The organism is Micromonospora sp. NPDC047812, from assembly GCF_040704175.1.
In the GTDB taxonomy this organism is placed as follows: Bacteria; Actinomycetota; Actinomycetes; order Mycobacteriales; family Micromonosporaceae; genus Micromonospora.
The window spans coordinates 899094-956764 of record NZ_JBEYRY010000001.1; the positions used below are offsets into that span (position 1 = coordinate 899094).

47 protein-coding genes, 1 tRNA gene and 1 pseudogene (2 of these 49 cut by a window edge) are annotated in these 57671 nt (G+C 73.8%); 19 read left to right on the forward strand and 30 right to left on the reverse strand.

Going from position 1 to position 57671, the window contains the following annotated elements; genetic code table 11:
• The 3 genes in view from AB0883_RS04095 to prmC are tightly spaced (each overlapping or abutting the next) and all read right to left on the reverse strand, a layout consistent with a single transcriptional unit that may run on beyond the window.
• Positions 1-535, reverse strand: the 5' portion of a protein-coding gene (locus AB0883_RS04095) for a phosphotyrosine protein phosphatase (protein WP_366639284.1). The gene continues 77 nt to the left of window position 1, outside the view; the window shows 535 of its 612 coding nt (coding positions 1-535); it begins with the start codon at positions 533-535; its stop codon lies off the left edge, out of view.
• Positions 536-1180, reverse strand: a complete 645-nt coding sequence (locus AB0883_RS04100) for an L-threonylcarbamoyladenylate synthase (RefSeq protein WP_121400111.1) — start codon at positions 1178-1180, stop codon at positions 536-538.
• A complete protein-coding gene (gene prmC / locus AB0883_RS04105; protein WP_366639286.1) occupies positions 1180-2127 on the reverse strand; it encodes a peptide chain release factor N(5)-glutamine methyltransferase in 948 nt (315 codons plus the stop codon). Before prmC ends, AB0883_RS04100 begins: the two co-directional genes overlap by 1 nt.
• 72 nt (positions 2128-2199) lie before the next feature.
• Here prmC and AB0883_RS04110 point away from each other — a divergent pair, with 72 nt between their 5' ends.
• On the forward strand, positions 2200-3750 hold the full coding sequence (locus tag AB0883_RS04110) for a GGDEF domain-containing protein (protein ID WP_366639288.1): 1551 nt from the start codon (positions 2200-2202) through the stop codon (positions 3748-3750).
• 18 nt (positions 3751-3768) lie between these two features.
• On the opposite strand, the gene prfA is transcribed toward AB0883_RS04110, so the two are convergent.
• Together prfA and rpmE are read right to left on the reverse strand one after the other, a co-directional pair.
• A complete protein-coding gene (gene prfA / locus AB0883_RS04115) occupies positions 3769-4857 on the reverse strand; it encodes a peptide chain release factor 1 (RefSeq protein WP_366639290.1) in 1089 nt (362 codons plus the stop codon).
• Positions 4858-4964: 107 nt separating this feature from the next.
• Entirely contained in the window at positions 4965-5189 is a 225-nt protein-coding gene (gene rpmE / locus AB0883_RS04120; protein WP_088998650.1) for a 50S ribosomal protein L31, read from the reverse strand.
• A gap of 104 nt (positions 5190-5293) precedes the next feature.
• Here rpmE and AB0883_RS04125 point away from each other — a divergent pair, with 104 nt between their 5' ends.
• Entirely contained in the window at positions 5294-6385 is a 1092-nt protein-coding gene (locus AB0883_RS04125; RefSeq protein ID WP_366640272.1) for an AAA family ATPase, read from the forward strand.
• A gap of 97 nt (positions 6386-6482) precedes the next feature.
• Here AB0883_RS04125 and AB0883_RS04130 read toward each other — a convergent pair whose 3' ends face one another.
• The 3 genes from AB0883_RS04130 to thrB form a co-directional block, all read right to left on the reverse strand.
• Entirely contained in the window at positions 6483-9980 is a 3498-nt protein-coding gene (locus AB0883_RS04130) for a phosphodiester glycosidase family protein (protein WP_366639292.1), read from the reverse strand.
• 718 nt (positions 9981-10698) lie between these two features.
• Complete coding sequence (gene rho / locus AB0883_RS04135) at positions 10699-12852, reverse strand: transcription termination factor Rho (protein ID WP_366639293.1); 2154 nt, start codon at positions 12850-12852, stop codon at positions 10699-10701.
• 297 nt (positions 12853-13149) lie between these two features.
• Entirely contained in the window at positions 13150-14094 is a 945-nt protein-coding gene (gene thrB, locus AB0883_RS04140) for a homoserine kinase (protein ID WP_366639295.1), read from the reverse strand.
• Between the two features lie 139 nt (positions 14095-14233).
• On the opposite strand from thrB, the gene AB0883_RS04145 reads away from it, so the two are divergent.
• On the forward strand, positions 14234-14764 hold the full coding sequence (locus AB0883_RS04145; RefSeq protein ID WP_366639296.1) for a hypothetical protein: 531 nt from the start codon (positions 14234-14236) through the stop codon (positions 14762-14764).
• Between the two features lie 27 nt (positions 14765-14791).
• Here AB0883_RS04145 and AB0883_RS04150 read toward each other — a convergent pair whose 3' ends face one another.
• The 6 genes from AB0883_RS04150 to argS all read right to left on the reverse strand — a co-directional run bounded on the left by AB0883_RS04150 (position 14792) and on the right by argS (position 25391).
• The gene (locus tag AB0883_RS04150; protein WP_366639297.1) at positions 14792-16036 is read right to left on the reverse strand and encodes an MFS transporter; all 1245 of its coding nucleotides are present in this window, start codon (positions 16034-16036) and stop codon (positions 14792-14794) included.
• A 113-nt stretch (positions 16037-16149) separates the two neighbouring features.
• Positions 16150-19467: an efflux RND transporter permease subunit gene (locus AB0883_RS04155; protein ID WP_366639299.1), complete on the reverse strand. Its 3318-nt coding sequence runs from the start codon at positions 19465-19467 to the stop codon at positions 16150-16152.
• A gap of 164 nt (positions 19468-19631) precedes the next feature.
• Complete coding sequence (gene thrC / locus AB0883_RS04160; RefSeq protein WP_366639301.1) at positions 19632-20681, reverse strand: threonine synthase; 1050 nt, start codon at positions 20679-20681, stop codon at positions 19632-19634.
• 274 nt (positions 20682-20955) lie between these two features.
• Positions 20956-22269 carry a homoserine dehydrogenase gene (locus tag AB0883_RS04165; protein WP_366640274.1) on the reverse strand — a complete coding sequence of 438 codons (1314 nt, stop codon included), beginning with the start codon at positions 22267-22269 and terminating at the stop codon, positions 20956-20958.
• Between the two features lie 8 nt (positions 22270-22277).
• A complete protein-coding gene (lysA, locus tag AB0883_RS04170; RefSeq protein WP_366639303.1) occupies positions 22278-23663 on the reverse strand; it encodes a diaminopimelate decarboxylase in 1386 nt (461 codons plus the stop codon).
• Between the two features lie 63 nt (positions 23664-23726).
• Complete coding sequence (gene argS / locus AB0883_RS04175) at positions 23727-25391, reverse strand: arginine--tRNA ligase (RefSeq protein ID WP_366639304.1); 1665 nt, start codon at positions 25389-25391, stop codon at positions 23727-23729.
• Between the two features lie 100 nt (positions 25392-25491).
• Here argS and AB0883_RS04180 point away from each other — a divergent pair, with 100 nt between their 5' ends.
• The 4 genes from AB0883_RS04180 to AB0883_RS04195 all read left to right on the forward strand — a co-directional run bounded on the left by AB0883_RS04180 (position 25492) and on the right by AB0883_RS04195 (position 28440).
• Positions 25492-26334 carry a DUF3105 domain-containing protein gene (locus AB0883_RS04180; protein WP_366639306.1) on the forward strand — a complete coding sequence of 281 codons (843 nt, stop codon included), beginning with the start codon at positions 25492-25494 and terminating at the stop codon, positions 26332-26334.
• Between the two features lie 8 nt (positions 26335-26342).
• On the forward strand, positions 26343-27005 hold the full coding sequence (locus AB0883_RS04185; protein WP_366639307.1) for a DUF305 domain-containing protein: 663 nt from the start codon (positions 26343-26345) through the stop codon (positions 27003-27005).
• 366 nt (positions 27006-27371) lie between these two features.
• Positions 27372-28064, forward strand: coding sequence for a winged helix-turn-helix domain-containing protein (locus AB0883_RS04190; RefSeq protein ID WP_366640276.1), 693 nt, complete (start codon positions 27372-27374; stop codon positions 28062-28064).
• A gap of 301 nt (positions 28065-28365) precedes the next feature.
• Positions 28366-28440, forward strand: a tRNA-Arg gene (locus tag AB0883_RS04195).
• 372 nt (positions 28441-28812) lie between these two features.
• Here AB0883_RS04195 and AB0883_RS04200 read toward each other — a convergent pair.
• From AB0883_RS04200 to AB0883_RS04215, 4 genes and pseudogenes are all read right to left on the reverse strand, one after another.
• Positions 28813-29331: a hypothetical protein gene (locus tag AB0883_RS04200; protein ID WP_366639309.1), complete on the reverse strand. Its 519-nt coding sequence runs from the start codon at positions 29329-29331 to the stop codon at positions 28813-28815.
• Between the two features lie 231 nt (positions 29332-29562).
• A complete protein-coding gene (locus AB0883_RS04205; protein ID WP_366639311.1) occupies positions 29563-30066 on the reverse strand; it encodes a DUF1772 domain-containing protein in 504 nt (167 codons plus the stop codon).
• 345 nt (positions 30067-30411) lie between these two features.
• On the reverse strand, positions 30412-31371 hold the full coding sequence (ligD, locus tag AB0883_RS04210) for a non-homologous end-joining DNA ligase (protein ID WP_366639312.1): 960 nt from the start codon (positions 31369-31371) through the stop codon (positions 30412-30414).
• Positions 31372-31405: 34 nt separating this feature from the next.
• Positions 31406-31570 (reverse strand): annotated as a pseudogene (locus tag AB0883_RS04215) (isocitrate lyase/phosphoenolpyruvate mutase family protein); the annotation flags it as partial.
• A 334-nt stretch (positions 31571-31904) separates the two neighbouring features.
• On the opposite strand from AB0883_RS04215, the gene AB0883_RS04220 reads away from it, so the two are divergent.
• From AB0883_RS04220 to AB0883_RS04230, 3 genes are read left to right on the forward strand one after another with little or no spacing between them, the layout of a single operon-like run.
• Positions 31905-32297, forward strand: a complete 393-nt coding sequence (locus tag AB0883_RS04220) for a helix-turn-helix domain-containing protein (protein ID WP_366640277.1) — start codon at positions 31905-31907, stop codon at positions 32295-32297.
• A 58-nt stretch (positions 32298-32355) separates the two neighbouring features.
• Entirely contained in the window at positions 32356-32901 is a 546-nt protein-coding gene (locus tag AB0883_RS04225) for a helix-turn-helix domain-containing protein (protein ID WP_366639314.1), read from the forward strand.
• Between the two features lie 38 nt (positions 32902-32939).
• Positions 32940-35144: an MMPL family transporter gene (locus tag AB0883_RS04230; RefSeq protein ID WP_366639316.1), complete on the forward strand. Its 2205-nt coding sequence runs from the start codon at positions 32940-32942 to the stop codon at positions 35142-35144.
• A gap of 110 nt (positions 35145-35254) precedes the next feature.
• Here AB0883_RS04230 and AB0883_RS04235 read toward each other — a convergent pair whose 3' ends face one another.
• Positions 35255-36511: an erythromycin esterase family protein gene (locus tag AB0883_RS04235; RefSeq protein WP_366639318.1), complete on the reverse strand. Its 1257-nt coding sequence runs from the start codon at positions 36509-36511 to the stop codon at positions 35255-35257.
• Positions 36512-36601: 90 nt separating this feature from the next.
• Here AB0883_RS04235 and AB0883_RS04240 point away from each other — a divergent pair, with 90 nt between their 5' ends.
• Positions 36602-36793, forward strand: coding sequence for a DUF2795 domain-containing protein (locus AB0883_RS04240; RefSeq protein ID WP_151456204.1), 192 nt, complete (start codon positions 36602-36604; stop codon positions 36791-36793).
• A 3-nt stretch (positions 36794-36796) separates the two neighbouring features.
• Here AB0883_RS04240 and erm read toward each other — a convergent pair whose 3' ends face one another.
• The 4 genes from erm to AB0883_RS04260 form a co-directional block, all read right to left on the reverse strand.
• Entirely contained in the window at positions 36797-37594 is a 798-nt protein-coding gene (gene erm / locus AB0883_RS04245) for an ErmE/ErmH/ErmO/ErmR family 23S rRNA (adenine(2058)-N(6))-methyltransferase (RefSeq protein ID WP_366639320.1), read from the reverse strand.
• A 446-nt stretch (positions 37595-38040) separates the two neighbouring features.
• On the reverse strand, positions 38041-38946 hold the full coding sequence (locus tag AB0883_RS04250) for a Gfo/Idh/MocA family oxidoreductase (RefSeq protein ID WP_366640279.1): 906 nt from the start codon (positions 38944-38946) through the stop codon (positions 38041-38043).
• Between the two features lie 247 nt (positions 38947-39193).
• Positions 39194-40420 (reverse strand): glycosyltransferase, encoded by a 1227-nt coding sequence (locus tag AB0883_RS04255; RefSeq protein WP_366639321.1) that lies wholly within the window; start codon positions 40418-40420, stop codon positions 39194-39196.
• A 91-nt stretch (positions 40421-40511) separates the two neighbouring features.
• Complete coding sequence (locus AB0883_RS04260) at positions 40512-41921, reverse strand: glycosyltransferase (RefSeq protein WP_366639323.1); 1410 nt, start codon at positions 41919-41921, stop codon at positions 40512-40514.
• Positions 41922-42224: 303 nt separating this feature from the next.
• On the opposite strand from AB0883_RS04260, the gene AB0883_RS04265 reads away from it, so the two are divergent.
• Together AB0883_RS04265 and AB0883_RS04270 are read left to right on the forward strand one after the other, a co-directional pair.
• On the forward strand, positions 42225-42620 hold the full coding sequence (locus tag AB0883_RS04265) for a hypothetical protein (RefSeq protein WP_366639324.1): 396 nt from the start codon (positions 42225-42227) through the stop codon (positions 42618-42620).
• Positions 42613-43023 carry a hypothetical protein gene (locus AB0883_RS04270; RefSeq protein WP_366639326.1) on the forward strand — a complete coding sequence of 137 codons (411 nt, stop codon included), beginning with the start codon at positions 42613-42615 and terminating at the stop codon, positions 43021-43023. Before AB0883_RS04265 ends, AB0883_RS04270 begins: the two co-directional genes overlap by 8 nt.
• A gap of 120 nt (positions 43024-43143) precedes the next feature.
• Here the strand turns inward: AB0883_RS04270 and fabG are convergent, their stop codons facing one another.
• Positions 43144-43902, reverse strand: a complete 759-nt coding sequence (fabG, locus tag AB0883_RS04275) for a 3-oxoacyl-ACP reductase FabG (protein ID WP_121399631.1) — start codon at positions 43900-43902, stop codon at positions 43144-43146.
• A 112-nt stretch (positions 43903-44014) separates the two neighbouring features.
• On the opposite strand from fabG, the gene AB0883_RS04280 reads away from it, so the two are divergent.
• Positions 44015-45601, forward strand: coding sequence for a mucoidy inhibitor MuiA family protein (locus AB0883_RS04280; RefSeq protein ID WP_366639328.1), 1587 nt, complete (start codon positions 44015-44017; stop codon positions 45599-45601).
• A gap of 4 nt (positions 45602-45605) precedes the next feature.
• Here AB0883_RS04280 and AB0883_RS04285 read toward each other — a convergent pair whose 3' ends face one another.
• On the reverse strand, positions 45606-47258 hold the full coding sequence (locus AB0883_RS04285) for an alpha-amylase family protein (RefSeq protein ID WP_366639330.1): 1653 nt from the start codon (positions 47256-47258) through the stop codon (positions 45606-45608).
• A 119-nt stretch (positions 47259-47377) separates the two neighbouring features.
• Positions 47378-48715, reverse strand: coding sequence for a M23 family metallopeptidase (locus AB0883_RS04290; protein ID WP_366639331.1), 1338 nt, complete (start codon positions 48713-48715; stop codon positions 47378-47380).
• A 492-nt stretch (positions 48716-49207) separates the two neighbouring features.
• On the opposite strand from AB0883_RS04290, the gene AB0883_RS04295 reads away from it, so the two are divergent.
• The 3 genes from AB0883_RS04295 to AB0883_RS04305 all read left to right on the forward strand — a co-directional run bounded on the left by AB0883_RS04295 (position 49208) and on the right by AB0883_RS04305 (position 51204).
• Complete coding sequence (locus AB0883_RS04295; protein WP_366639332.1) at positions 49208-49744, forward strand: hypothetical protein; 537 nt, start codon at positions 49208-49210, stop codon at positions 49742-49744.
• Positions 49745-49859: 115 nt separating this feature from the next.
• Positions 49860-50462, forward strand: a complete 603-nt coding sequence (locus tag AB0883_RS04300) for a DUF1349 domain-containing protein (protein ID WP_366639333.1) — start codon at positions 49860-49862, stop codon at positions 50460-50462.
• Positions 50463-50547: 85 nt separating this feature from the next.
• Positions 50548-51204, forward strand: a complete 657-nt coding sequence (locus tag AB0883_RS04305) for a DedA family protein (protein WP_366639335.1) — start codon at positions 50548-50550, stop codon at positions 51202-51204.
• Between the two features lie 114 nt (positions 51205-51318).
• Here the strand turns inward: AB0883_RS04305 and AB0883_RS04310 are convergent, their stop codons facing one another.
• The 4 genes from AB0883_RS04310 to AB0883_RS04325 form a co-directional block, all read right to left on the reverse strand.
• The gene (locus AB0883_RS04310) at positions 51319-52722 is read right to left on the reverse strand and encodes a cellulose binding domain-containing protein (RefSeq protein WP_366639337.1); all 1404 of its coding nucleotides are present in this window, start codon (positions 52720-52722) and stop codon (positions 51319-51321) included.
• A gap of 152 nt (positions 52723-52874) precedes the next feature.
• Positions 52875-54299: a carbohydrate-binding protein gene (locus AB0883_RS04315; protein ID WP_366639338.1), complete on the reverse strand. Its 1425-nt coding sequence runs from the start codon at positions 54297-54299 to the stop codon at positions 52875-52877.
• A gap of 71 nt (positions 54300-54370) precedes the next feature.
• The gene (gene yidC, locus AB0883_RS04320; protein ID WP_366639340.1) at positions 54371-55120 is read right to left on the reverse strand and encodes a membrane protein insertase YidC; all 750 of its coding nucleotides are present in this window, start codon (positions 55118-55120) and stop codon (positions 54371-54373) included.
• Positions 55121-55212: 92 nt separating this feature from the next.
• Positions 55213-55506, reverse strand: a complete 294-nt coding sequence (locus AB0883_RS04325; RefSeq protein ID WP_366639342.1) for a DUF6412 domain-containing protein — start codon at positions 55504-55506, stop codon at positions 55213-55215.
• A 234-nt stretch (positions 55507-55740) separates the two neighbouring features.
• Here AB0883_RS04325 and AB0883_RS04330 point away from each other — a divergent pair, with 234 nt between their 5' ends.
• Positions 55741-56889, forward strand: a complete 1149-nt coding sequence (locus AB0883_RS04330; protein ID WP_366639344.1) for a glutamate--cysteine ligase — start codon at positions 55741-55743, stop codon at positions 56887-56889.
• Between the two features lie 13 nt (positions 56890-56902).
• A protein-coding gene (locus AB0883_RS04335) for an FAD-dependent oxidoreductase (RefSeq protein WP_366639346.1) crosses the window boundary here: on the forward strand, positions 56903-57671 show its 5' portion. It continues 611 nt past the right edge of the window; 769 of the gene's 1380 nt are visible here — the first part of the coding sequence; the start codon lies at positions 56903-56905; its stop codon lies beyond the right edge, outside the window.

Below are 57671 nucleotides of genomic sequence, written 5' to 3' on the forward strand. Positions count from 1 at the left end.
CGCGCCCCCACGGATCGTCGAGATCGTCGGTGGGCAGCGAGGTGGTGCCCAGGCGGGCGGCGTGGGCGGCCTCCACCAGGGCCACGCCGCGCGCGTACACCGCGTCGGGGGTCGCCTCGGCCGCCGGCAGCGCGGCGGCGTCCACCCCGGCGAGCAGCCGGCCGAACTCGCCCAGCACGAACGTGCGCGACGCGGCGTCGGGCCGCAGCGCCACCACGTACTCCTGCTGGTCGGCGGTGGCGGTGAGGACGAGGTCGGCGGCGTCGATGTGGTCCGACCGCAGCTTGCGCGCGGCGAAGCCGGCGACGCTGCCGCCCCGGGAAGTCACCTGGCGCGACGCCGGCGGGTTCATCTCCTCGCCGGCGTGCCAACCGCCGGTGCCTGCGCTGTGGCTGTGCAGCAGCTCGTCGGCGCGGTCCGGGTCGACCTCGCGGCGGGCCAGCCGTTCCCGGACGGCGAGCGCCAGCAGCCGCTCGGCCATCGGGGACCGGCAGATGTTGCCCATGCAGACGTGCAGCACGGTGAACGGAGGCACTCAGACCCCCTGGCCGGCGAGGATGTCGGGCACCACGTCGCGGAGCTTCTCCAGCCCGACGGCGCCCTGGCGGAGGACCTGCGGCACCTCGCCGGTGAGGTCCACGATCGTGCTCGGCACCGGATCCGGGCAGGGCCCGGCCTCCAGGTAGGCCCGCACCGAGTAGGAGAGCTGGTCGCGGGCCTCCTCGGCGGTGAGGGCGGCCGGCTGGCCGGTCTTGTTGGCCGAGGCGACCGCCATCGGGCCGGTCTCGCGCAGCACCTCCAGCGCCACCGGGTGCAGCGGCATCCGCACCGCCACCGTCCCGGAGGAGTCGCCGAGGTCCCACCGCAGGCTGGGCGAGTGCGCCACGATGATGGTCAGCGCCCCGGGCCAGAACGCCTCGACGAGATCGCGGGCCGCCTGGGGCAGCGAGTAGACCAGGCCGTCGAGGGTGTGCCGGGAGCCGATCAGCACGGGCGGCGGCACCTGACGGCCGCCCTTGGCGTCCAGCAGGGCCTTGACCGCGTACGGGGTGAACGCGTCCGCGCCGATCCCGTAGACGGTGTCGGTCGGCAGGACGACCAGCTCGCCGTTCTTGACCGCCTCGATGGCAGCGGCGATGCCGCGGTCCCGGTCGGCGGGCGACCGGCAGTCGTAGAGCATCACGAGGAGTCAGTCTGCCACGTCGCGTCGGCGGCGGCGTGCTGGCCGTCCGCCCGCCGGGACGCGGTCGCGAAGCGGGGCCGTCCGGTCAGGTCCGGGTGGTCGGCGACCGCCTCGAACCGGCCGTCCGCGGCGAGCAGGTCGGGCACCGCCGTGCCGTGCGTGTCGTCGTGCTCCACGCCGAGCACCCCGCCCGGGCGCAGCAGTGCCGCCGTCCGGGCGATCACCGGGCGGATCACCGCCAGGCCGTCCGCGCCGCCGAAGACCGCGTTCGCCGGATCGTGCCGCCCCACCTCCGGGGGTACGGCCACGCCCGACGGCACGTACGGCGGGTTGCAGAGCAGCACGTCGACCCGGCCCACCAGGTCGGCGAGCAGGTCGGCGGCGGTGACGTCCGCCGCCACCACCTCGATCGGCCGGTCCCCTGCGGCGGCCCGGGCCGCCGCGTTGCGCCGCAGCCAGGGCAGCGCCGCCGCCGACCGTTCCACCGCCACCACCCGGGCCGCCGGCAGCTCCTGGGCCACCGAGAGGGCGATCGCCCCCGAGCCGCTGCACAGGTCCACCACCAGCGCGGCGCCCAGGCGCCGGCCCTGCGCGATCCCCCAGCCGGCGAGCAGCTCGGTCTCCGGCCGGGGCACGAAGACGCCCGGCCCGACGGCCAGCTCCAGGTGCCGGAAGCCGGCGCTGCCCGTGAGATGCTGCAACGGTTCCCGCCCGGCCCGCCGCGCGACCAGCTCGTCGAACCGGTCGAGCTGGTCGGCCGTGAAGTCGTCGGCCAGCGCCAGCCGCCCGCGGGGCACCGCCAGCACGTACGCGGCCAGCTGCTCCGCCTCGGCGCGGGCCGAGGCGACACCGGCGTCGGCGAGGGTCCGGGACGCCCGGGCCAACGCCACGGAAGGGCGCTGCCGTCTCGTCCCTTCGGACGGGTGTTGCGGCACGGTGGTCACGAGATAATCATGGGGCGTCGCGCCGGACATCACGAGCGGATGCGTCCGGACGCACACCGACAGGAGGTCGCGGTGGGTTGGCTCGACCGGGTCACCGACCAGGTTGCCGCCCTGTCACGGGCGCGGGCCCTCCAGGAGTCCAGCCAGTCCGCCGAGGCGTACGCGATCCTCGACCGGGTCGCCGCCACCACCACCGACCCGTACGCGCGGGCCGACGCCCTGGTGCAGCGCCTCTCCGCGGTGATCAACCTCGGGCGGACGGCGGAGTACACCCGGGCCGTCGAGGAGGCCTCCACCGCCGTCCGCGACCTCGCCGAGCCCTACCTGCTCGGGCACCTCAACGCGCTGGCCGCCCTCGCCGCCCACCACCAGGGCGCGCTGGACCGCTGCGTCACCCACCTGGTGAAGGCCGCGCGGGCGCTGGGCGCGGTGGAGGACCCCGACCGGGACACCGCGTGGGGCTGGCACGACCTGGCGATGGCCTACTCGTACCTCAGCTTCCACGGCTACGCCCTCGGCGCGATCGAACGGGCCCGGCAGCTCGGCAGCGCCGCCGAGATTCCGGAGGAGACCTTCGCCGCCCCCGGGATCCGGCTACGCAACGCCGTGGCGCTGGACCACAACGGCGACAGCGACGGCTGCCTGCGGGTGCTGCGGGACGTCGCCGCCGACCTGGACCGGTTCCGGCGCAGCGGGCGGGCCGGGAAGCTGCGCCCGAGCAGCCTGGCCGCGTACGGCTACGCCGCCGCCCGGCGGGCGGCCCTCGGCGACCGGTGGGACGTCGACACGGAGGCCGCCCCGGCCCGGCTGCTCGGCCACGGCGGCGACAGCGCCCGCGCCCGCGACATGCGCCAGCTCGGCCAGGTCTGCCTGGCCGTCGCCGAGGGACGGCCGATCGAGGCCGTCACCCGGCTGGGCACCGTCCAGGTCTCCACGGAGACGCTGGGCGCGGCCGAACCGGCACGGCTGCGCAGCATCGCCCTGGCTTGCGCCGGCGACCACGCGGGCGCGCACCGGGCCGACCGGCTGGCGTTCCGGCTGGCCGCCCAGCGCAACGACCGGCTCCGGGACGTCTACATCGACGGCATCGCCGCGCGCATCGACCACGAGGAGATGCGCCGCGAGGCGGCCCGCTTCGAGGGCGAGGCGTTGACCGACCCCCTGACCGGGCTGCCCAACCGGCGGCGGCTGGAGCGCTACATCGCCACCCTGGTCGCCCACGGCGACCGGGTGGTGATCGGCGTCTGCGACCTGGACGGCTTCAAGGCCGTCAACACCCGGCACGGGCACCACTCCGGCGACCTGGTGCTCCAACGCATCGCCGGGGTGATCAACCGGGTGATGCGCCGGGGCGACTTCGTGGCCCGCTACGGCGGGGACGAGTTCGTGGTGGTGCTGCCGGGCGCCGGGATGACCGAGGCCGCCGAGGTGGGCCGCCGGATCGACGCCGCGGTGCGCACGGAGGACTGGGAGTCGCTGGTGCCCGGCACGCCGGTCGGGGTCAGCGTCGGCTTCGCCGAGGTGGGCGCCACCGGTCCGGGCCTGCGCGACGCCCTCGGCACCGCCTTCGAGGCCGCCGACCGCGCGATGCTCCGCGCGAAGTCCCGCCCCCGCGCCTCCTGACGTGCGCCGGCGGCGGGGTCAGCGGCGGGTCAGCTCGGTGTCGCCGGCGAGGCGGGCGGCGCGGTCGGCCTCGGCGAGGGCGTCGAGGACCCCGTCCAGGTCGCCGGCGAGCGCCAGGTCCAGGTTGTACGCGGTGTAGCCGATCCGGTGGTCGGTGATCCGGTTCTGCGGGAAGTTGTAGGTGCGGATCCGCTCGGAGCGGTCCACGGTGCGCACCTGCGCCTTGCGGGCGTCCGAGGCGGCCGCGTCGGCCTGCTCCTGGGCCGCCGCCAGCAGCCGGGCGCGCAGGATCCGCATCGCCTGCTCCCGGTTCTGCAACTGGGACTTCTCGTTCTGGCAGGAGACCACGATGCCGGTCGGCACGTGCGTGATCCGTACCGCCGAGTCGGTGGTGTTCACCGACTGGCCGCCGGGCCCCGACGAGCGGAACACGTCGATGCGCAGGTCGTTCGGGTCGATGGTGACGTCGACGTCCTCGGCCTCCGGCAGCACCAGCACCCCGGCGGCGCTCGTGTGGATGCGGCCCTGCGACTCGGTGACCGGTACGCGTTGCACCCGGTGCACGCCGCCCTCCCACTTGAGCCGGGACCAGACGCCGTTGCCGCCCTCGGGCACGCCCTTGGTCTTGATCGCCAGCGAGACGTCCTTCACCCCGCCCAGGTCCGAGTCCTGCGCGTCGAGCACCTCGGTGAGCCAGCCGCGCCGCTCGGCGTAGCGGGTGTACATCCGCAGCAGGTCACCGGCGAAGAGCGCGGACTCCTCGCCGCCCTCGCCCGCCTTGATCTCGACGATCACGTCCTTGGCGTCGTGCGGGTCGCGCGGGATCAGCAACTCCGCCAGCCGCTGCTCCAGCGCCGGCAGGCTCTCCGCGATCGACTCGGCCTCGGCGGCGAAGGACGCGTCCTCGGCGACCAGCTCCCGGGCGGCGGCGAGGTCGGCGCGGGCCTGCTCCAGCTCCCCGGCCGCCTTGTGCAGCGGGACCAGTTCGGCGTACCGACGGCCGACCCGGCGGGCGGTGCCCTGGTCGGCGTGGATGGCCGGGTCCGCCAGCCGCTTCTCCAGCTCGGCGTACTCGTCGAGGAGGGCGGCCAGACGCTCGCTGCTCATGCGGGGGAGGCTCCTTCGACGACGAGGACGGGACCGGGGTCAATACGGGGGAATACGGACGGCGCCCGCGTCCGGCACGAAACCGGGCGCGGGCGCCGAACGAGGAGCTACTTGGCCTTCTTGGCCTGAACCTTGGCGTACTTCTGCTGGAACTTGGCCACCCGGCCCGCGGTGTCCAGGACGCGCTGCTTGCCGGTGTAGAACGGGTGGCAGGCGCTGCAGGTCTCGACGTGGATCGAGCCGCCCTTGGCGGTGCTGCGGGTGGTGAACGTGTTGCCGCAGGAGCAGCTGACCTCGGTGGTCACGTACTCCGGGTGGATGTTGGACTTCATCTCGCCTCGGTCCTCTCGTGGATGGTCGCCGGGTCGCCGTCGGTGTCCGTCGCGGCGTGCGACGGGCTCGGGCGTGAACCGGAACCGGTGGCCGATTGACCAGTGTGCCATGGGCGTGCGCCGACCCGGCAGTCGGGCCGCACGGCTGGTCCGGCATCGACAACGCACGCCCCACCTCCCGCATTCCCGACGCCTCGCCGGGCATTCATCCCGGCACGGCCGCCGTCGGCCCCGTGCCCCACCCGGGGCACGCGCCGCGGGCGGCGGGACCGCCCACGACGTACGACACGGAGGACCTGATGGCCCGCCTGATCGCCACCCGGGGACTGCCCGCCTCCGGCAAGACCACGTTCGCCCGGACGCTCCAGCCGTCCGTGGTCCGGGTCAACCGGGACGACCTACGCCGGATGCTGCACGGCGAGCGGCTGTTCACCCAGTGGGCGGAGTGGCAGGTCACCGTCGTGCAGCGGGCGCAGGTCGAGGCGCTGCTGCGGGCCCGCGCCGACGTCTGCGTCGACGACACCAACCTGCGGTCGCGGACCCTGCGTGACTGGGCCGACCTGGCCGCCCGGCACGGCGCCGAGTTCGAGGTGCACGACTTCACCGACGTGCCGCTCGCGGAGTGCCTGCGTCGCGACGCCGCCCGCCCCGAGGCCGACCGGGTCGGCGAGGCGTGGATCCGCCGGTTGCACGAGCGCTACCTGGAGGGCCGTACGCTGCCGCTGCCCGTGCCGCAGGCCCGGACGGGGCGGCCCGCCACGGTGCACGCCCCGTCGACCGAGCCGCCGGAGATCGTCCTGGTCGACATCGACGGCACGGTCGCGCTGAACGTCTCGCGCAGCCCGTACGACATGACCCGCGTCGACGAGGACGAGCCGAACCCGGCGGTGATCGCGGCGGTCCGGGCGATGCACGCGGCCGGGTACGGAGTGGTGTTCTGCTCGGGCCGGGACGCCACCGCCCGCGCCGCCACGGAGGCGTGGCTGGCCCGGCACGTCCGGGTCCCCTACCTCGGGCTGCACCTGCGCGCCGTCGGCGACAGCCGGAAGGACTCCGTGGTCAAGCGGGAGATCTACGAGCGCGAGATCGCCGACCGCTACCGGGTGGTCGGCGTCTTCGACGACCGCCAGCAGGTGGTGCGGATGTGGCGCGCCCTCGGCCTCACCGTCTTCCAGGTGGCCGAGGGCGACTTCTGAGGCCCGCACCGGTCACCGGTACGGGCCCCGGCGGCGGCAGGAAGGGCCCCTCCCCCACGCGCCGAGCGCCGGGGAAGGGGCCCTTCCTCACCTCCCGCTAGGCGGCGGGGGCCGCGGCGGCGGCCGTCAGGGTGACGGTCGCCTCGGCACGTGCGCCGTTGACGTCGACGACCAGCTTGACCTGCGCGCCGGGGCGCAGGGCGGTGAGCTTGCCGGTGGCCGGGTCGAAGCGGGCCACGTGCCAGGGCTTCAGTCCGAGGACCGAGCCGACGTGCACGTTCGGCGAGGCGGACCAGTCCGCGCTCACCGGCGCCGCCACCGGCACCGTACGCCCGCCGGGCTGGGTCACCGTGGCGGTGACCGTCGCCGGGGTGCCGACCGCGACGCTGGCCGGGGCGGCCAACGCGAGCGCGTCGACGTGCGCGTGGAACTCGGCGGCGACCCAGCGCGGGCCCTCGACGAGCGGGTTGCGCCGGGCCCGGTCGGCCTCGGCCGGGCTCACCGGGTCCACCCCGAACTCCGTCCACCCGGTGAAGCCGCCCTGGTCGGCCGGGGTGGAGGGGTTCTTGCCCGAGTTGCCGTTGATCAGGTACGGCACCCCGTCGACCCGGTCGGCGTGGAAGGTGCCGACGTGCCCGCCGACGAAGGCCGCGCCCTTGCCGGTGCGGTGCTGGAAGTCGGCCAGCCACTGCTCCAGCAGCGCCGCCTCCTTCCGGTCGCCGAGCTGGCTGGCCTTGGCCGGGCTCGGGTCGCGCGGCGGGTGGTGGTGCAGCACGACCACCGAGCCGACGGCCGGGTCACCGGCCGCCGAGTCGAGCGCCTCGCGCAGCATCCGCACCTGGTCGAAGCCGCCGCCGCGCAGCGAGCCGGTCGACGAGTTCAGGGTGACGAACCGGGTGCCCTTGTGGTCGAAGGTCCGCTCGGTGTCGCCGAAGGCGGCCCGGAAGTTGGCGATCGGGGCGCCCATGATCTCGTGGTTGCCGGGCACGTAGTAGTACGGCAGTTCCCCGCCGAGTTCCTCGTCCAGCAGCCGCTTGGCCAGCGCGAAGTCCGCCGGGTAGGCGGTGTCCACGAAGTCGCCGTTGATCACCAGGAAGTCCGGCTTCGCGGCCTTGACCTCGCGGAGCGTACGGCGGGCCTGGGCGACCAGGTCGCTGTCCGGGTTCGCCGCGACGAACTGCGCGTCGGACAGGACGGCGAAGCGCCAGGGCGCCCCGTCCACCGTGCCGTCGCGCAGCACCACCCGGTCGGTACGCGGCGTCTCGGCCGGCGCGTCGACCGTCGGCGGCACCTTCGCCACCAGGTCGTCGATGACCACCTCGCTGCGGTACTGCGCGGCGGCGTTGGTCTCCGCCACGTAGAACCGGCGGACCCGCACCGGGTACTGCACCCCGGCGGGCACGGCGAACTCGACGTACTTCCAGCCCGTCCAGGTGATCAGCGGGCCCCGCAGCACGTGCTGGGTGTCCTGCGCGTCGTGCAGGTGCAGGCTGGGCCACTCCCCCGTGCCGTTGCCGTGGATCCACATGCCGAACGCCTGCGGCTGGCCGGGCACCTCAATCCAGGCCGGCGGGTCGGCGTACGCGGCCCGGGTGCCGGTGGACTGGCTGAAGTCGTACGTCATCTTCAGGCCCGTGCCGGTGCGGCCCGGCGCGGGCGCGACCGCGCCGCTGGCCCGGGCCTGGCTGAACTTCCAGGCCGCCGCGTCGTCGAAGCCGGCCACCGGCACGTCGGTGAGTCCGACGGTGACCGGCAGGACGGTGCTGCTCCGGCCGACGTGGACGGTGACCAGCGCCGAGCCGGTGTCCCGCAGGGCGGTGACGGAGAGGTTGCCGTCGGCGGTCGGGGCGATCTTCAGCAGGTCCTTGTCGTAGTCGAGCTTCAGGTCGGCCGGCTCGATGGGGGCGGTGTTGCCCTCGGCGTCGTAGCCGACGACGCCGAACAGCGCGCTGCCCTGCGCGCCGGTCAGGCCGACCCGGTCCACGGTGGAGTCGATCCGGGCCAGCGGCCCGAGCACGGTCAGGTCGAGGGTGCCACGGGCCCCGCCCCGCGAGGCGGTGACCGTGGTGCTGCCGGGCAGGAGGGCGCGGAAGCGGCCCTTGCCGTCGACGACGCCATGCACCGCCGGGTTGGCCCGCCACGTCGGCGCGCCGGCCGCCGGGCCGTACGTCTCGTCGTGGCCGGCGGCGGTGAGTTGCCTGGTCAGGCCGGGGAAGACGCGGTCGGGCCGGCCGCCGCGCACCGGCGCGACGCCGGGGGCGGTGGTCGGGTCACTGGCGGTCTCCAGCCAGTACCCGGTGAGCCGGCCGCTGCCCTTGGGCGCGTAGATGGCCAGGCCGTTGGGGACGGCGCGCTCGCTGCCGTCGGACGGGCTGTTCTCCACCTGCACGGCCGCCGCACCCGGTTCCCGGGCGAGCAGCGTCGAGGAGCCGCCGCCGTCGAGGTTGAGCGCGTGGTGCGCGCCGAGTTCGGCCATCATGCGGCCCATCTCGGTCTGGGTGACGCCGCGGCTGTCGACCTGCCGGCCGTCCACTGTCAGCATGATCATGCGGCGACCGTCGGCGGAGAAGCCGACGGACGTGCGCGGGGCCAGCGACGCGTCGGCGATGCTCTGCACCACTCCGTCGCGGACCAGCACGTTGCCGCCGCCGACGGCCGCGTGCAGGGTGCTGCCGTCCGCCGGCTTGGGCTGGTAGGCGACGGTCACCGGGTCGCCGGGGCGCAGCCCGGCGAGGGCATCCGCGCCGGCGTCACGGCCGAGCAGCACGGTGGTGCCGGCCGGGACCGCCCCGCTTCCGGCCGTGCCGCCGACGGTGGCGACGCGGCCGTCGACCACCGTGACCTCCGTGACGCGGGCGGCGCCCTCGACCGCGCGTTGCCGGGTGTACGACCCCCAGAGCGCGGTGAACACGCCGATCCCGTTCGCCTGGATCATGTTGTTGAACTGGGTCAGCGTCACCGGACCGGTGGGCAGGGTCGCGGTGCCGTCGAAGTTCACCTCGATGACCCGGCCGAGCCCTTCGGTGGTGATCGCGACGGCGTTGCGGTGCCCGTTGACCGCGGACTGGACCAGCTGGCCGTCGCGGACGCCGACGCCCTGGGCGGCACCGGAGTTGTTGATGTCGAAAAAGTCACCGTTGACGGCGGCGACCGCACGGGCCGCGTCGACGGCGCCGCGCAGCGGCTCGGCCCGGCTGACCGCGCCGGAGTTGACGTAGTCCACGGTCAGGCCGCCGGTGAGGTCGGCGGTCAGCGCGTCCGCGCGCAACCAGCCGTCGGCGTCGTACCGGTCGAAGGAGGTCAGGTTCAGGCCCGGGGCGACCGGGCGGGTGGTCTTCGCGGTCTCCAGCCCACCTGCCGGCTCCACGCCGGTCGGGGCCGCGGCGGCCGACATGCTCGCGGCCGGGTCGCCGGCGAGCGTCACGGAGCCCGTGGAGTACGAGGAGGCACGCGGTGCGTCCTCGGCCGCGGTGAGGGACGGGTCGGTGGCCGGAGCCGGCGCACCGGCGTTCGCCGGCACGGTGCCGGCCAGGGTGAGCAGCGGCGTCAGCAGCAGGACGCCTGCGAGCCGGGCGGATCGTCTGCGGGTACGCATGGGCGACAGTCAACCGGACGGTGAATAGAAGTTTCAATAGCTGCCGGCCAAAGCGAAGGAAAACTCCACCCCTCCGGTTACCGTCCTCGCCGCTACCGGCAGCGCCTGCGGATGGCGGCACCCGCACCACGCCTTCCCTGGGTCGCGCAGGTGGGGCCGCTTCCGGCACGGCGGCTGCCCCGCCGCACCCGCGCACCACACCGCCGCACACGCCGCACGCTGCAACGCCGCACCCGCATGCCGCCCGCCGCACCGCCGCACGCCGCACGCCGCACCGTAGCGGGCGCTCGCGACCGCGCGGGCACTCACATCCAGTAACGGAGAGTGGGCGACCCTGGGCCCCACCCGCCCCTCGCTCCGTCCCCTTTGCTCTGCAGCCATATCCGCACCGGACACACCGCGTGAGCGTTGCGTATGTGGATGCAGAGCAAAGGGGGCGTGGGGGATGGTGCGGCAGGATCGGGTCTCGGTACAGAGTTCCTGTTCAGGAAGCTGCAGCGGTGGCGGCCGGGCAGGAAAGCTCTTCGCGCGAACGGATTCGAACACGTAGAGTCACATGAGAGTCGCTTCGAGGCGACCGTCACCGATCGTCATCGCCCCGGGCCGGCAAGGTCGATCGCTCTGGGCGGTCCGTCTGCGGACGCGGCACCGGAGGCAGAGACGCGAGAAGGGCACGGCCTCGCGGCCGTGCCCTTCTCGCTGTCTCACCCGGGGAGGGTCACTCCCCCGGCGTCGACTTGGCGATCTGCATCAGGAACTCGATGTTGGTGCGGGTCTGCTTGAGCTTGTCCAGCAGCAGGTCCAGCGCCGCCTGCGAGTCCAGCGAGTGCAGGACCTTCCGGAGCTTGTGGATGATGGCCAGCTCCTCCGGCGCGAGCAGGATCTCCTCCTTGCGCGTACCGGACGGGTGGATGTCGATGGCCGGGAAGATGCGCTTGTCGGCGATCTTCCGGTCCAGCTTCAGCTCCGCGTTGCCGGTGCCCTTGAACTCCTCGAAGATGACCGTGTCCGCCATGGACCCGGTCTCCACCAGCGCGGTGGCGAGGATGGTCAGCGAGCCGCCGTTCTCGATGTTGCGGGCCGCACCCAGGAAGCGCTTCGGCGGGTAGAGCGCGGTGGAGTCGATACCACCCGACATGATCCGGCCGCTGGCCGGCGCCGCCAGGTTGTACGAGCGACCGAGGCGGGTCACCGAGTCGAGCAGCACGACCACGTCGTGGCCCAGCTCGACCAGTCGCTTCGCCCGCTCGATCGCCAGCTCGGCCACCGTGGTGTGGTCCTGCGGCGGACGGTCGAACGTCGCCGCGATGACCTCACCCTTCACCGACCGCTGCATGTCGGTGACCTCTTCGGGCCGCTCGTCCACCAGCACCACCATCAGGTGGCACTCCGGGTTGTTGTGCGTGATCGCATTCGCGATGGCCTGGAGCACCATCGTCTTACCCGCCTTCGGCGGCGACACGATCAGCGCGCGCTGGCCCTTGCCGAGCGGCATGACCAGGTCGATGACCCGGGTGGTGAGGATGTGCGGCTCGGTCTCCAGCCGCAGGCGCTCCTGCGGGTAGAGCGGGGTGAGCTTGTAGAACTCCGGCCGGCGCCTCGCCTCGTCCGGCTCCATCCCGTTGATGGTGTCCAACCGCACCAGCGGGTTGTACTTGTCCCGCCGCTGCTCGCCGTCGCGCGAGGCACGCACCGCACCGGTGATGGCGTCGCCGCGCCGCAGGCCGTACTTCTTGATCTGCGACATGGAGACGTAGACGTCGTTCGGGCCGGCCAGGTAGCCGGTGGTCCGCACGAACGCGTAGTTGTCGAGCACGTCGATGATGCCGGCCACCGGGACGAGCACGTCGTCCTCGCCGACCTGCGGCTCGCGCCCGCCGTCGCGCCCACCGTCGCCGCTGCCCTCGGGCCGCTCACCGCGGCCACGGCGGCGGTCCCGGAACCGGCTGCGCCGGCCACGCCGGCCACCGCTCTCGTCGTCGTCGTCGTTGTCACGCTCGACGCGCTGGCCCCGGTCGCCGCGCTCGTTGCGGTCGCGGTCGCCCCGCTCGGCACGCTCGCCCCGCTCGTTGCGGTCGCCGCGCTCGGCACGCTCGCCGCGGTCACCCCGCTCGTTGCGCTCGCCCCGCTCGGCACGGTCACCGCGCTCCGCACGGTCGCCGCGCTCGGCACGGTCACCCCGCTCGGCACGCTCGCCACGCTCGGCACGGTCACCACGCTCCGCACGGTCACCACGCTCGGCACGCTCGGCACGGTCACCACGCTCCGCACGGTCACCACGCTCGCCGCGCTCCGCGCGCTCGGCACGGTCGCCGCGCTCACGGCCACGGTCGGCACGCTCGCCGGCCTCGGCCTCATCCGCACGGGTCTCCGCCGGACGGGCCGCCTCCACTGGACGGGCCGCCTCCGCCGGACGGACCTCCGCCGGACGGGCCTCCGCGGCCCGCGCCTCGGAGGTGGCGGCCCGGCTGCGCCGGGTCCGGCCACGGGGCTCGGTCTCGGCCGCCGCCGCGGGCTCCGCCGGAGCCTGCGCCGCGGTGCGCCGCCCGGCCGCCGGCCGCTCGGTGGTCTCGCGGACCTCGGCATGGGCCTCTTCACGGGCAGGAGCGGCAGCGGCAGCGGCCTCGGCCCGCGGTCGAGGGGTCCCGGCGGCGGCGCCGCCCTGCCGCTCGGAGATCGCGCTGATCAGCTCGCCCTTGCGCATTCGGGCCGTGCCCGAGATGCCGAGCGACGCGGCCAGGCTCTGCAGCTCCGGCAGCAGCATCGCCGACAGGCCGGTGCCGCTGCGCCGACGACGGGCGGGGGCGGCGGCGGTGGTGGCATCGCCAGCGACGTTGGAAACATCCGACGTCACGTCGGTGGTGTCGCTCAATGGATTCCTTCCCTCGATAGGCCGGGACTGCCCGGAGTCGAAAAGCAAGGTGGCCGGGCGGCCTCGGTGCACCCGCCTCGCATGGACGCGTCGCGGGAGTCTGTAGCACAGCAGCCGGTCGGTTTCCCGACTCACCGGACGTCGGTGAGCAGGTCTCGCCGTCTGCGGCGACCTGTGAAGACTGCGGTGCGGCGTGGGCCTAGGCAGGGGTGACGGGCTGACCGCCGAAAGCTTCGGGGGTGCGCCGACCCGCAGGGAGATCGCATGCTTCGCGGCTGTGCTAAGTCTAGAGCGTAATCAACTCTTCCGACCTGCGGCAACAGGGTCCCGCTCTGCGTGTCCCAGTCTACCCCGGGCAACCTGTGCTCCGCGCCCGTCTGGATCCAACCACCAGACCTCCCAACCTGTTCCCGGGTCGAAGCCCTCGGGCGGGGCGGTCAGGGCCAGGACGGTCGGGCCCGCACCACTGATCACGGCGGCCACACCGGCCTCACGCAGCACTTTCACCAGGGCGGCACTGCCCGGCATGCCGTCGGCGCGGTAGTCCTGGTGCAGGCGATCGACCGTGGCCGGCAGCAGCAGACCCGGGTCGGCGGTCAGCGCGTGCACCAGCAGGGCCGCGCGTCCGGCGTTCAGCGCCGCGTCGCCGTGGGGCACGGTGGCCGGCAGCGCGGCCCGCGCGGTCGCCGTCAGGCCACGCTCCGCCGGCACGAAGACCGTCGGTCGTACGCCGCCGGCGACCGGCAGCGACACCGCCCGGGCGCCGGAGGGCTCCGTCCAGGCCAGGGTGAAGCCGCCGAGCAGGCACGGCGCCACGTTGTCCGGATGGCCCTCGATCTCGGCGGCGAGGCGCAGCACGCCGTCGTCGTCGAGTCGGGCCTCGCCGTCGGTGACCAGCGCGCGGGCCAGCAGCACGCCGGCGACGATCGCCGCGGACGAGGATCCCAGCCCACGGGCCTGCGGGATGCGGTTCACGCACTCCACCGCCAGCCCGGGCGGCTGCCCGCCGAGGCCGTCGAAGGCCGCCCGCATGGCCCGGACGACCAGGTGCCGGTCGTCGGCCGGCAGCTCCCCGGCGCCCTGCCCGGCGACGGTCACCGTGACGCCCCCCGCCGTCACCTCGGCGGCCACGTCGTCGTGCAGCGCCAGGGCGAGCCCCAGGGCGTCGAACCCCGGCCCCAGGTTGGCGCTGGTGGCGGGGACCCGGACCCGGACCGGTCCGGAGATGAAGTTCGTCGGCACGGGCTCATGGTAGGGCCGCGTACCGACGGGGCGGGTGTCCGCCCGCCGGATGGGACCGGGCCGGACGGCCTCGTCGCAGGGCGGTGGTGGCACCGCCGGTCCGTTAGCCTGGCCCGACCGACGGCGGCTGGAGGCAGGGATGCGCGAACTCGGGTACATGGCGACGGCGGTCGTCTTCGAGGCACCCACGGTGCTGGTGCTGCTGGCCGGCCTCGTTCTGGCTGCGACGGCCGGGCAGCGGCTGCCCCGCAAGCCCCGGCTGCTGGCGCTGTCCGGGCTCGGCGTGCTGCTGGTCAGCGCGCTGCTCAACGTGGCCTGGTCCCTGCTGCTGCCCCGCGCGTTCAGTTTCGACTGGGGGTACTCGAACTTCCAGCTGATGAACCTCGTCTACGGCGGGGTGCAGGCCCTGACGTACCCGATCGGCACGGGTCTGCTGATCGCGGCGGTGCTGGTCGGGCGGCGGGCGGGCGGCGCGGAGGCCGGCCCGTTCGGCGGACGACCGCTCGCCGACGGCGGCCCGGTGCCGACCACCGCGCCTGCGCCCGTCGCCCAGCCGGCGTCGCCGACCGGCCCGGGGTGGACCGTGGAGGGCGCCGCCGAGGTGCCGGCGCAGTGGGGCGGCCGGTCCCGGCCGGACGCGCCGACGGGCGCCGCCACGGACCGACCCTGACCGCCGGGCGGGCCGGCCGCCGTCGGTTCAGCGGGCGGTGGTCGAGGCCGGCTGCGCGGCCGGTTCCGTCAGCGAGAGCCGGCGGGTGGCGATCCGCCAGCCGATCGCGTAGACCACCGTGACCAGGCCGCAGCTGGCCAGCACCACCCGCTCGTCCACGGTGTCCACCACGGCGGCCACCGCGAGCTGGCTGACCGAGACGGCGAGGGTCGCCAGCATCATGTCGGTGGCGAAGACGCGACCCCGCAGCCGGTCCGGCACCTCGCCCTGGAGGGCGAAGTTCGACATCACCCAGTTGCTGCCGCCCGCGAAGTGGGCGACGAAGACCAGGGCCAGCACCAGCGGGAACCAGTTGGCGACCGAGGTGCCGAGGTAGGCCAGGCCGTAGAGGGACATCGACAGCGCCAGCCCGGGCAGCAGCCAAGCCCGGTTGGTCAGCACCCGGCGCATCAGGATCGGCCCGACGAGCGCCCCCGCCCCGCGGACCGCGAAGAGCAGCCCGGTGCCGACAGGGCCCACGCCGTACACCGCCGCGAGCAGCGGAAACACCGTCAGCACGCCGTTGCCGAGGCCGACCGCCGACTTCACGGTGACCAGCGCCAGCACCCTCGGCCGGTGTCCGATGTAGCCCAGCGCCTCCCGGATCGCCGGCCAGGTCCGCTGCGTCGGCAGGGCCGCGTCGCGGGGCGCCTGCAACGGCCGGCGGATCAGCGTGGCCAGGCCCGCGGCGACCACCAGGCCCACCGCCGCCACCCAGAAGCAGGCGTACGGGCCGACGGCGGCGCTGAGCACGCCACCCAGGGAGGCGCCGACGACGGTCATGGTGCCCCAGGCCGATCCCGCGACGGCGTTGCCGGCGGCCAGTTCGTCCGGGTCGAGCACGTTGGGCAGGGCCGCCTGGGCCGCCGGGGAGTAGAACGCCTTGGCGACCGCCACCACACCGATCCCGGCCATCGCCAGCCAGGCGGTCCCGGCGCTGCGCACCCCGAGCAGCAGCAGCACGCCGACCAGGGCCGCCACGTTCGAGATGATCATGATCTTGCGTCGGTCGAACCGGTCGGCGATCGTGCCCGTGTACGGCAGCAGCAACGCCACGATCCCGGTGTCGACGGCGAGCACCAGCGCGCCCCACACGCCACTGCCGGTCAGGTCCGGCAGCAGCACGAGCAGCGGCACCATGACGAACCAGTCGGCGCCGAAGACCACCAGCTCCGCGAGGAAGAGATTGCGGAAGTTCCGGTTGCGGGTGAGGACCGAGACGGTGGACGGCACGTCCGGATACCCTACCGGGCCCCGGCCGGCGGGCCGGGCGTACGGCGGGTACCTGACCGAACGCGAACGCCCCCGGCGGGCGGGACCCGTCGGGGGCGTTCGCGGACGTACCGCTACTCGGTCGGCGGCAGCGGGGACGTGCGGCTCTTCGGCAGCCGCAGCACCTCGAACTGGTCGGTGCCGTCCACCAGCGCGCCCGACGGCGTCGGTCGGGACGCCGGGGCGTCGGCGGCCTCCGCGCCGGCGGTGGACGGGGCACCCCCGGCGGGCACCGGGACCGGCTCGGCGGCGGGCGCCCCGCCGTCGTCGCCGGCCGGGCCGCCGTCGCCGTCGCCGTCGCCCGTGCCGGTGGCCGGGGCCACCCCGCCGGAGCGGCGGGCCCGCCGGGAGCGGAACGACTCCTTGGTGTTCTCCGCCATGGCGTAGAGCGTCGGCACCAGGATCAGGGTGAGCAGCGTCGAGCTGAGCAGCCCGCCGATCACCACGATCGCCAGCGGCTTGGAGATGAAGCCGCCCTCGCCCGTGAGGCCGAGCGCCATCGGCAGCAGCGCGAAGATGGTGGCGACCGCGGTCATCAGGATCGGTCGCAGCCGGCGCCGGCCGCCCTCGACCACCGCCTCCTGGACCCCCATGCCCTGGGCCCGGTACTGGTTGACCAGGTCCAGCAGCACGATCGCGTTGGTCACCACGATGCCGACCAGCATGAGCACGCCGATCAGCGCCGGCACGCCCAGCGGGGTGCCGGTGGCGAGCAGCAGGCCGATCGCGCCGGTCGCCGCGAACGGGATGGAGATCAGCAGGATCAGCGCCTGGACCAGGCTCCGGAACGTCGCCACCATGATCAGGAAGACGATCGCGATGGCGGCGAGCACGGCCAGGCCCAGGTCGGCGAAGGCCTCCTCCTGGTCGGCGCTGACGCCGCCGATGGCGAAGGTCGCCCCCGGCACGTCGATGCCGTCCAGCTTCTTCTGCAGCTCCTGGGTGATGGCGCCGAGGTTCGAGCCGGTGGCCGTACCGGTGACGGAGACGCTGCGCTCGCCGTCGATCCGGCTCACCTGCTGCGGGCCCTCGGTCTGGGTGACGTCGGCGATGTCGTCGAGCTTCACCGGCCCGACCGGCATCGCGCGCAGCTCCTCCACCGTGGTCGGCGGCTTGCCCGCGAACCGCAGCACCACGTCGCGCTGCCCGTCGTCGAGCGTGACCTGCCCCAGGGGCGAGCCCCGGAACGCCTGGGCCACCACCTGGCCGACGGCGGCCTCGGTGAGCCCGACCCGACCGGCGGCGACCCGGTCGACGGTGACGTCGACGCGCGGCACCCGCGTGGCGAGGCTGGTGGAGACGTCCTCGACGCCCGCCAGCCCGGCCATCGCCGACCGGACCTCCTCGGCGGCCCGGGTCAGCGCCTCCGGGTCGGCGCCCTGGACGACCACCTCGATCTGGTTGGCCGCCGCCCCGCCCTGACCGGCGCCGAAGCTGACCTCACCGACGGCCGGGCCCAGCGCGTCGAACTCCCGGCGCAGCTTCTCCCGCATCTGCTGGGCGTCGGTGCCGTCGCCGAGCGCCAGCGACCAGTTGGCGACGTTGTTGCCGCCGCCGCCAAACGGGTTGTCCCCGCCGCCGGCCGTGACCTGGTACGTCTCGATGTCCTCGGTGCGCTCCAGCACCGCCTCGATCTGCCTGGCCGCCGCGTCGGTGCCGACCAGGCCGGTGCCCGCCGGCAGTTCCTGCGTGATGCTCAGGGTGTCCTGGCCGGAGTCGTCGATGAAGTTGGTCTCCAGCTGCCGGGACAGACCGAAGGTGCCGAACAGCACGAGCACGCCCAGCCCCAGCGTGATCCACCGGGTGGCCCGCTTGCGGGTGGCGAACCCGATCACCGGCAGGTACGCCCGCTGCAACGGGTTGCGCAGCTCCTTCTCCTCGGCCGCCCGGCGCACCGCGGCGTCGTCCGCCGTGCCGCTGGGAGGCTTCAGGAACCAGTACGCGAGCACCGGGATGACGGTCAGCGAGACCAGCAGCGAGGCGAGCAGGGCCACCGTGACGGTGATCGCGAACGGCGCGAAGAGCTGCCCGACGAAGCCGCCGACCAGCGCGATCGGCGCGAAGACGGCGACCGTGGTGAGCGTGGACGCGGTCACCGCGCCGGCCACCTCACGGACGGCGGCGAGGATCGCCTGCCGCTTCGGTTCGCCGTACTCCAGGTGTCTCTTGATGTTCTCCAGCACGACGATCGAGTCGTCGACCACCCGGCCGACCGCGATGGTGAGCGCGCCGAGGGTGAGCAGGTTGAGCGAGTAGTCGCCGATCCAGAGGGCGATCAGGGCGACCACCACCGAGAGCGGGATGGAGACCGCGGTGACCACGGTGGAGCGGACCGACAGCAGGAAGACCAGGATGACCACGACGGCCATCACCAGGCCCAGGAGACCCTCGGTGGTCAGGCTCTCGATCGACTTCTCGACGAAGGGCGCCTGGTCGAAGACTACGGTCAGCTCGGCGCCGGAGGCCTCCCGCAGCTCGGCGAGCCGGTCCCGGATCTCGTGGGAGATCTCCACCGCGTTGCCGTCCGGCGAGGCGGTGACCGCGATGCCCAGGCTGTCCTTGCCGTTGGTGCGGGTGATCGCGGTGGCCGGGGCGAGCTGCTGCTCGACGGTGGCCACGTCGCCGAGGCGGACCGGGGCCGCCCGGCCCGTCGCCGGCGCGACCACGACGCCCCGCAGGTCGTCCAGCGTGGCGAGCCGGGTGCCGACCTGCACCGGGAGCGCGCGGGTGCCGTCGGTCACGGTGCCGGCCGGCACCGTCACGCCGTTGGTCTTCAGCGCCGCGCCGAGCGCGGTCGGCTGGAGCTTCGCCGCCGCCAGCTTGACCGGGTCCGGGGTGACCACCACGACGTCGTCGCGGGCGCCGGTCAGCTCGACCGTCCGCACCCCCTCGATCGCCTCCAGCTCGGGCACCACCGTGGCGCGCAGCTTCTCCGCGAGGACGCGCTGGTCGTCACCGCCGGAGGCGGCGAGCACCACGGCGGGCAGGTCGTCGGTGCTGCCAGCGATGACCTGCGGGTCGACCCCCTCGGGCAGTTGCGCGTCGATCCGGTTGAGCGCGGTCTGCATCTTGTTGACCACGTCGTCCAGGTCGGTGCCGAACTCGTACTGGACCTGGACCGTGGTGGAGCCCTCGCGGGAGGTCGAGGTGACCTGGTCCAGCCCGGGGATGCCCTGGAGGGCGTTCTCGATCGGCTCGGTGACCTGCGACTCGACGACCTCGGGCCCGGCGCCGGGGTAGACCGCCACGATGAAGGCCGCCGGGAACTCCAGCGACGGCAGGAGCTGCTGCTTCAGTGACGGTACGGCGAACGCCCCGAACAGCGTGGTCACCACCGCGATGAGGGCGATCAGCCCTCGGTTGGCGAGGCTGAATCTGGCGAGCAGCGACATCGGCGTGACTCACTCCTGGAAAAGGCGGTTGGCGGGGGTACGGATTCTCCCCCACCCGGCCGGACCGGCCCCGGTCGGCCCTGCCCCAGTCCGATGCACAGGACCCGCCCACGCCGCGCCGGTTTCCTCCCGTCGGCCTCGACCGGCGCCGATCCGCCCGCGGCTCAGGCGAGGTCGAGGCAGCGGGCGGCGGCCAGGGGGTCGTTGGCGATGGTGGTGGGCACCGGCGCGGTGGAGATGGCCCACTCCGGGTCCTTCAGGCCGTGGCCGGTGACCGTGCAGACCACCGTCGAGCCGGCGGGGACCCGACCGGCGGCGGCCTGCTGGAGCAGGCCGGCCACGCTGGCCGCGCTGCCCAGCTCGACGAAGACCCCGACCTCGCGGGCCAGCAGCCGGTACGCGGCCAGGATCTCCCGGTCGGTGACGGCGGCGATCAGCCCGCCCGAGGAGTCGCGGGCGTCGAGCGCCCTCGTCCAGCTCGCCGGGTTGCCGATCCGGATGGCGGTGGCGATCGTGGACGGCTCGCGGACCACCTGCCCGGTGACGATCGGGGCGGCGCCGGCCGCCTGGAAGCCGTACATCTTCGGGGCCCGGGTGGCGTTGCCGTCCCGCAGCTCCTCCGAGTAGCCCATCCAGTAGGCGGAGACGTTACCGGCGTTGCCGACCGGCAGGCAGTGGATGTCGGGGGCGTCGCCCAACGCCTCGAGGATCTCGAAAGCGGCCGTCTTCTGGCCGTGCAGCCGGTCGATGTTGACGGAGTTGACCAGGGCGACCGGGTAGTCCTGGGCGAGCTTGGCGGCCAGCGACAGGCAGTCGTCGAAGTTGCCGGTGACCTGGAGCAGCTTCGCCCCGTGCACGAGCGCCTGGGCCAGCTTGCCCAGCGCGATCTTGCCCTGCGGCACGAGCACCGCGCAGGTCAGGCCGGCGCGGGCCGCGTACGCCGCGGCGGAGGCGCTGGTGTTGCCGGTGGAGGCGCAGATGATCGCCTTGTTGCCGGCCTCGACCGCCTTGGAGACCGCGAGCGTCATGCCCCGGTCCTTGAACGAGCCGGTCGGGTTGGCGCCCTCCACCTTCAGGTGCACGTCGCAGCCGAGCCGGGCGGAGAGCACCGGCGCGGGCAGCAGCGGGGTGTTCCCCTCGTGCAGGGTCACGACCGGGGTGGCGTCGGTGACCGGCAGCCGGTCCCGGTACGCGTCGATCAGACCCCGCCACATGTCGTTCTCCCTCGCCTCTACCGCCCCGCCGAGTCGGGTACGCCTCCAGCCTGGACCAGTCTCGCCGCGTGCCCGCCGGCGCACCCGCAGTTAACCACCAGGCGAGACGCGGAGGCGTCCGCCCCGCCGGGGCCGCACCGCGGACCCGGCACCGTCCGGCACGCGCCGCACCGCGGACCCGGCACCGTCCGGCGCGCGCCGCGCAGCGGACCCGGCACCGTCCGGCGCCTGACGCCGGCGGTCGCGGGCCGGCCCGCTCCCGCGAGCGGACCGCTCAGAGCCCACCCTCGACCCGCAGCACGCTCGCCACCGAGCGGACGATGTCCAGCCCTCGCAGCTCCCGCACGGTGGCGGCGAGCGCCGCGTCCGGCGCCACGTGGGTGACGATGACCAGGTCGGCGTCCTCGCCCCGGCCCGCCGGCCCGCCGCCCGCCGGGCCCTGCCGCACGGTGGCGATCGACACGTCGTGCCGGGCGAACACCCCGGCCACCGCCTCCAGCACACCCGGCCGGTCGGCCACGTCGAGGCTGATGTGGTAGCGGGTCAGCGCCTCCCCCATCGGCCGCACCGGCAGGTCGGCGTACGCGCTCTCGCTGGCCGACCGCACCCCGGCGAGCCGGTTGCGGGAGACCGCCACGACGTCGCCCAGCACCGCGCTGGCGGTGGGCGCGCCGCCCGCGCCCCGGCCGTAGAACATCAGCGGCCCGGCCGCCTCGGCCTCGACGAAGACCGCGTTGAACGCGTCGCCGACGCTGGCCAGCGGGTGGCCCAGCGGGATCATCGCCGGGTGCACCCGCACGCTGACCGTCTCCCGGCCGGCGGCGTCGGCGCCCCGGGCGGCGATGCAGAGCAGCTTGATGGTGCACCCCATCGCCTTGGCGCTGGCCACGTCGGCTGCGGTGACCTCGGTGATGCCCTCCCGGTGCACGTCGGCCGCGCCGACCCGGGTGTGGAACGCCAGTGAGGCGAGGATGGCCGCCTTGGCCGCCGCGTCGAAGCCCTCCACGTCGGCGGTGGGGTCGGCCTCGGCGTAGCCCAGCTCGGTGGCCTCCTCCAGCGCCTCCGCGAAGCCGGCGCCGGTGGCGTCCATGGCGGAGAGGATGAAGTTGGTGGTGCCGTTGACGATGCCGGTGACCCGGTTGATCCGGTCGCCGTGCAGCGACTCGCGCAGCGGACGCAGCAGCGGGATCGCCCCCGCCACGGACGCCTCGTAGTAGAGGTCGCCGCCGCCCTCGGCCGCCGCGTCGTGCAGGGCGGCGCCGTCCTCGGCGAGCAACGCCTTGTTGGCCGTGACCACGCTCTTGCCGGCCCGCAGCGCCTCGACCAGCCAGCCCCGCGCCGGCTCGATGCCGCCGACCACCTCGACGACCACGTCCACGTCGTCGCGCTTGATCAGGCCGAGCGCGTCGGTGGTGAACAGGGCCGGATCGACTGGCAGATCGCCCCGGTCGCGGCCGAGACGGCGTACGGCGATGCCGGCGATCTCCAGCGGGGCGCCGATCCGGGCGGCGAGGTCGGCCGCCTGCTCGTGCAGCAGCCGGACCACCTCGCTACCGACCGTGCCGCAGCCGAGCAGTGCCAGGCGCACAGGTGACGTCATCCCACATCCAATGCCAGCAGGTCCTCTTCGGTCTCCCGCCGGACGATCAGGCGCGCCTGGCCGTCCCGCACCGCGACCACCGGCGGGCGGGGCACGTGGTTGTAGTTGCTGGCCATGCTCCGGCAGTAGGCGCCGGTGCCCGGCACCGCGACAAGATCTCCGGGCTGCACGTCGGCGGGCAGGAATTCATCCTTCACCACGATGTCCCCGGACTCACAGTGCTTTCCCACCACGCGGGCGAGCAGCGGCTCGGCGGCCGACGCCCGGGACGCCAGCGTCGCGGAGTAGGACGCGTCGTAGAGCGCGGTACGGATGTTGTCGCTCATCCCGCCGTCGACGCTCACGTACGTCCGGATCCCGTCCACGTCCTTGACCGTGCCGACCTCGTAGAGGGTGAACACGGCCGGCCCGACGATGGCCCGGCCCGGCTCGATCGACAGGTGCGGCACCGCCAGCCGCTCGGCGGCGCACTCGGCCTCGACGATCCGGCGCAGCCGCTTCGCCAGGTCCTGCGGGGCGGCCGGGTCGTCCTGGGTCGTGTACGCGATGCCGAAGCCGCCGCCGAGGTCCAGCTCGGGCAGCTGGACCCCGCGCGCGTCGCGGATCTGCGCCTGGAGGCCGAGCACCCGGCGGGCGGAGACCTCGAAGCCGCTGGCGTCGAAGATCTGCGAGCCGATGTGCGAGTGCAGGCCGCGCAGCTCCAGCACGCCCTCGTCGAGCACCCGGAAGGCCGCCTCCGCCGCCGCCCCGCCCGCGAGGGAGAAGCCGAACTTCTGGTCCTCGTGCGCGGTGGCGATGAACTCGTGGGTGTGCGCCTCGACGCCGACCGTGACCCGGATCATCACCCGGGGGCGGACGCCCCGCTCGCGGGCCAGCGCGGTGAGCCGGCCGATCTCGTCGAACGAGTCGAGGATGATCCGGCCGACCCCGGCGTCCAGCGCCCGGCTCAGCTCGGTCACCGACTTGTTGTTGCCGTGGAAGCCGATCCGCTCGGGCGGCATCCCGGCCGACAGCGCGGTGGCCAGCTCGCCCCCGGTGCACACGTCGAGGTGCAGGCCCTCCTCGGCGATCATCCGGACCACGGCGCGGCAGAGGAACGCCTTGCCGGCGTAGTAGACGTCGACGCCGTCGAAGGCGGTGCGGAAGTCCCGGGCGCGCGACCGCAGGTCGTCCTCGTCGAGGACGTAGACCGGGGTGCCGAACTCGGCCGCGATGTCGCGGACGCCGAGGCCGGCCACGGCGAGCACGCCGTCGCCGCCGCGCGTGACGTTGCGCGGCCACAGCTGCGGCACCAGGGCGTTGACGTCGGCCGGGGGGCGCAGCCACGCCGGCCCCCGGACGCCGATGTCACCGTGCAGCGCACCGGCCTCGTGAGCACGCATCTCAGCTGCCTCCGCTTCGCGACTGCGGGGCCCGCAGGCTCACTCCTCGCGCGCGCACGGCGCTCACATCCTCTCCGGGGCCGAGACGCCCAGCAGGCGCAGGCCGTTGGCGATCACGGTGCGGGTGGCGTCGTTGAGCCAGAGCCGGGCCCGGTGCAGGTCGGTGGTCTCCTCGTCGCCGCGCGGCAGGATCCGGCACTCGTCGTAGAACCGGTGGTAGGCCCCGGACAGCTCCTCCAGGTAGCGGGCCACCCGGTGCGGGCCGCGCAGCTCCGCCGCCGCGGCGACCACGGCGGGGAACTCGGCGAGCGCCTTGAGCAGCTCGTTCTCCTTCTCGTGCCCGAGCAGCTCCGGCCGGAACGCCTCGGCGTCGCCCCGGGTCAGCCCCACCTCGGCGGCGTTACGGCCCACGCTGGCCGTCCGGGCCGCCACGTACTGCACGTAGTAGACCGGGTTGTCGCGGGTGGCCCGGGTCCACAGCTCGACGTCGATGTCGATCGGGGAGTCGCTGGAGTAGCGGGCCAGCGCGTACCGGGAGGCGTCCACGCCGATGGCGTCGACCAGGTCCTCCAGGGTCACCACCGTGCCGGCCCGCTTGCTCATCCGGACCGGTGCGCCGTCGCGGACCAGGTTGACCATCTGGCCGATCAGGATCTCCAGGCTGCGCTCCGGGTCGTCGCCGAAGCAGGCGGCCATCGCCTTCATCCGGCCGATGTAGCCGTGGTGGTCGGCGCCGAGCATGATCACGACCCGCTCGAAGCCGCGCTCCCGCTTGTCCAGGTAGTAGGCGCAGTCGGCGGCGAAGTAGGTCCACTCGCCGTTGGACTTGCGCAGCACCCGGTCCTTGTCGTCGCCGAAGTCGGTGGTGCGCAGCCAGGTCGCCCCGTCGGACTCGAACACCCGGCCCTGCGCGCGCAGCCGTTCGAGGGCCAGGTCCAGCTCGCCCCGGTCGTGCAGGTCCTTCTCGTTGAAGTAGGTGTCGAACTCGACCCCGAAGCCGCGCAGCGAGGACTTGATCTCGGCGAACATGAGCTGCACGCCCTCGACCCGGAAGACCTCCTGGGCGGCGGCGTCGTCCAGCTCCAGCACGTCGGGACGGACGCCCCGGACGGCGTCGGCGATCTCGGTGATGTACGCCCCGGCGTACCCGTCCTCGGGAGCGGGCTCGCCCTTCGCGGCGGCGAGCAGCGACCGGGCGAACCGGTCGATCTGGGAGCCCGCGTCGTTGAAGTAGTACTCCGTGCCGACCTCGGCACCGGTGGCGCGCAGGAGCCGGCTCAGCGCGTCGCCGACGGCCGCCCAGCGGACGCCGCCGATGTGCACCGGGCCGGTCGGGTTCGCCGAGACGAACTCCAGGTTCATCTTCTGCCCGGCGAGCCGGTCGCTGCGCCCGTACGCCTCGCCCGCCTCGACGATCACCCGGGCGAGCTGCCCGGCGGCGGCCGCGTCGAGCCGGATGTTGAGGAAGCCCGGGCCGGCGATCTCCACCGACTTGACCCCCGGGGCCCGGCCGAGCTGCTCCGCGAGGGCCGTGGCCAGCTCGCGCGGCGGGACGCCCACCTTCTTGCTGAGCTGGAGGGCCAGCGTGGAGGCGTAGTCGCCGTGCTCGGGGTTGCGGGGTCGCTCGACCACCGTCCGCTCCGGCAGGGCGGAGCGGTCGAGGCCACGCTCGGTGAAGACGGCGTGGGCTGCGGAGAGGACGACCTCGGCGAGTTCTGCGGGAGTCACCGATCCATGTTATCGGGGGTAGACTCGGCACCCGCGGCGGCGACCCAGTGTGTGAGACCGGCCCGCCGGATCCCCTGACCGACCGACCTGACGAGGCACGATGAGCATCAGCACACCGGGTGGCGGCCCCGAGCGGCGCCCGAACGTGGTCAGCACCGGCAAGAAGCCGGCGGCGGGCCGGCCGGCCGCCGGCGCCAAGGCCGGGTCCGGCGGCGCGAAGACCGGCTCCGGCGCCAGGACCGGGTCCGGCAAGCCGACCGGCACCCGCCCCGGCGCGGGGGGCAAGGGCCGCAAGCCCATCGCCCCGGTGAAGGTGAGCCAGGGCCGCTCCTGGGGCCCGATCGCGCTCTTCGTCGCCGTGGGTGTGCTGGCCGTGGCGATCATCGGCTACGGCGCCTGGGCGACGTTCCAGGGGGCCAAGCCCTGGGAGGACCGGGCCGACGCGATCGAGGGCATCGTCAACTACCGCGAGAAGGACAAGGACCTCGTGGCCGGCGGGAACCACAAGACGGGGCCCATCACCTACACGGTGCTGCCGCCCGTGGCCGGCCCCCACAACGCCGCCTGGCAGAACTGCATGGGCGACGTCTACCCGGCCCAGATCGCCAACGAGCACGCGGTGCACAGCCTGGAGCACGGCACGGTCTGGATCACCTACCGCCCCGACCTGCCCGCCGACCAGGTGACGAAGCTCGCCGACAAGGTGCGGGGCAAGGAGAAGCTGATGCTCAGCCCGTTCGAGGGGCTGGACAAGCCGATCTCGCTCCAGGCGTGGGGCTACCAGCTCAAGGTCGACAACGCCGACGACGGCCGGATCGACGAGTTCATCAAGACGCTGAAGGTCAACGCCTCGGTGGAGGGCCCGACCGCGCTGTGCAGCCAGGGCATCACCGCCACCGGCACCACGCCGCGTGACGACGCCCAGCAGATGCCGCAGGGCTGAGGAGAGCGATGAGCATCCCGACCATGACCGAGACCAGCGAGCCGGCCAGCCCGGCTCCGGAGGAGCGGAGGTCGCCGGCCCGCTGGGGCACGGCCGCGCTGGCCCTGGCCGTCGTGGTCGGGCTGCTCCTCGGGTACGCGGGCGGCATGCTGACGCCCCGGCTCACCCGGCCGGGCGACGCCTCGCCCGAGGCGGGCTTCGCCCGGGACATGCTGACCCACCACGCGCAGGCGGTGGAGATGGGTCTGGTCGCCTTCGACGAGGGCAGCGACCCGGAGGTCCGCAGCATCGGCGGCGACATCGCCACCGCCCAGCAGGGCGAGATCGGCACCATGCACACGTGGTTGCGTTCGTGGGGGCTCGACCCGGCCGGCAGCGAGCCGTCGATGTCCTGGATGTCCGACGGCGCGGGCCTGGTCAGGAACGGGTTGATGCCGGGCATGGCCACTCCCGAGGAGATGGCGAAGCTGCACGCGGCGGAGGGCCGGGAGTTGGACGTCCTCTTCCTGCAACTGATGATCAAGCACCACCTGGGCGGCATCCACATGATCGACGGGATCCTCGAGGTCAGCGACGAGACCGACGTGGTCAGGACCGCGCAGACCATGAAGAACACCCAGCGCAACGACCTCACCAATCTCCAGAACGCGCTGAAGCGGCTGGGCGGCTGACCCCGCGCCACCGCACCGCTGTCCGTCGAGAGGTCCGCGTCGCCGCCGGTTCGCCCCGGCCGCCGCGGACCTCTCGCCGTTCCGCCCCGAGGCCGAAGCGGGCCAGCTCGAGGCCGACCTGCCGGCCCGACCCCGAAGCGGGCCGGCGGGTCGGCCCCGAAGCGCGCAGGCCTCAAGCGCGCCGGCCCGTAGGCCGAAGCGGGCCGGCTCGAACGTCCGGCCCGTGCGGGGCGGTGTCGGATGCGACCCACCCCGCCCGTTTTGAGCGTTAAGCGACCTCAAGTGCGATCAGGCCGATTGCGACACTAAGAGAGTTTTCTCCACACATATCGTGACCAGTTGCGATTCGGGCTCGTTGCGCAGGACGTGGGGGTTGCACTGAGAGACGCACGGCGTTCGGTCACCAGCTGGTGTCGGCGCCACACCATCGGCGGTGACGGGGCGGTGGCAGCCGTCCGTCGCGGACAGCGGCAGGGCGAGCCGGGAACGCTCAGCCGCGAACAGGAGCTCGAACTCATCGACGTCCTGCGGGGCGTCTACCCCGACGAGCTGGGCCTGGACGAGGAGCTGTGGACGCGGCAGAGCCTGCACGCCCTCATCCAGCACCGCTTCGCGGCACCCATGGACGCCGGGGCGGTCGGGGCGTACCTGCGGGCCTGGGGGTTGGGCCCACGGGAGCCCCGGGAACGGGCCTGCGGTCTCTGCGTCGGCGCGGTGGAGCGCTGGGTACGCAGCGAGTACCCGACCATCACCCGGGCGGCGCAGGAGCACCTCGCCGAGGTCTACTGGATCGGCCGCGTACGCCTGCGGGGCACGATGCCGGCGGCGGACGTCATCTCCGCCGTCTCCTCCCGCGGCCGGGTGCGCTTCATGATCACCACCCCGTCGGTCGACCCGCCGCTCCCCCGCGACTTCGTGCTGCGGCTCAGCGGCGAGGAGCAGCGGACCGTGCACCTGATCGTCGACGGCTCCTGGCCCCGCAACGAGTGGCCCCGGCGCCTGCCCCGCCGCATCGTGCTGCACCCGCTGCCGAGCTGCGGCCGCGCCGTCGCCGCCTGACCACCCACAGCGCTGGCGCCGCACCGTACGCCGGTTCCTCGGATGCGACGGCCCGCGCCGGGCCCGCCCGACCCGGCGCGACGGCCGAAGCGGCCGGCGGGCAACGACGAGTGGAACGCCATGGTCGCGTCGGACGACGGGACACAACCGTGAGGTTCCACTCGTGCCGCCCGAGGGCGTCCGCCCTCCCCTTGGAGCGGCGTGCGGCGCAGGCGGCACCGGGCAAGGCGACACGAGGGCAGGCACCGGATACCGATTCGGCGTTCCGGGGAGGCGTTTGCTAGTCTTCTCGAGTCGCTGAGCCCCCGTAGCTCAGGGGATAGAGCACCGCCCTCCGGAGGCGGGGGCGCAGGTTCGAATCCTGCCGGGGGCACCACGATGAGCACGATCAAAGGCCGCTGACCAGGGCAAGCCCAGGCAGCGGCCTTTGTCGTACGTTCGGCCACGTTCGGCTCTCAGCGGCCCGCGACGGGCGCCAGCGCAGTCGCGTGCCGAAGTTCGGCGCGGCCAGTCGTGACCGAGCGCCGAACGGGGACTTCAGCCGCCCGGACTCGCGGCGCGCGTGACCGCCGTGCGCGGGCCAGGATGGCGAAGCCGAGCTGGCCCGCCCCTCCCCGGAAGACGTGGACACCGACGGGGTGCGTCACCTGGCGTGGCCGAGCCGGATCATCAGGCGGGTGGCCGCGGAGCAGGTGCGGCGCGTACGGAAGCCATCGCAGCCACTGCACATCTGCTGGAGACTCCAGCTTCACTCGACAAGCTGGTCTCCCACGAAACGCATCCGCTTGACGATCTTTCCCTCCTTGCTTTTCTCATAACTGGAGTACTCTTTCTGCGGATCCGCGTCCGACCAATCTATCGCCGCAATGAGATCGTTCTTGTGGTGCTCCATCCGATCCGTGCTCAGGTAGCCCTCATCCGGCTGCCAGCTCCTCGGCAGGTCGTCGCTCTCCCGGTAGAAGTACATGTGGAAGAAGCGGGTCTTCCCCGCCGCCGCTTCGATTTCCCCCTCGACCGGATGCTGCTCGCCGTACCTCTCGACCAGTTCCTTCAGTTCCGTCAGATCCTCGGGTGGGTTCAGGATCATGTAGTGCTTCCTGACGGTCACGTGGTCTTCGTCCTTCTTGCCGAAGACCTCCTGCGTGTTCTGGATCTCGAAGATCCTGGTCTCCCCCGAATCCTCATTTCTTGTGCATCCGACCAGGATCAACGGGACGAGAAGCACGCCGACGATCAAGGTCAGGGTTCTCGCATGGGCTCTGATCACCAGATCCTCCTCAGAGCTGGACTGGCCGCAGCACGGCTGGCGGCGGAGCGGGCCGCAGCGGCGCGGGCTCGCCATGAACGCGAGGCGAGGGCAGCGCGATCATGAGCGGGAGACTACCTACTGGATCATGGCCGCCAGCAGAGGCCGTCGACCAGGAAACCTGGTCGACGGCCTCTCCTGTGCTCCGGCCGCCGCCCGGTCGGGACGGGCGGGAGGCGTCGGGCGGTTCCGTCAGGTCCGAGGGGCGGTCGCACGGGCCCAGCGCAGCAGCGCGGTGAAGGCCAACGCGGCGGTCACCGCCCCGCCCACCAGCCGCACCCGGTGCCCGGCGACGAACTCGGCCGCGACCTGACGCAGGTACTCCGGGGAGTGCGTGCCGACCGGGTCGACGAACATGATCTCGTTGCGCGGCCAGAAGAAGAAGACCGAGAACAGGAACTCGCAGGCGACGAAGACGACGGCCGCGCCGGCGATCCACCAGCGCAGCCGCCGGTCGCGCCAGGTCAGCACCGCCGCCGCGAGACAGGCGAGCACGACGGTCGCGCCGAGCGGCGGGAAGTAGTCACTCGGGCCCCCCGCCACCAGGAACTCGCGGGCCCGGTCCAGCGACGCCGGCGGGTCCCCGAAGATGTTCGGGTAGAGCATCACGGTCTCGGCGGCCACGCCGCCGAACGACATCATCGCCGTCCACACCAGAACGACGAGCACCGTCCAGGTCATCCTGTCGCGGGTCATTGGTCCTCCTGCCGATCCAGTCGACGCCGTGCCGGCGCCGTCCGCTGGGGTCGCCCCGGCGTCGTCCGCTGGGTCGTCGTCGACGCTAGGTCGGCCGCCACCGCCCGTCTGCCGTCCGACGGCGCGAACGCGGGGTCGCCTCCGGGCGTACGACGGCGCGGACCGGTCGCCCGCCCGCGCGGTCGGGCGTCGCCTCCCGACGTAGCCCGAGGTGGCCGACGGGCATGGTGGAGGGGCGACCCACGGCAGGCGACGGGGCCGGCAGGCTACGGAGGGCCGACAGCGACAGGCCGACGGGGTGGCCGGCGGCAGGCGACGGAGGGGGCCGAAGGCGGTGCGCGTACGTCAGTCGGCGGCGCGGCGGGCGCGGGCCCGGCGCTTGCCCTCGTGCATGGCCTGCACGCGGGCGATGGGGATGGTGTGCCCCTCGGCGACCAGGTCCGCCGGGAGCGGCTGCGGCGCGGGCAGCCGCTCGGCCCAGGGGTCGCGCCCGGCGATCAGCGCCGGGGCGGTGCGGATGGTGAAGTCCGCCGGGGTCACGTCGCCCAGGTCGGCCCAGTCGACCGGGAAGGAGACCGGCACGCCCTGCCGCAGCCGGGGACTGTAGGTGGCCACCACGGTCGCCCCGCCGGCCCGGGTCGAGTCGACGAACACCTTGCCGCCCCGGTCCTCGCGGATGAAGGCGGTGGTGGCCAGCGCCGGGTCCAGCCGTTCGGCCCGGGCCGCCACCGCCCGGGTCGCGGCGGCCACGTCCTCCACCGTGGCGCCCTCCGCGACCGGTACGAAGACGTGCACGCCCTTGGCCCCGCTGGTCTTGACCGCACCGGCGAGCCCCGCGTCGGCGAGCGCCTGCCGGACCAGCCGCGCGGCGGCCACCGCCAGCGCGAAGGAGTCCCCGTCCGGCGGATCGAGGTCCAGCACCAGGTGGGTGGGGCGGTGCAGGTCGTCGACCGTGGCCAGGGTGGGGTGGTACTCCACCGCGCGCTGGTTCGCGAACCAGAGCAGGGTGCGCCGGTCGTCGCAGAGCGCGTACGAGATCTCGCGGTGCGACGCCTCCGCCCAGACCTTCGTGCGGGACACCCAGTCCGGGGTGTACTTCGGCAGGTTCTTCTGCATGAACGGCGGCTGCCCCGGCCGGACCCGGATCACCGACAGCGGCCGGCCCCGCAGCTGCGGCAGGATCCGCTCGTGCACCGCGTCGAGGTAGTCGACCAGGTCCCGCTTGGTCGCGTCGGCACCGTCGAACAACGGCTGGTCGAGGTTGGTCAGCGACACCCCGTCCCGGGTCTCGTCAGCGCCAGTCATCCGACCACCTTCGCGGCCCGGGGGCCGGCGGTCAACCGGACGCGGCGGAGCGAACCGCGGCGAACGGGACGGCCGGGAAGCCGGCGGCGGCGACCTGGCGGGCGGAGCCGGCGTCCCAGGCGTTGGGCAGGATGAGCGGGCCACCGGGCCGGTGCAGCGTGCGCAGCGCCGCCGCCCGGTCGGCGACATCGTCGGTCATTCGCCCGATTCTCGACGGGCCGGGGCCCGGCTCTAAGCTCCAATCCCGTACCGATGGACTGGCCGCACCCGGCGCCGACCCGCATCCCGAGCCGGGCGCCTCGGCCGACCCCGGGCCGATTCCTCGGCCGACCGCCGGACGGGCTGGGGCGGGTGTTGCGCGTCGCGATCCGGGACGAGCCGCCTCGCCTTGTCGCCGAGGGCGGCGGAGCGTGAGGAGGCACTGCGTGTCCCAGCGGAACAGCGATGTCACCGACGGGCGGGAGCCCTCGGCGTGCGGGGCGGTCGACGCGCCCTCCGCCCCCGGCCAGGCCGAGGCGTGCACGGTCCGCGAGGTGCTCGACCGGGTCGGCGGCAAGTGGAGCGTCGGCATCCTCCTGGCCGCCTGCCAGGGCCCGGTGCGCTTCACGGAGCTGGAGCGCCGCGTGGCGGGGATCAGCCGCCGGATGCTCACCCTGACCCTGCGCAACCTGGAACGCGACGGGCTGCTGCACCGGAGGGTCCATCCGACCGTCCCGCCGAGGGTGGAGTACACCGCCACCCCGATCGCGCTGGAACTCCACGAGTCGCTGGTGGCCCTGACGGACTGGGCGGAGCGGCACCGCAGCGCGATCGCCGACTCCCGGGCCGCGTACGACCGGGGCACGGCGCGGCCGACGGGGCGCTCCCGCACGTCCCGGAGGGGTAAACCTCGACCGCGTGTGGGGAACGCCACGCCCTCGATCTGACCGATCGGTCAGGGTCTGACCGATCGGTCAGGCATGCTGGTCGGGGAGGTGGACCGGCATGGCGCGGATGGTTCCGGAGACGCACGACGAGATCCTTTCGGCGGCGGCCCGACGCTTCGCGACGACCGGCTACCGGGGCACCTCGTTGCAGGACATCGCCCGCGAGGTGGGCTGCTCCAAGGCGGCGGTGCTCTACCACTTCGCCAACAAGGAGGCCATCCTCACCGAGCTGATGGCCCCGGCGATCGACGTCCTCCGGGCGCTCGACGAGCGGATCTCCGCGCATCGCGGCGCGGACGCCCAGCGGGTCGCCGCCGAGGGCTTCGTCGACCTCGCGGTCCGTTTCCGTCGCGAGATCGCCCTGCTCCGGGGCGAGTTCCCGGAGCTGCTCAAGCAGCCCGCCTTCGCGCACATCCAGCGGATCTCCGAGCGACTGGTCGACGCGCTCGCCGGCCACCCGGCACGCCCGTCCGCCCGGATCGCGGCGCTGGTGCTGCTCGCCGGCATCTCCGAGACCTGCGGGGAGTTCGCCGACGTACCCGACGAGGAGCTGCGCGCCGCCCTGCTGGCACTCGCCCGGCGGGCACTGGAGCCCGTCGACTGATCCGTACCCAACCATCCACGACCGAGGACAAGGAACTCATGGCCACCCTGCTCTACCGGCTCGGCCGGGGCTCGATGCGCCGGCGGCGACTCGTCGCGGCGATCTGGCTCGTCGTACTCGTCGGCCTCGGCCTCGCCGCCGCGACCCTGCGCGGTCCGATAGCCGACAACTTCACCATGCCCGGCACGGAGTCGCAGCGCGCCCTGGACCTGCTCGCCGAGCAGTTCCCGGCGGCGAGTGGCGCGACCGGCACGATCGCGGTCAAGGCGCCGGCCGACGGCACGCTCGCCGGCCCGCAGGGGCAGGCCGTGGTGAAGGAACTCACCCAGGAGGCCGCCACGCTGCCCGGCGTCGTCGGCGCCGTCGACCCGTTCCAGGTGGGGGCGGTCTCCCCGGACGGCCGGTACGCGCTGGTCCAGGTCCAGTTCGCCACCGGCGCCGACGAGGTGACCGACGCCCAGCGCGACGCGTACGAGAAGGTCGGCGAGCGGGCCGAGGCCCAGGGCTGGAAGGTCGCGCCCGGCGGCGAGGTGCTCAGCAGCGTGCCGGAGGTCGGCTCGACCGAGGCGATCGGTGTGGCGGTCGCCGCGATCGTCCTGGTGGTCACCTTCGGTTCGCTGGTGGCGGCCGGGATGACGATGCTCAACGCGCTGATCGGCGTGGGCGTCGGCATGGCGGGTCTGTTCGCGATCAGCAGCGTGGTCGACCTGAGCAGCACCGCGCCGATCCTCGCCCTGATGCTCGGCCTCGCGGTCGGCATCGACTACTCGCTCTTCATCACCTCCCGCTACCGGCAGAACCTGATGGAGGGGCTGCCACCGGACGAGGCGGTGGGCCGCGCGGTCGGCACCGCCGGCTCGGCCGTGGTCTTCGCCGGCGCCACCGTGGTCATCGCGCTGGCCGGGCTGGCCGTGGTGAACATCCCGTTCCTGACGGTGATGGGTCTGGCCGCCGCCGGCACGGTCACCGTCGCGGTGCTGGTCGCGATCACGCTCCAGCCGGCCCTGCTCGGCTTCGCCGGCCGCCGGGTGCTGCCCCGCAAGCTGCGCACCACCGTGCCGGCCGGGGATCGGGCGGCCGACGCCGCCGACGCGGGCACCCCGCCGGCCGAGGACCGGTCGGGCTTCGGGTTCCGCTGGGCGCACCTCGTCACCCGGTTCCGGGTGCCGGTCATCCTGGTCGGGCTGATCGGGCTGGGGCTGCTCGCGCTGCCCGCGCCCGACATGCGGCTGGCGCTGCCCGACGCGGGCACCGCGCCGGTCGGCTCGGCCGCCCGGGAGTCGAACGACGTGATCACCGAGGGCTTCGGGCCGGGCTTCACCGGCCGGCTCGCGGTGGTGGTCGCCGGGGAGACCCCGGAGGCGACCACGGCCGCCATCCCGCAGGTCACCGCGCTGGTCCAGCGCACCGAGAACGTCCTCGCGGTGGCCCCGCCGCAGCTCAGCCCGGACGGCCGCACCGCGCTGCTCGGGGTGGTGCCGAAGACCGGCCCGACCGAGGAGGCCACCGAGACCGTGGTCAACGACGTCCGCGCGGCGGTGGGCGAGTTCCGCGACGTCGACGTGCTGCTGACCGGGGCGACCGCGATCGGCATCGACGTCTCCGAGAAGCTCTCCGACGCCCTGCCGGTCTACCTGCTGCTGGTGGTGGGCCTCTCGGTGCTGCTGCTGATGCTGGTCTTCCGCTCGCTGCTGGTGCCGGTCAAGGCCGCGCTGGGCTTCCTGCTCACCGTCGCCGCCACCTTCGGCATCACCGTGGCGGTGTTCCAGCAGGGCCACCTCGCCGACATGGTCGGCCTGGACACGCCCGGCCCGCTGGTCAGCTTCCTGCCGATCCTGCTGATCGGCATCCTGTTCGGCCTGGCGATGGACTACGAGGTCTTCCTGGTCTCCCGGATGCGGGAGGACTTCGTGCACGGTGACACCGCGCAGCAGGCGACCATCAACGGGATGGGGCACGGCGCCCGGGTGGTGACCGCCGCCGCGCTGATCATGATCTCGGTGTTCGGCGGCTTCGTGTTCCTCGACGACCCGGTCATCAAGTCGATGGGCTTCGCGCTCGCCATCGGCGTGGCCATCGACGCGTTCGTGGTCCGGATGACCATCGTGCCGGCCGTGATGTCGCTGCTCGGCAAGCGGGCCTGGTGGCTCCCCCGTTGGCTGGACAAGATCCTGCCCAACGTCGACATCGAGGGCGAGGGCCTGCGCGCCCACCTGGACGACAGGTCCCCCGCCCACACCTGACCCGGCACCGCTCGGTCGATCATGCAGTCGTGGTGCCCCGCACAACCGGTGGAACCGGTCGGAACGGGCACCACGACTGCATGATCAGCGGAATCGGAGCGGGGCGCGGGTCAGACGCCGGCCGGGTAGGTCTCCATCTCGCCCGGGGTGGTCAGGGCCGGGAGGGGGTGCAGGGCCGTCGTCTCGTCGCACCAGACGAAGGCGTCGTAGCGCTCCCCCAGCCGGGTCGGCACGTAGTTGCCCCACGACTCGAAGGAGGGGTCGTAGACCACCCCGATCGCCCGGTGGTCGGCGGTCCCGGTGACCCAGCCGGGCTGGTCGTCGCCGCCGAAGACCAGCACGGCCCGCTCGGGCATCAGCTCGTGCAGCCGGTGCTCGACCGAGCCGGGGCGGGCCGGCGGCACCACCATCGCCTCGGCCGGCGAACCCCAGCGGGGCGCGGCGATCACCGTGCCCCGGTAGCCGCCGAAGCCGACCAGGACCACCTCGTCGGCGCCGTGCCGCTCGCGGGCCAGCTGGCCGATGTTGACCATCCCGTCGCCGGCCATGTCGGTGGCCCGCGCGTCGCCGACGTGCGTGTTGTGCGCCCAGACGACGCCCCGCGCGCCGGGGCCGTAGCGCTCCAGCAACCGGTCCAGGGTGTCCGCCATGTGCGTGTCCCGGATGTTCCACGACTCCGGCCCGCCGCGCACCATCGACCGGTAGTAGCGCTCCGCGCCGGCCACCACCTCCGCGTTCTGCCAGGCCGAGAAGCTGTCCGGGCCGTCCCCGGCGGCCTGTTCGCGGGTACGCGCCAACAGCCGCACGACCTCCTCCTCGCAGCGGGCGGAGACGAACCGGCTCGCCATGCCGTACTCCTCGACCCGCTTGCCGTACGGCTCGAAGCAGCGGTACGCGTCCTGCGCCGCCTCCAGCGATCCCGGGTCCTCCTCGCCGAGGTAGTCGAAGATCGCCTGCATGGACTCCCACAGGCTGTAGACGTCCAGGCCGTGGAAGCCGGCCCGGGCGTCCCGGGGCCGCTCCACGTTCCACGCCCGCAACCAGGAGCAGAAGCGGGCCACCTCGGCGTTCGCCCACATCCAGGTCGGCCAGCGCTCGAAGCGCTCCAGCGCGACGCGCGGGTCGGCGGCTCCACCGGGTGCGGCGGTCACCGAGCGGTGCACCCGGTCGCAGTCGGGCCAGTCCCCCTCCACGGCCACGAAGGAGAACCCGCACTCGGCGATCAGCCGGCGGGTGAGCTGTTCGCGCAGCCGGTAGTAGTCGTGGTTGCCGTGCGTCGCCTCGCCGATCATCACGATCCGGGCGTCCCGGACGCGCTCCAGCAACGGGTCGAAGTCGCTCGGCGCGCCGAGCCGCTGAACCAGCATGCCGGCGGCTACCCGGCGCGCCGCCGGGGCAAACCGCCGATCGTCGATCGGCGGGCGTGTGCCGGCGGGCTGAGCGGGTAGCCCGCCGGCATGACCGTCACCGGCGTGCAGTTGCAGGAGTACCTGGCCGGGCTCGACTACCCGGTCTCCCGGGAGGACCTCATCCGCTGGGGCCAGGAGAACGGGGTCAGCACGGCGATGCTCCAGACGCTCCGGGCGCTGCCGGCGGAGGAGTTCGACTCCCCCGCCGAGCTGAGCGAGGCCCTGAACACGCTGGCCTGACCCTCAGCGGGCGTGCAGCAGCCGGAACAGCACCAGCCACTGCTCGGGCCAGACGTGCCCGACCGGGGTGGCCGGGTCGAGCCGGGTCGCCCGCAGCGCCGCCGCCAGCCGCGCCCGCGGGTGGTGCCGGGCCAGCGAGGCCGCGAGCGAGCCGCCGACCCCGTCGAAGCCGAACTCCACCATCCGGCGGTACGCGGGCAGCGCCGACGCGGCCAGCAGCGGCTCCGGCCGCCGCTCGACGCGCAGGATGCCGGCGTCCACCCTCGGCACGGGGCGGAACGCGGTGCGGGGCACCCGCCCGGCGAGCCGCCAGCCGAACTCCGGCCAGGTCAGCACGGTCAGCCTGGTCCACCGGCCGTAGTCGCCGCTGCGCCGGCGGGCGTACTCCAACTGGGTGAGCAGGGTCGCGGCGCGCAGACCGGGCGCGGCCAGGCACCACCGCACCACGGCCGAGGTCAGCGACCACGGGATGTTGCCGACCACGTCGAACTCCTCAGGTGGCGGCGTGACGGTGAGGAAATCGACCTGCCGGTGCGTCACGTTCGGCAGGGCCGCGCAGACCCTGGCCAGTTCGACTCCGGCGGCCGGGTCCACCTCGTACGCCGTCAGGTGCCGGCAGCGGGCCGCGAGCGGCCGGGTGAGCTGGCCCCGGCCGGCACCCACCTCCAGCAGGAGCCGGTCGGGCCCGGGGCGGGCGGCGTGCACCATCCGGGCGATGGCGGCCGGGTCGGCGAGGAAGTTCTGGGAGAGTACGCGACGGGACCGGTCGCGTTCGGTTGCTCGGGTACGGCGAGGCGCCACGGGTCGTCGTCCTGTCTGTCGCCGGGCGGCGACGGAGCGGACAGGCAGCCGCGAGCGGGGCCTGTCCGGGTGGTCCGGGGACTCGGACGGCCCTGTGCGGGACGCGGAACGCGGGATCGGCGGCGCACGGCGTGGCGCCACGTCGGGGGCGACTACCGGGGTGGCGCCGACGGGCGGCACTCAGCCCCGGGACGGCACCCGGAGGCGTGGCGGGGGCGGCGTCGCGCCCGGGAGTGCCGGGGCGGGGGCGCCGCGTGTGCGGTGCGGGGTCAGTCGCGGGTCGCGCCGGCCAGGGCCGGACGCCGGACTCGCAGGCGGGCCGCCAGCAGCGACCCGAGGGCGGCCGGCGTACCGACCCCCTCGATCAGAGCGTGCGCGGACATGCGGCGACCCTAGCCGCGCCCGTCCCCGGGAGGCGACCGCTTTTCCGCCTCCGCGCTGCGCCCTCAGCCCGGCAGGTCGACGGTGCGGCCCTCGGCGCGGGCGGTCTCGGCGGCGGCGAGCACGGCGACGACCTCGCGGCCGAAACGCACGTCGCAGCGGTGGTCCCGGGTGCCCGAGCCGATCTCCTCCAGCAACTGGTCGATCGCCACCCCGAACGCGGTCGCCGAGTCGCCCTCACCGGCCGGAACGCTCTCGACGCCGTTCTCGCCGTAGAAGACGAACTCCCGGCTCACCGCCTCCTGCGGGGCGTCCAGGGTCAGCGACACCGTGCTGGTCGCACCCCCGTCGTGGCTGAGGAGCAGGTGGACGAGCCCACGCGGCCCGTCCATGGCCGCGACGCGGGTGACCCGGCCGAGCACCGGCAGGATGAGCGACAGCGCGTGCGGGCCGATGTCCCACAGCGCGCCGTGCTCCCGCCGCCAGGGCGAGGCCCCGTAGGGGCTGCCGGGCTGGAAGATGGAGCCGTACCGGATCGCCTTGGCGGTGTGCCACCCGCCGACGGCCGCCGTCGAGGCGAGGAAACCGGCGACGTCCGGCTGGTAGCGGCCGGTGAAGAAGACCACCGAGGCGACGCCCGCCGCCTGCGCGGCGTCGACCACCCGGTCGGCGTCGGCGACGCTCAACGCGAGCGGCTTGTCCAGCAGCAGGTGCCGGCCGGCGGTGGCCGCGCGGACCGCGATGCCGGCCTGGACGTCCGGCGGAAGGGCCACGGCGACCGCGTCGCAGGCGTCGATCAGCGCGTCGGCGTCGTCGAACGCCGGCACCCCGTAGCGCTCGGCCAGGGCGGCGGCCTTGCGCGGGTCCCGGCCCCACACGCCGGCGAACGCGACCCCCGGGTGGGCGTGCAGCGCCGCAGCGTGCGTCTCCGCCGCCCAGTGACCGGTGCCGAACAACCCGAACCGCACCACGAGCACCTCCACCGTCGTCGTCACACCACGGTACCCGCGGCCACGGGCCGCGCCGGGCCCTGTGCCGGATGTCGCCGGCGCGTCCGTCCTTCCGGGACCGGCCGTCGCGGTAGCGGCTGGTTCGACCTCCCGCCTCCCCGCCCCGATGCCGCCCGGCCGGCGCGTGCCCGCTCACCTTCACCCGCTGGTCGTCGCGGACGATCCCCGGTGACCGGGTGCTGCGGACGATCCGGCGGTGACCGGGTGCTCAGGCCCGCAGGGTGGCGGTCAACCGCTCCGCGGCGGCCTGGGCTCCGTCGGTGCTGATGGCGGCGGCGAACGCGCGGGCGCGGGCGGCGGTCTCGGGCCGCAACGCGGCGCTGAGAGCCTCGGTCAGCGACTCGACGGTCGGCACCGCGCCGGGGTGTGCGCCGCCGAGGCCGAGCGCGGAGACGCGTCGCGCGAAGTAGTGCTGGTCGTAGACCTGCGGGATGACGACCTGCGGGGTCCCGGCCCGCGCGGCCGTGGTCGTGGTGCCCGAGCCGCCGTGGTGGACCACCGCGGCCACCTCCCTGAACAGCGCCTGCTGGTTCACCTCGCCGACGACCAGGCAGTCGGGCGCCCGGCCGGCCATCGAGAGGGGTGCCCAGCCCCGGGAGACGACCAGGCGGCAGCCGACCGCGCGCACCGCCTGGATGGCCGTCTCCAGCACGCCCGGGGGTGCGGCGACACTGCCGAATCCGACGTAGACGCACGGCTTGTCGCTGGCGTTCAGGAAGGTCGTCAGCTCGGCCGGCAGGGCCCGCTCGTCCGGCAGCAGCCAGGCGCCCGGTTGGTAGACGGCCGGGTCGGCGGTGTCCGGCCAGGGCGCCAGCGTCCGGTCGGCCGCCAGCCACGGCTGGTCGGTGTGGATGTGGTCGCTGACGTCGTCGACCGGGACCAGTCCCATCGTCGCCCGGAGGGCGTTGAGCGGCCCGCCGAAGGTGTCGTTGACGTGCCGCTGGTTGGCGGCCCACAGCTCGCGGTTGTCGGCCGAGGCGGGCGCGGGCACCTCCCCGAGGGCCGGCAGCGGTAGCGGAGGGTGGTGCGGTGAGGGAAGGGCCGCCGGGCAGAACGCCGTGAAGACGTACGGTATGCCCCGCTTCTCCGCCACGGTGCGGGCGGCGATCTGGAGGCCGGTCGACGCCACGATGGCGTCACAGTCCCGGGCCGCCGTCGACAGCACCTCGAACTGGATGCCGACGGAGGACTCGGCCAGCTGACGCACCTGCGCCGGCGAGGGGCGGGGCACGGCGGCCCGTGGCCTGGGCGCCGCCGACCTGCGCCAGGGCGGGCCGACGGGCACGAAGGGAATCTTGAAGTTGGCCACCCACCGGGCGAAGTCCGGTGGGGCGCAGAGGCGAACCTGCAGACCGAGTGTCCTCAACCGCGATGCCAACGCCACCAGTGGTTGGACGTCGCCGCGCGACCCGAGGGTCGACAACAGTACGCGCATGATGCTCGCCTTTCCGTCTGTAGCGGCGGATCCGGGCGCGATGGAGCGAGCCGGGACCCGGCACGTCGGGTCCGGCCGCACCGTCGATCTGCTACCCCGTCGGAGGGCGGCCCGGCGCCATTGCCGTGGGTCGCGCCCTGGTGGTCACCTGGCCGGGCACCCGGCGCGCGGCGCCGGTCACGGGCTGGCGTGCCCGCAGCGTCAACACGTCGCCGAGCCCCTCGACCGCGCGCAGCTCGGCCGCGTACTCGGCGGCCTGTGCCTGGCGCAGGTAGTCCAGCGTCTGCGGGTCCGCAACGCACATCCCCGGCGTCGCGTCGGCGGTGGCGACCAGGTGGACCTCGCCGGCCAGCTGCACCGAGGCGGAGATGAACTGGCAGAGCTCCGGCCACAGCAGGTACCGCCAGAAGTCGACGCTGACCACCGCGTCCAGACTGCCCGCCGGCATGGGCGGGGCGACGCCGAGCAGGTGGAAGTTGGTCGGACCGATGGGTGCGGAGTAGTCGAAGGTGAGCGCGGTGGCGGGCAGCCTCGCCTCGGCGCGGCCGGTGCCGATCCAGAGCGCCCTGGGTCCCCGCAACTTGCCGGCGAGGCGCGCGGCGGCGGGCCCGATGGCGCAGGCCGACCGCTCGACGCACTCGTCGACGAGCGACCGGTAGTACAGGATCCGCCGGACCGCCTCGTATCCCATGACCGCGGTGAGGAACTCCCACTCCAGGCAGGGGTACAACTTGGCGGCCTGCTGGAAGTTGGCCTTCATCTCCATCCAGTTGCGGGTGATGTTCTTGTGGTGCGGCAGGTGGACGACCCTGGCCTCGTCGTCGTAGCCGAAGTTGACGCCGTCCGGCAGGCTCTGGTCCACGCGGTAGAACAGCTCGACGTCCTCCACGCCGTAGCTGAGACCGAACGCCTCGCGGTAGCCGCCGACCTTCGCGAAGAGCGAGGTGGGGAGCGAGATGTTGTGCGTGTAGGCGATCACCCAGCCGGCCCGGAGCCAGTCGCCGCCGTCGTCCGGGAGTCCCGTCGCGAAGCGCAGGTCGCCACCGTGCGGGAAGCTACGCGCGATCGTGTCCGACTCCCCGGCCAGCACGGCGGGGAGGTCCGCGAGGCCGATCTCGTCCCGCCGGCCGATGAGCACCGCCGCGTTGCCGGGCGTGCTGTGCCACGTCAGGTGCCTCTCCAACAGGTCGGGCACGGCCCACGAGTCGGCGTCGAGGAAGACGAGCACGGGCGCGGTGGCGTGCCGCGCCCCTTCGTTGCGGGCGACGGAGCGGCCCTTGCGCCGGGGGAGTTCCACCATCCGCAGGCGGAGACCGGCGCCTTCGGCGAGAGCCTCGGCGTACCTGTCGGACGAACCACCGTCCCGGACCACGATCACTTCGAAGCGTTCCGGCGGCAGCGTCTGCCGGGTCAGCGCCCGCAGGGTCAGCGCGAGGCACTGCGGATCCTGGTACGTCGGCATCACCACGCTCAGCGCCGGGGGGATGGTGGGCAAGGACATGGGGATCCTCTCCGTCAGACGAACGTGCCGTCGGAGGTGGCGACGATGACGAGAGAATAACGTTCCGCAATATTCTGCTTACCGGTGAGTAGGGGTCGATAGGGGTACCCCACTGTCCTTTGACGACATTCGTCGCCGCCTCGGCCGGGCTCGCTCCCACGCCCGCCGGTCCGACGCCGTCGGACCCCCGGGAGCAGGGCCGGGCCGACGGCCGGCCCCTGAGGAGGGGACGGCGGGTGACGGGGTGTACTACGCGGGTTAGTAGGCTGTGCCGGTGACCGAACCACGCCCCGGACGGCCCCGATGACCAGCGCAGCGTCGGCGGGTTCGCCGGTGGACGGGCTTCTCGCGACCGCCTCGATCGTGCTGTCGCTCCTCGTCGCCGCCTGGGCGCTGGTGGCGACGCTGCGGCACCGCGCGCCGGACCGGGCGCAGTTCGCCGGCCTGGCCGTGCTGGAGGTGGCGCTGCTCGTGCTGGCCGCGGTGGCGCTGGTCGCCCTCGGCGACGGCGAGCGGCCGGACGAGCCGGGCGCCTTCTTCGGCTACCTCGCGACGCTGGTCTGCCTGCCGCCGCTGGCCTGGGTGCTGGCCCGGATGGAGCCGACGCGCTGGGGCTCGGCGATCGTCTGCGCGGTCTGCCTGGTCACCCCGGTGGTCGTCGTACGGCTCCAGCAGACCTGGGAGGTGCTGGGTGGCTGACGTACGCGCCCCGGAGGCGAAGCGGACCAACGCCGGCCCGGGACGGCTGCTAATCGCGGTCTACCTGCTCTTCGCGATCGCCGCGACGAGCCGCGCCGGCCTCCAGATCGCCACGAAGTTCGACGAGGCACCCGTGGCGTACCTGCTCTCGGCCCTCGCCGCGGCCATCTACATCGTCGCGGCGGTGGGGCTGGCCCGCGCCGGCGCCGCCGGCCGCCGCGTGGCGCTCGCGTGCTGCGCCGTGGAGCTGGTCGGGGTGCTGGGCGTCGGGGCCCTCAGCCTCGCCGACCCGGAGCTCTTCCCCGACGAGACGGTCTGGTCGCGGTTCGGCAGCGGGTACGGCTACATCCCGCTGGTCCTGCCGGTGCTCGGCCTGCTCTGGCTCTGGCGCACCCGCCCCTGACAGCCCCCGCCCCACCCGCACCGGAGAACGGGCGCGATCATGCAGTCGTGGTGCCCGTGATGACCGGATTCGCCGGCCCTGCGGGGCACCACAACTGCATGATCGACGTTCCCGGACGGGTCAGGACTTGGGGCCGCCGGCCACGTAGATGACCTGGCCGGAGACGAACGAGGCGCCCTCGCTGGCCAGGAACGAGATGGTGTGCGCGACGTCCTCGGGGCGGCCGACCCGGCGTACCGCGATCTCCGACTCGGCGTGCTTCTGGAGCGCCTCGAAGTCGACCTTCATCCGGGCGGCGGTGGCGGCGGTCATGTCGGTGACGATGAAGCCGGGCGCGACCGCGTTGACGGTCACCCCGAACGGGCCCAGCTCGATGGCGAGGGTCTTGGTGAAGCCCTGGAGGCCGGCCTTCGCCGCGGCGTAGTTCGCCTGGCCCCGGTTGCCCAGCGCCGAGGTGCTGGACAGGTTGACGATCCGGCCCCACTTCGCCTCGACCATGTGCTTCTGGGCGGCCTGGCTGAACAGGAACGCGCCGCGCAGGTGCACCCCCATGACCGTGTCCCAGTCGGTGTCGGTCATCTTGAACAGCAGGTTGTCGCGGAGCACGCCGGCGTTGTTGACCAGCACCGTCGGGGCGCCCAGCTCGGCGGCGACCCGCTCCACGGCCGCCTCGACCTGGGCCCGGTCGGACACGTCCGCGCCGACGCCGAGCGCCCGGCCGCCGGCCGCCGCGACGGCGTCCACGGTCTCCTTCGTCGCCGACTCCTCGATGTCGACCACGGCGACCGCGAGGCCGTCGGCCGCCAGCCGCCGGGCGGTGGCCGCCCCGATCCCCCGCGCCGCGCCCGTGACGATGGCGACCCGCTGCTCCTCCGACATGCCTACCTCCCGGTAACTTACGCTCGATCGAAGGAGCTTAACCCAGCCGTACGCCGACGCCGGTCCCGCGCGGGACGCCGCTCACGAGCATCGCCCGGCTACTCTCGCCGCCGTGGAGGCAGTGGAGATCGAAGCACCCGTCGTCGGTGTCACCGTCTATCCGGACCGCGCCCGGGTCACCCGCCGGGGCAGCATCCGGCTGGCCGCCGGCGAGCACCGCGTACGCGTCGCACCGTTGCCGCTGGGCCTGCGGCGGGACTCGCTGCGGGTCGGCGGCCGGGGCGCGGCCACCGTGCTCGGCGTGGACGTCACGACGTGGCGGCAGGCGCGCAGCACCGACGGGCAGGTTCGCGAGCTGGAGCAGCGGAGCCGGGAGCTGGCCGACGAGCTGGTCGAGGTCGACGACGCGGGCGAGGTCGAGACGCAGCGGGGGCAGTTCCTCACCCGGCTGGCCGACCGGGCCGGCGGCACGTACGCCCGCGCGCTGGCCTCCGGTGACGCCGCCCCGACCGACGTGGCCGCCTTCGCCGACTCGGTGGCCGGTCAGCTCGCCGACTCCCAGCGCCGCCGTCGCGCGTTGGACCGGCGGCGTACCGACCTGACCGAGGAGCTGGCAGCCGTCAAGCGGCAGCTCGACGCCACGCGCGGCAAGCGGAAACCGGACCAGCTGGTCGCCGAGGTGACCGTGTCGGTGGACGCCGACGACGCCGAGTTGGACCTGGAGCTGAGCTACCTGGTCGACGGGGCCCGCTGGCAGCCCTCCTACGACCTGCGGCTGGTCGACGACACCATGACCGTCACCTGGTTCGGGCTGGTCAGCCAGGACACCGGCGAGGACTGGCCGGAGTGCGTTCTCGAACTCTCGACGGCCCGGCCGGCGGCGGCGACCCGCGTACCCGAACTGTCGCCCTGGTACCTCGACCGGGTCCGGCCGGTGCCGCCGCCGATGCCGATGGCGCCGGCGAGCTTCGGCGCGATGCCGGCGCCCGCGGCCCCCGGCGCGGCGCCCGCCGGCGCGGTCGCCCGGTCCGCCCCGCCGCGCCCCGAGATGCGCGAGAGCGTCGCCACCGTCGAGCAGGGGGTCACGGCGGCCACCTACCGGCCGGCGCGCCCGGTCGCGGTGCCGGCGGACGGCAGCGCCCACCGGGCCACCATCGCCGTGCTGGAGCTGCCGGCCCGGTTGGACCACGTGACCGTGCCGGTCCGCGCGGCCGAGGCGCACCTGCGGGCGACGGTCCGCAACACCTCGTCGCACACGCTGCTCCCCGGCCCGGCGGCGGTCTTCCACGGCGCCGACTTCGTCGCGGCCACCCGGCTGCCGGTGTGGGCGCCCGGCGAGGAGACCGAGCTGGCGCTCGGGGTGGACGACCGGGTACGGGTGGAACGGAAGCTGGGCCGGCGCGCCGACACCCGGGCCACGCTCGGCTCGACCCGGCGCCGGGACGTGGAGTACCGGATCAGCGTGGCCAACCACACGCCCCGGCCGGCGAGCGTGGAGGTGCGCGACCAGCTGCCGGTGTCCCGCGACGAGGCGGTGGTCGTGCGGGAGTCCACCCTCGTCCCGCCCCCGGCCGAGCGCACGGAGCTGGGCGAGCTGACCTGGCGGCTGCGGCTCGGGCCGGGGGAGAGCGGCGAGATCACCCTGGGCTTCCGGGTGGAGCTGGCCAAGGGGGTCGAACTGGCCGGCTGGCGGGAGTGACCGGTCAGAGGCCACGACCACGGCAGAGGCGGATCCACCGGTAGCCGTAGCCGGCGACCTTCAGGCGGTCCAGCTTGCCGACCTCGCCGTAGTTGCGGTCGGCGAGGACGTCGATGGGCAGGTCCGCCTCCGGCTCCAGCATGCTGAGGTCCACCTCGGCGTCGGTGGTGCCGAGGTTGTGCACGAAGACCATCGTGCCGGTCCGCCCGTCGGCCCGGTGCGCCAGCACTCCCGGCGGCATCGCCACGTCGATGTGGGTGGTCGAGCCCGAGCCCACCTCGGGGGCCTCGCGGAGCGTACGGATCATCCGCTCGAACCAGGCGAGCAGCGACTTCTGGTCGCTGCGCTGGGCGGTCACGTTCACCTTCTCGTACGAGTAGTCGCCCTTGTCGATCACCGGGCGGACGAGCTTCTCCGGGTCGGCGGTGGAGAAGCCGGCGTTCGGCTGGAACGACCACTGCATCGGGGTGCGGATCGCCTCCCGGCCGGGCAGCGACAGGTCCTCCCCCATGCCGATCTCCTCGCCGTAGCGCAGCACGGGCGTGCCGCGCAGCGAGAACTGCAACGCGTACGCCAGCTCGATGCGGCGGCGGTCGTTGCCGAGCATCGGGGCGAGCCGGCGGCGGATGCCCCGGTCGTAGATGCGCATGTTCTCGTCGGGGCCGAACTCCGCGTACACCTGGTTGCGCTGCTCGGCGGTGAGCCGGGAGAGGTCGATCTCGTCGTGGTTGCGCAGGAAGGTGGCCCACTGCCCGCCCTCGGGCAGCGCCGGGGTGTCCCGCAGCGCCTCGATGATCGGCTCCGGGTCCTGCCGGGCCAGGGCCAGCATCAGCCGCCCGTTGAGCATGAAGTCGAAGAGCATGTGCAGGCGGTTCCCCGAGCCGCCGCTGTCGGCGAAGAAGGTCGGCAGCTGGTCGGGCTCGACGTTGGCCTCCGCGAGCAGGACGGCGTCGCCCCGGCGCCACTGCACGTGCTGGCGCAGCTCGGTGAGGAACTCGAAGTCCTTCGGCGAGTTCGGGTTGCCCGGCTCGGTCAGCTCGATGATGAACGGCACCGCGTCCATCCGGAAGCCGGAGACCCCGAGCTGGAGCCAGAACGAGACGATCTTCTTGATCTCCTCACGGACCGCGGGGTTCGTGAAGTTCAGGTCCGGCTGGAACTTGTAGAACCGGTGGTAGTACCAGGACTTGGCGGTGCGGTCGTAGGTCCACGTCTCGTGCTGCTCGCCGGGGAAGACCATGCCCTGGTGCCGGTCGGCCGGCTCGTGGTCGGACCAGACGTACCAGTCCCGGTACGGCGAGTCCGGCGAGGAGCGGGCGGACTGGAACCAGGGGTGCTCGTTCGAGGTGTGGTTGACGACCAGGTCGATGATCACCCGGATGCCGCGGTTCTGCGCCTGGTGCAGCAGCTCCGCGAAGTCGCCGAGGGTGCCGAAGCGCGGGTCGACGTTGTAGAAGTCGGTCGCGTCGTAGCCGTCGTCCCGGTTGGGTGACGGGTGGATGGGGTGCAGCCAGAGGCAGGTCACGCCCAGCCGGGCGAGGTAGTCCAGCCGGCCGATGAGCCCCCGGATGTCACCGACCCCGTCGCCGTCGGAGTCCGCGTACGTGTCGATGTCGAGGCAGTAGACGACCGCCTCCGAGTACCACCTGTCAGCCATGCCTGGCTAATGTCTCCGATCCCGGCTTCCCGCAAACACCGGGGCCCGGCGCTCCGAGGTCCGGCCGGGCGGTGCGGGCACGCCCTCGCCCGCACCGCCCGGCCGGCGGCTGCGGCCCGTCAGGTGGTGATGTCGATGTCGCCGACCTGCCCGCCGCCGGCCATCGTGAGCCACCCGGCGTAGACGCCCTGCTTGGCGAAGAAGTTCCCGCCGCCGACGAACGCGAACCAGTCGTCGCCGCTGACCGCGACATCGCTGACCTGCCCACCCTCGGCCAGGGTGAGCCACCCGCCCTGGATGCCGTCCTTGGCGTAGAAGTTGCCGCCCTGCGCCCAGCCGATCCGATTGCCGGCGAGCACCACCTTCGTCGCACCACCGGAGTTCACCGCCTGCCACGACGAGTACGCGCCGTCCTTCGCGTACAACACCCCCGCCGAGTTGACGAACGCGAACCGGTTGCCGCTGACCGCGATGTCGCGCACCTGCCCGCCGCCGGCCATGGTCAGCCATCCGCCATTGATGCCGTCCTTGGCGAGGAAGTTGCCGTCCTGCACCCAGCCGATCCAGTTGCCGGCGAGCACCACCTTCGTCGCACCACCGGAGTTCACCGCCTGCCACGACGAGTACGCGCCGTCCTTCGCGTACAACACCCCCGCCGAATTGACGAACGCGAACCGGTTGCCACTGACCGCGATGTCACGCACCTGCCCGCCCCCGGCGAGCGTGAGCCACTGCCCGTAGACGCCCTCCTTGGCATAGAAGTTGCCGCCCTGCACCCAGCCGATCCAGTTGCCGGCGAGCACCACCTTCGTCGCACCACCGGCATTGACCGCCTGCCACGACGAGTACGCGCCGTCCTTCGCGTACAACACCCCCGCCGAGTTCACGAAGGCGAACCGGTCCGGAGCTGAGCCGGGCGGCGTCAGGTCCGGGAACGGAAGGTTGATCGGCGCGCCCTTGGTGACCGTGCCGCCGCAGGTGTAGGCCGGGGCGATGTTCTGGACCGCGCCGTTGCGCCGGATCTCGAAGTGCAGGTGCGGGCCGGTCGAGTTGCCGGTGCTGCCGACGTACCCGAGCACCTGCCCCTGCCCGACCTGCTGCCCGAGCGCGACCGCCGCCGGCTGCACCATGTGCAGATAGCGGGTCTGATAGCCGCCGGCGTGCGAGAGCGTCACCGAGTTGCCCCCGCCGGAGGTCCAACCGGCGAACGCGACCGTGCCCGGATAGGCGGCCCCGATCGCCATCCCGGCGTTCCCCGCGATGTCCACCCCGTAGTGATCGCTGTCGGTGGCACCGCACCTGTTCGACAACACCCCGGTGACCCGCCCACCCACCGGCTGGACCATCGCCCCGGTCTGCGCGGACGCCGGCTGCGCCGGCACGAGCACAAGTCCGCACAGGACCGCCGCGGCCACCATCAGCGCCCGCAGCCGCCTACCCGCTGTCTCCTTGGTCACGCCACGCCTCGCGATCTCATCGGCATCGATATGCAACTGCGGAGACAAGATAGACGAGGGGATTGCTGGTGTCCTCCCGCACCGGGTCAGTGCCAGCACGGCGCCCGCGCCGCAACCGACGTCGGCGATCCGCCCCGGCCGCCCGTGCTCGCGCACCGCGTCCCTCCTGCGCTGCGCGGCGTCGCTGAACGCCTCGGCGTACGTCCGGTAGTCGCGGGTGGCGGTCAGTCCGCCCCCCGTCGCCGACCACCGGGTCGTTCATCATCGAACGGACCAGCCAGGGCGGCGAGATCGGCGGCGGGCAGCCCCCGCAAGGGCCGGTGCCATCGAGCGGCTGAGGGCCAGGAACCCCGGCGCGAGCGCTGACCGCTCCCGTTCCGGGCCGGCCGCTACATTGAAGACATCAGCACTCAACGATCTGGGCGCAGTCAGTCTGGAAGCGGCCCCGCGCCGCGCAAGCCGGACTGGGCCGCGGTGGGCGCGGTTGCCGGTGTGGCGGCCACCGTGCTCGCTCTGCTCACGTACGTGCTGCCACGGGAGCCCTCCGTGGCGCCGCCGGCCTCGGCAACCGGAGCGGGGCCGTCAGCGGGCCGCCATCCGACCACGCCGGGCCACACCACACCCGACCAGACCACGCCGGAGCCGCCGACCGCGCCCGATCCGGACGCGACGACGCCCCGCCCCACCACCAGGACGCCGCGGACGCCCGCCCCGGGGCGACTGCCGTCGTTGGCGCCGCTGCCACCCGCCGGCTGCGAGGAAGCGCTCGCGGTCGTCGACCGGTTCTACCGGACCTCGGGTTCCACCAGGCAGAGCCGGGAGGCCGCAGCCACGACGGCGTACCAGGGCATGATGGGCGCGACTCTGCACGCCCAGGGCGGCGTCTACCAGGCCACGGTGGCACTGTCGAAGGACTTCTCGGAGCTGCGCTTCGTCCTGTCGGGCATGGTCTCCGACGACTACGACGCGGTGCAGGCCAGAACGGACCGCGACGCCCAGACCCTCCGGAGCGTCTGCGACGCCGGCTGACGGCTCCGCCACGGCGGGCACCGGACGCCCGCCCCGGCCGACGGCCCACGCCAACCACCGACACGACCGGGCCCGCGACGGCGTACAGGTAGGCCACGGCGGTACGGTCGCCGGCATGGGTGACGCGGAGCGGCCGGTCGACTGGGCCGAGGGTGAGTGGTGGAACGAGCCGGTGCTGGTCGAGGGCGGGCCGGCGGGCGAGCTGCTGGTGCAGCCGGCCGAGGGCAGCGACCTGTGGCGGCACACGTCCTACGGCTTCGTCCACGACGACGCCCCGGCGCTGCTCGCGCCGCTGCCCGTCGGCGAGGCCGTGGAGGTGGCCTTCGTCCTCGACTACGGCGAGCAGTTCGACCAGGCCGGCGTGCTGGTGCGGGTGGACGAACGGAACTGGGTCAAGGCCGGGGTGGAGGTCAGCGACGGCCAGCCACAGGTCGGTGCGGTGGTGACCCGGGAGGTCTCCGACTGGTCGGTCGCCCCCGTGCCGATGTGGGCCGGGCGGGAGGTGACCGTCCGGGTCAGCCGCGACCGGGACGCGCTCACCGTACGGGCCCGGTCCGGCGACGAGCCGTGGCGGCTGGTCCGGCTCGCCCCGCTGGCCCCGGAGGCGGTGGCGGCGGCCGGGCCGTACTGCTGCTCCCCCACCCGGGCGGGCCTGCGGGTCCGGTTCACCGGCTGGCGGCGCGGGCCGGCCGACGCGGCGCTGCACCCGGAGGGCTGAACCGGGTGGCCCGACTCACGGGCAGGTGTGGCGGCCGGGGCACGGGGTAGAGAAATCTGATCCGGACCCGGCCGAAAGGATCGCGATGGCACTCGCCGAGAACGTCGACCCGACCGAACTCGGCGGCCTGACCGGGTGGGTGGCGGGGGTGATCGACGCCGCCGGTGCCGTCGGGGTGGCCCTGCTGGTCGCCCTGGAGAGCATCATCCCGCCGATCCCGAGCGAGATCGTGCTGGCGATGGCCGGCTACCTGGCCAGCGAGGGACGGTTCAACGTCGTCCTGGTGGGGCTCGCCGCCACCGCCGGTTCCCTGGGCGGGGCGCTCGTCCTCTACTGGCTGGGCGCGGCTGCCGGCGAGGACCGGCTCAAGCGCTGGCTCGACCGGCTGCCCCTGGTCGACCTCAACGACCTGGAGAAGGCCGACCGCTGGTTCGAGCGGCACGGCCGGTGGGCGGTGCTCTTCGGCCGGATGATGCCGGTGGTACGCAGCCTGATCTCCATCCCCGCCGGGGCCAACCGGATGCCGCTGCCGGAGTTCATCGCGTTCACCACGCTGGGCAGCGGCATCTGGAACGCGCTCTTCGTCGGCCTGGGGTACGCGCTCGGCTCCCGCTGGCAGCAGATCGAGCAGTACAGCAAGTGGTTCGACTACGGCATCATCGCCGTCTTCGTGGTGATGATCGCCTGGTGGGTGATCAAGAAGACCCGTCGCCGCCGCGCCCACGCCGACGCCACCCCCTGACTCCCCCTCCCCGCCCACCGACCCCGTCGATCATGCAGTTGTGGTGCCGGGGCTGACCGCGTACGCGGCTTCTGTGGACCACCACAACTGCATGATCGACCCTGGTCTCGTGGGTCAGGGGAGGGTGTCGAGGTGGGGGGCCACCGTGCGGGCGAAGGTGTTGCCGTTGCTCACGTCCCAGTTGACCGACCAGGTCATCGCGCCGCGGATGCCCGGGTAGGTGCGCGGCGGGCGGAAGCTGCCGCAGTTGGTGCCTCGGGCCAGGCAGTCCAGCGCCGCGTTCACCACGCTGGGCGCGACGATGCCGCCGCCGGCCGCGCCGGGACCGGCCGGCAGGCCGAGGCCGACCTGGTCCGGGCGGAGCCCGGCCTCCAGCTGGATGCAGGCCAGCGCGACGATGAAGTTCACCGTCCCCTGGGCGTACGCGGCGTTGCGGTCGCAGCCGAGCATCGCACCCGAGTTGTAGAACTGGGTGTTCACGACGGTGAGGATGTCCTTGATGTCGAGCGCCAGCTTGAAGTAGCTGGTCTCCGGGGACTGCATGTCGATCGTCTGCGGGGCCATCGCGATGATCAGCCCGGAGCCCACCTTGGCCCGCAGCGAGCGCAGCGCCTGGGCCATGTAGGTCGGGTTGAGCCCGTTCTCCAGGTCGATGTCGACGCCGTCGAAGCCGTACCGCTGGATCAGCGCGTGGACGCTGTCGCTGAACGCGGCGGCGGAGGCGGCGTCGTTGACCGCGACCCGGCCCGTCTCGCCGCCGACCGAGATGATGACCTTCTTGCCCCGGGACTGGAGGGTGCGTACGTCGGCGGAGAAGTCGGCGTCGGTGTAGCCGCCGAGCGCGGTCGACAGGCCGGGGTCGATGGCGAAGGTGACCTGGCCGGGGGTGGCGGTGGCCTCGGCGAAGGCGACCGCGACGACGTCGTACTCGGCCGGGACGTCACGCAGCCGCAGCTCGACCGCCGGGTTGTCGAAGTTGTGCCAGTACCCGGTGAGGATGTGCTTCGGCAGGCCGGTGTTCGGCGGCGGGCTCGTCGGAGGCGGCGTGGTCGGGGGCGGCGTGGTGGGGGGTGCGGTCGTCGGGGGTGCGGTGGTGGGCGGCGCGGTGGTGGGGTTGGTGCCGCCGCCGCACGCCGTGCCGTTGAGCTGGCAGTTGGTGGGCGCGCCCGGCCCGGAGCCGAGGAAGCCGAACGAGACCGAGGCGCCCGGGGCGAGGCGACCGTTCCAGGACCGGTTGGTGAAGGTGTGCCGCTGGCCCGACGAGGTCAGCAGCGCGTCCCAGTAGCTGCCGAGGGTGGTGCCGGCCGGCAGGTCGAAGGCGACGGTCCAGCCGTCGACCGTGGACCCGCCACCGTTCGTGATCGTGTACTTCCCCTCCCAGCCCGAGCCCCAGTCGGACGTCTTGACGAAGCTGGCGGTCACCCCGGCGGCGAACGCGGGCATCGCCACCCACACCGCACCGAGCGCCGCCACCACGGCTGTGACCAGCGAGAACACCAGAGATCTGGATCGTTTCACGACACCCTCCACACCCGGACGCCATCCACCGGCATCAACATTGACGCCCATTATTAGGAGTGTTAACTGTTTCTGTCCAGAGCGGGCGGGCGGGAGCCCCCGGCGACTGCCGGGGGCTCCACGGGGCTCAGGGCCCGAAGAGGGTTCAGGGTTCAGCGGCGGAAGGTGAACCAGTTGACGTTGACAAAGTCGGCGGGCTGTCCGCTGCTGAAGGTCAGGTAGACCGTCCGGCGGCCGGTCGGGCCGGCGACGTTGCCGGGGACCGAGCGCCAGCTCTGCCAGCCGCCGGTGTTCCCGATCGCGAAGCTGCCGATCGGCGGGCTGGTCGGGCTGTCCAGCCGCACCTCCACCAGCCCGCTGGCCCCGCCTGCCGCGCCGGAGGCGACGCGGGCGACGAAGTCGCGTGGCGGGGTGGCCCCGAACTCGACGTTGTCGAACCGCACCCAGTCGCCGTTGCGCAGCGCGCCGATGTTCTGCCCACCCTCGGCGCACGCCTCGACGAGCACCCCGTTCTGCGCGTCGAACGACTCCGCCTGGATCGTCGCGTACGCGTCCCGCACCCCGCCGGGCGGCGGGGTCGTCGGCGGCGGGGTCGTGGGCGGCGGCGTGCTGCCGCCGCCCCGGCTGTACACCGCCACGTAGTCGACCAGCATCGGCCGGCCGGGGACGGTGGCGGCGGTCGGCGTGGCGCCACCGGCCACCCCGTTCGGGAAGGCCCCGCCCATCGCCACGTTGAGCAGCAGGAAGTAGCCGGCGTGGCTGGTCATCTGCGACCAGTACGGCTCGCCGACCCGGGACTGGCTCACGGAGTGGTAGAGCTGGCCGTCGACGTACCAGCGCAGCTGCTGCGGGCTGGCCGAGGCGTCCCACTCGAACCGGTAGGTGTGGAACGCCGACTGGCAGGTGCTGCCGGGGCAGGCCCGGGACGCGCCGATGCCGTTGAACTCGTCGCACGGCCCGCCCGGGGCGACCCCGCAGTGCAGCACGCCCCAGACCGAGTTGAGGCCGTTGACGTTCTCCATCACGTCGAACTCGCCGATGCCCGGCCAGTTCTGGTAGTTGCCCCGGTAGGGCGAGCCGAGGGCCCAGAACGCCGGCCAGTAGCCGGACGCCTGGGCCCCGGTGACGTTCGGCATCTGGATCCGGCCCTCGATGGCCAGCACGCCGCCGGACGGCGGCTTGAAGTTGCTGCGTACGGTCTCGATGCGGGCCGAGGTCCAGCCGCCCGAGGCGTCGCGCAGCGGGGTGATCCGCAGGTTGCCGCCGCCGTCGTGGCTGACGTTGGCGGTGCTGTTCGTGTAGGTCTGGATCTCGCCGGTGCCCCAGTTGGGCGGGCCGCCCGGGTAGCTGGTGCCGGTGTCGATGATCCAGTTGCTCGCGGACGGCAGCGTGCCGGCCGCGCCGGTGAAGTCGTCGCTCCACACCAGGCTCCAGCCGGACGGGGGCGGCGGCACGGCGGCGTTCGCGGTCACGGTCGTGCCGACCAGTGCGGTCGCGGCGGCGGTGAGGAGGGTCAACGCCAGGGTCAGCCGGCGTCGCGGGGGCTGGGCGGCGGGCGCCGCCGGGGCAGGTGTCATTGACGTGCCTCTCTGCGGGAACGGTCGAGAGAGCGCTCTCTCACGAGTTGTACGTGCCGCTTCCGCAGATGTCAACGCCCATCGATGCGAGCCGGCTCGGGCCGCGGGCGGCGCAGCACCGCCTGCTCCGCCGCCGACCAGGCGGTGGTGGTGACCAGGTAGATCACCGCAGCCAGCGGCAGCACCAGCGCCACCAGCACCGTCGTGTACGGCAGCAGCGGCAGCAGCCGGCCGAGCACCGCCGCGCCGGGTCCCTCGGTCGGCGTACCGGCCACCGTTCCGCTCGCCGCCGCCGCGCGCCGCATCCGCCGCGACGTCCACCAGGCGAGCGCGAGCAGGGCCGCCAGCAGGGCGCCGAACAGCGGCAACGCGCCGCCGACCGACCCGTCGCCGAGATGGTGCCCCAGCGGCACACCGGCCAGGCGCTCGGCCAGCAGCCCCGTGCCGCCCTCGGCCGTGGTGAAGAGCCGGTACATCACCAGCAGGAACGGGGCCTGGAGCAGCAGCGGCAGGCAGCCGGACACCGGGCTGGCGCCGTTGGCCCGGTAGAGCGCGAACAGTTCGCCCTGCAACCGGGCGGGGTCGTCCGCGTACCGCCGCTGAAGCTCGCGGACCTCGGGGGCGAGCGCCGCGCGGCGCCGCTCCCCACGGACCTGCGCGAGGGTCAGCGGCGAGATCAACAACCGGACGACGACGGTGAGGACGACGATGGCGGCGGCCGTGGCCGCGTCGCCGGCCAGCGGTTCGAGCAGGGTGGTGAACCAGGCGAGCGCGCGGCCGGCGGCGCCGACGGCGTCGTGCAGAGGTGCGAAGGCGAGCATGGGTGACCCCTCGGTCCGATTCCGGGTGCCGGTCCGGCGGGAAGGCGGTCGCCGGACGGGCGGATGGCGGCGGAATCGGCCGCGCGGCGGTGCTACGCGGCCGAGGGGCGCGGCCCGGGCGCGCGGGGACGGGGACGCCCGGCGGCGTCCGGGTCGACCTGCCGGGGCACCCCGCGGCGGCGGGCCCGCGCGCGCAGGGCGGCGGCGCGGCCGGCCCGGGGCGCGTCGACGACGCCGGCCGCGTGCGCCGCGAGCGCGACGGCGAGCAGCGCCACCGCGGCGAGCGCGGCCCCGGCGAGCAGCCCGGCCGGGCGGTCGGCGAGCAGGGTCAGGTGGACGAGGGCGTACGCCCACGTCCCCAGCACGATCCCCAGCGGCCCCGGCACGCCGACCAGCCTAGGACCCGTTGTCACGCCGCCCGGCCCGTTCGCGCGACAAGCCCCGCCATACCCGCCTTGACCTGCGCTTACACGACAGGTCGGGGGTGGACGGAGGCGCGGCGGAAGTGGTACGACGGGCGACACGCCGGGGCCGCGTTTCTCCGCCTCCGCACGGTGGGTAACCACTGACCGACCCGGCGCGGACGGACCGCTACCGGGCGTGAACGGACGGTGGTGACCATGACCGGCCAGGTGGCGGAGGCTCCGAGCGGGGCGGCCGAGGGGACCGACCTGCTCACGGTGGGTGTCGAGGAGGAGTTCCTGCTCGTCGACCCGCACACCGGGGCCGCGGTGCCCGCTGTCGACCTCGTCATGGAGCAGGTGCCGCCCGAGCTGCGCGGCCAGGTGGAGCGGGAGTTCCAGACCAGCCAGATCGAGATCGGCAGCCCGCCCGGCCTGGAACTCTCCTCGATCCGGCACTCCCTCGGCGTGCTGCGGGCCGCGCTCGCCGACGCGGCCGAGCGGGCCGGCGTACGGCTGCTCGCCATCGGCACCGGGCCGGTCGACGGTCCGGTGCCCCCGGTGGTCGACAAGCCCCGCTTCGACCGGATGATCGAGCGGTTCCGCCTGCTGGTCCCCGGCCCCGGCAACAACGGCATGCACGTGCACGTCGGGGTGCCCGACCCGGAGACCGGCGCGCAGGTGCTCAACCACGTCCGGCCCTGGCTGCCGGTGCTGCACGCGGTCACCACCAACTCCCCCTTCGCCAGGGGCGAGGACACCGGGTACGCGAGCTGGCGGTCGGTGGAGTGGGAGCGCTGGCCGTCGGTGGCGCCCACCCCGTACCTGGAGTCCCACGAACACTACGAATGGCTGATCCGGCAGCTGATCGCCAGCGGCGTGATGCTCGACGAGGGGATGCTCTACTGGTATGCCCGCCTGTCGGCCAAGTACCCGACGGTGGAGATCCGCATCGGCGACGTCTGCCCGTCGGTGGACGACGCGGTGCTCGTCGCCGCGCTGGTCCGGGCCATGGTGGCGACCGCGATGGACGACATGGCCGCCGGTCGGCCCGCCCTGCGCACCGATCACCACCTGCTGGTCGCCGCGCACTGGCGGGCGGCCCACGACGGGTTGGAGGGCGACGGCGTCGACCTGACCGACGGCGAGCTGCGGCCGGCCTGGGAGCTGTTCGACCAGCTGATCGAGCGGCTGCGGCCGGCGCTGGAACGGCACGGCGACCTCGACGAGGTCACCGACCTCGTCGCCGGGCTGCGCCGGCACGGCAGCGGGGCGGCCCGGCAGCGCGCCGTCTTCGCGCGTACCGGCAAGCTCGTGGACGTGGTGGAGGACGTCGCGCGGCAGACCCGTGGCGCGAGCCGGTCGTGACAGGATGGTGAGCGTGGCTCAACGGCTGATCGTCATCGGCGGGGACGCCGCGGGAATGGCGGCGGCGTCCCAGGCGCGACGCCGGCGGGACCGCGGCGACCTGGAGATCGTCGCCTTCGAGCGGGGGCACTTCACGTCGTACTCGGCGTGTGGCATCCCGTACTGGATCAGCGGGCTGGTGCCCGAGCGGGACCAGTTGATCGCCCGCGACCCGGAGACGTTCCGGGAGAAGTTCGACATCGACGTCCGGCTCCGGCACGAGGTGACCGCCATCGACCTCGACCGGCGCGAGGTCCTCGCGCGGGACCTCGACGGCGGCGGCGAGGTCCGGGAGCGCTTCGACACCCTGATGTACGCCACCGGGGCGGTGCCCAAGAAGCCCGGCTGGGCGGACACCGCCGCCGGCGGGGTCTTCGGGATGCAGACCCTCGACGACGGCGCCGCGCTGCGCGACTGGCTGGATTCCGAGCCCCGGCCGCGCCGGGCGGTGGTGATCGGCGGGGGCTACATCGGCGTGGAGATGGCCGAGGCGCTGATCCAGCGCGGGCTCGCCGTCACCCTGGTCGAGCAGGCCGAGCAGCCGATGGCCACCGTGGACCCGGACATGGCCGAGCTGGTCACGGACGCGATGCGGGGCATCGGCGTCACCATCCGCACCGGCCTCGGGGTGACCGGGCTGGAGGAGACCGACGGCCGGGTGTCCGCGGTGGTCACCGCCGAGGGGCCCATCCCCGCCGACGTGGTCGTCCTCGGTCTGGGCGTACGCCCCAACACCGCGCTCG

Coding starts and splice junctions, on each gene's coding strand:
- AB0883_RS04100 (WP_121400111.1), bottom strand. CDS start 1,180: ATGCTCTACGACTGCCGGTCGCCCGCCGACCGGGACCGCGGCATCGCC.
- prfA (WP_366639290.1), bottom strand. CDS start 4,857: ATGAGCAGCGAGCGTCTGGCCGCCCTCCTCGACGAGTACGCCGAGCTG.
- rpmE (WP_088998650.1), bottom strand. CDS start 5,189: ATGAAGTCCAACATCCACCCGGAGTACGTGACCACCGAGGTCAGCTGC.
- AB0883_RS04130 (WP_366639292.1), bottom strand. CDS start 9,980: ATGCGTACCCGCAGACGATCCGCCCGGCTCGCAGGCGTCCTGCTGCTG.
- AB0883_RS04145 (WP_366639296.1), top strand. CDS start 14,234: ATGCGCGAACTCGGGTACATGGCGACGGCGGTCGTCTTCGAGGCACCC.
- AB0883_RS04155 (WP_366639299.1), bottom strand. CDS start 19,467: ATGTCGCTGCTCGCCAGATTCAGCCTCGCCAACCGAGGGCTGATCGCC.
- thrC (WP_366639301.1), bottom strand. CDS start 20,681: ATGTGGCGGGGTCTGATCGACGCGTACCGGGACCGGCTGCCGGTCACC.
- lysA (WP_366639303.1), bottom strand. CDS start 23,663: ATGCGTGCTCACGAGGCCGGTGCGCTGCACGGTGACATCGGCGTCCGG.
- AB0883_RS04180 (WP_366639306.1), top strand. CDS start 25,492: ATGAGCATCAGCACACCGGGTGGCGGCCCCGAGCGGCGCCCGAACGTG.
- AB0883_RS04185 (WP_366639307.1), top strand. CDS start 26,343: ATGAGCATCCCGACCATGACCGAGACCAGCGAGCCGGCCAGCCCGGCT.
- AB0883_RS04205 (WP_366639311.1), bottom strand. CDS start 30,066: ATGACCCGCGACAGGATGACCTGGACGGTGCTCGTCGTTCTGGTGTGG.
- ligD (WP_366639312.1), bottom strand. CDS start 31,371: ATGACTGGCGCTGACGAGACCCGGGACGGGGTGTCGCTGACCAACCTC.
- AB0883_RS04225 (WP_366639314.1), top strand. CDS start 32,356: ATGGCGCGGATGGTTCCGGAGACGCACGACGAGATCCTTTCGGCGGCG.
- AB0883_RS04230 (WP_366639316.1), top strand. CDS start 32,940: ATGGCCACCCTGCTCTACCGGCTCGGCCGGGGCTCGATGCGCCGGCGG.
- AB0883_RS04235 (WP_366639318.1), bottom strand. CDS start 36,511: ATGCTGGTTCAGCGGCTCGGCGCGCCGAGCGACTTCGACCCGTTGCTG.
- AB0883_RS04240 (WP_151456204.1), top strand. CDS start 36,602: ATGACCGTCACCGGCGTGCAGTTGCAGGAGTACCTGGCCGGGCTCGAC.
- AB0883_RS04255 (WP_366639321.1), bottom strand. CDS start 40,420: ATGCGCGTACTGTTGTCGACCCTCGGGTCGCGCGGCGACGTCCAACCA.
- AB0883_RS04260 (WP_366639323.1), bottom strand. CDS start 41,921: ATGTCCTTGCCCACCATCCCCCCGGCGCTGAGCGTGGTGATGCCGACG.
- AB0883_RS04265 (WP_366639324.1), top strand. CDS start 42,225: ATGACCAGCGCAGCGTCGGCGGGTTCGCCGGTGGACGGGCTTCTCGCG.
- fabG (WP_121399631.1), bottom strand. CDS start 43,902: ATGTCGGAGGAGCAGCGGGTCGCCATCGTCACGGGCGCGGCGCGGGGG.
- AB0883_RS04285 (WP_366639330.1), bottom strand. CDS start 47,258: ATGGCTGACAGGTGGTACTCGGAGGCGGTCGTCTACTGCCTCGACATC.
- AB0883_RS04300 (WP_366639333.1), top strand. CDS start 49,860: ATGGGTGACGCGGAGCGGCCGGTCGACTGGGCCGAGGGTGAGTGGTGG.
- AB0883_RS04305 (WP_366639335.1), top strand. CDS start 50,548: ATGGCACTCGCCGAGAACGTCGACCCGACCGAACTCGGCGGCCTGACC.
- AB0883_RS04315 (WP_366639338.1), bottom strand. CDS start 54,299: ATGACACCTGCCCCGGCGGCGCCCGCCGCCCAGCCCCCGCGACGCCGG.
- yidC (WP_366639340.1), bottom strand. CDS start 55,120: ATGCTCGCCTTCGCACCTCTGCACGACGCCGTCGGCGCCGCCGGCCGC.
- AB0883_RS04330 (WP_366639344.1), top strand. CDS start 55,741: ATGACCGGCCAGGTGGCGGAGGCTCCGAGCGGGGCGGCCGAGGGGACC.